This window comes from Pseudomonas serbiensis (assembly GCF_030580745.1).
GTDB classification, from domain to species: domain Bacteria; phylum Pseudomonadota; class Gammaproteobacteria; order Pseudomonadales; family Pseudomonadaceae; genus Aquipseudomonas; species Aquipseudomonas serbiensis.
The window spans coordinates 1-57,671 of record NZ_JAUQOO010000022.1; the positions used below are offsets into that span (position 1 = coordinate 1).

A 57,671-nucleotide genomic window follows, 5' to 3' on the forward strand; every position below is an offset into this window, starting at 1 on the left:
CCGTATACCTCTTGAACCTGACTGATGCCGCCTACCCGAGGATCGGTGATGACATCATTGGTGAGATTGCGCCCGTTACGATCCGATATCGTGAATTGAAAATCAGCGCCTTCCCAACCGAGTATTTTCTCAAGGTCAAAATTGCTCATCAGTGCAAGTTGGTCGGTATACCGCGCCGTGGTGTGCGAGTCGTAGCCACCGGCCAGATTCGTCGCGGCGTCGCCCGTGTAGAGCACGTTAAAGGTATAACCTTTTTCCAGCAATTCTGTGCGTAGGCCGCCCCAGTCTCCCAACATCCAAGGGGACTCAGGACTGAAGGCTTCTTGTGCATGACTGTTGGCCGCTCCGCAAAGCAGCAGCAATGCGACGGAAGTATTAAGCGTGTTGCAGTTCAAATGAGTGGTCATGATAATCTCTGCTTTTGTTTTTATTAGTCAGATAATCGAACACATCTTCAGGTTGATCTTCCGCCCGGAAGAGCATTAAAGAATGTCTGCAACGGGTTGATCCCAGCGAAGAGCGACTGGAGTCTGGGTTTGTAAAGGCGTCGAGCTTGACGTGACACACGGTAAGTTGATGAGACGACGGGACCTAACTCATGCCTCGTCTGTTCTTGCGAATCAGCTCGGTAATTTATTTGAGAATCGGTAATGCTCTCCTTGTGATTGCTATGAAGGTTGCTTTCAACTTAGCGGCGCCGATGATGCCGTCGGCACGCTCTTGAAAATACCGGTCATTCGCTGGCCGCACTGATCGGGTTGGGTTGGCGTTTTTCAATGGTGTATTTCAGCAAGGCAGCGCTGCGAAATATGCCGTGGGCAAATTTGCTATAGGGCATGGTCAGAAAGAACGCCATGACTAGGCCCAGGTGGATGGCAAGCAACAAGCCCAACGCACTGGTTTCGCGCCCGGCAAGCAATGCCAGGCCGCTAGCGCTTACCAGGAACAGAAGCGCGATGAAGCCACGATCCATCGGTTTCTGATTCTCGTCCCCTTGCTGCGGGTTACGCCGCAGATTCATCCAGAGCAAACCTGCTGGGCCGATCAGCAGACCTACGCCACCGAAAATGCCGAGTAGTACTGGCAGGCTTAAAACCGGGTAGGGGGCCGACCAATCCAGCAAAAAATGATAGAGAGTGGCAACGCCTGTGGCTGCGAAGCACAGCATGAACCCATAGAAGGTGAGGTGGTGAAAGCGGCGGCGCCATAGGGTGAATGCGTCGTCGGCGTTGTTGCAGCCTTCCCCATGTCCGCCGTCCAGGTACTTGAGTTGTGCGACGTTGGCGCCGGCCTCCAGTGCTGCACTGGCTTTCAGCGGCAGAGGTGCCTCGGCGGGTGAGATTTCGCGCCAGAATCGACGCACGCCGATGCCCAGGGCCAACACGGCAAAACCGAACACCGCGCTGAACATCAGTGCCAACGTGTTGTGTGGAAAAATCCCGTAGAAGTTACCGCCTGGCATGGCAACGAACAGGTTGCCCATGATCATCAAGGTAAGCGACAGGAACAGCGCCAACCCAGCGCCTGAAGCCAGCCCCAAGGTAAGGCCGTTGCGTTGGTACAATTTACCCAGTGGCTGCGGCCAGGCGTAATTGGTGTAGGTTTCCAGCCGTACCTTGGCCATGGCTTTGGGTACGTTGACTGCAAATTCGTGCGGGGCAGCGTATTGGCAAGCCGACAGGCACGCGCCGCAGTTGTGGCAAAGGTTCGCCAAGTAATGAATGTCGGCCTGACCGAATTCCAGATGCCGGGTCATTGCGGGGAATACGGCACAGAAACCTTCGCAATAGCGGCAGGCATTACAAATGGTCATCTGCCGTTCGACTTCGGTTTCCTGCAGGTTGAGGATCGGGATCAGTTGGCTGGATACCTGGGGATCAAACAGCTGCATGTTGAAGCTCCGAGTTCACAGGAGAAAGACCAAACCCCGCACAAAGCGCGGCCTGTACGCCGGCGATTCGTCCGAAGGCGGTACCGATGGCCATGCCAATACCCGCGGTATAACCCTTGCCCAGTACGTTGCCAGCCATCATTTCTCCGGCGACAAACAGGTTCGGGCTGGCCTTGCCATCAAAGTGCACGGCGGCCGTTTCGTCGGTCGCCAAGCCAAGATAGGTAAAGGTGACACCTGGCTTGAGGGGGTAGGCGTAGTAGGGTGGTTTGGTGAGTGGCCTTGCCCAGTGAGTCTTGGCGGGAGTAAGCCCTTCGGTATGGCAGTCGTCGAGCGTGGTGTGGTCGAACGTGCCGACATGGCAAGCGTTGTTGTAGTCTTCGATGGTTTTAACGAACTGCGTTTGCGGCAAGTTCAACAGGCGAGCAAGTTCTGGCAACGTCCGGGCTGTGGTTCCAGGGAAAACCGGCGGCATGAAGCGGCCAAGCGCCTGTTGGTCGATAATCGAGTAGGCTTGCTGGTTGGGTTGTCCCGCAACCAGACGGCCCCAAATCGCATAACGCTTGGGCCAGAAATCCTCACCCTCATCGTAAAACCGTTCGCCATCGCGGTTGACAACCACGCCCAGGGACACGCAGTCGATGCGGGTACATATACCGCCGTCGTAAAGCGGAGCCCGGGCGTCGATGGCAACCATATGTGCCTGAGTCGGGTCGCCGACTGCATCGGCGCCAAGATCGAGCATCCGTCGCAACAACACACCGGTATTGAAGCGAGTGCCGCGAATCAGAAAGTTGTCCGATGGCCATTCACCACGCTCGTTTTGGCCCCAAGCCTCCCGTAACCATTCGCGATTGGATTCAAACCCGCCAGCAGCCAGGACGCAGGCGCGAGCTTCGATACGCTCCGCTGGGAATCGCTGTCCATCTATCACCCGTTCGGCCAGGTGAGCTGCGACGAAAGCACCGTTTTCCAGTTCTATGTCGGTGACCTGAGCGTCATAACGGATCTTCACGCCCAAGCGTTCGGCGCTGCGAAAGTAGGCATTGACCAGTGCCTTGCCGCCGCCCATGAAAAACGCGTTGGTGCGCGCCACGTGCAGAGCACCCGACAAGGGCGGCTGAAAGTGCACGCCATGTGAACGCATCCAATCACGGCATGATGACGAGGCGCGAATGGCGATGCGCGCCAGTTTCTCGTTGGTAAGACCACCGGTGACTTTAAGCAGATCTTGCCAATATTCTTCTTCGGGATAGGCATCGACCAGCACATCCTGAGGCGCATCGTGCATGCAGCGAAGGTTGCGCGTGTGCTGCGAATTTCCGCCGCGCCAGACTTTCGGCGAGCCTTCCAGCAGCATTACGCTGGCGCCTGCCTCTCGTGCCATCAATGCGGCACATAACGCAGCGTTGCCGCCACCTATCACCAGAACGTCGACCATCGTATCTCCTCGATTCACTGGCAGGGCGAAGTGACTGCCGCCAGTGGATTAACCATAGGGATGGGCTCATCGCGGCGAAAGGCGGATTTAGAGGTGAGGGCTTCAGTTTTAGTGAAGGGTGATGTTTCTGTGCAGAGGGGTATGTGGCAGGAATTACCACGCTCCCAGAAATACAAAGCGCCCGATGCAAGTGCATCGGGCGCTTTGATATTGAAATGGATATAGCCCATTTCAGAGACAGGCAGATTTGCCCAATCCAAGACTTTGGAGACAGGTCACGATGGACTGGCTCCTTAGTCGATCAGCTATTGTCAGCAGCGATCACTTGCTGTCTGGAATTGCAAAGGCAACCAGCTTCGAACCAGGCTTCGTACGATAATGCGGACGCCCACCCTCGGCGACCACCACAAATTGCCTTCCGCTGACCGGACTGCGGTAGGTCATGGGCGTAGCATTTGCGCTGGTGGCCAGGCGGCTGCTCCACAGCTCCCGACCGGTGGCGGCATCCAGGGCACGGAACGTATGCTCTGCTGCGCCACCGATAAATACCAGGCCGCCACGGGTCGTCACGGCGCCACCGGCGGTCGGTGTACCGATCGGGATGGAGACCAGGGTCGGCAGACCGAACGGGCCAATGTCACGCGGTGAGCCAAATGGCTTGGACCAGATGAGCTTGCCGCTGACAAGATCAACAGCGCCAATCAGGCCCCAAGGCGGCGCATTGCAAGGAATGCCAAGCTGCGAAAGGAAGTTGACCCGATAAGCACCGTATGGCGTGTCAAGCATAGGCTGCTCGGCTTGTCCCCCTGCGTCCAGACCAGGTGCAATCTTGAAATTGCGTTGCGTTGCTTCTTCGCGTGTTACCAACTCGATTCGGTCAGGGACCTGAGTCCAGTTGACGATCATCAGCCCGCGATCAACGTCCAGCGAGATGCCATTCCAGTTCACACCACCCATTGAACCGGGATCGATCAAGACATTCTTGTCGAGCGTGATGGGCGTGAACTGGCCCTCGTAGCGCGATTGTTTGAACATGATCCGGCAAACCATCTGGTCGATCGGCGTCGCCCCCCACATGTCTTTTTCGCGCAGTTGAGGCCCCCTGAAAGCAGGGAGCTCGACAGAGGCAGGTTGGGTAGGGGACAGCCATTCGCCTTTGGCAATATCACGCTGAGGCACAGGCTGTTCTTCCACCGCCTTGATCGGCTCGCCAGTCTCGCGGTCGAGCACGAAAATCTCGCCGCGCTTGGTCGGTTGGATCAGTGCTGGCCGCATGCCCTTTGCGGTAGGCCAGTTCAACAGGGTGGGCTGAGAGGCGACGTCATAATCCCAGATGTCGTGGTGCGTGGCCTGGAATTTCCAGCGCAGCCGACCCGTCTCCGCGTCGAGAGCGATCACCGCACTGGAGATGTCCTCGTCATAGGGACGGCGCTGGCCACCGTAAGCATCAGGTGTCGCGTTGCCCACGGGCAAATAAATCAGGCCGAGCTTCTCATCCGCGCTGATGGGGGCCCAGCTGTTGGGCGTGGAAGGCGTGTAATACTGTCCTTCAGGTGGCAGGCCGAGGCGATTCGGCGCGCCGGCATCAAAAGCCCAGGCGAGTTCGCCTGTCACCGCATCGAAAGCCCTGATGACGCCCGACGGACCACCCCAATATTGCCCGTCGGGGATGCCGCCACCGACGACAATCTTGCCGCGGATAACTTGCGGTGCCGAGCTGACGTAGAACAAGCCATGTGGGTAAGGTGCGACGCCCTTTGTCAGATCGACCGCGCCGTTGTTACCAAACCCTGGGCAATATTCACCGGTTTTCGCATCCAGTGCCACCAGCGTGGGGTTGTGGCTGGGGGCGTAGATGCGTTCCGAGCAAAACCCATTGGCGTCAGGCACTTTGTAGTACGCCACACCCCGACAAGGTTTACCCGACTGCGGTACGCCGTTGGAAATGTCGCGGCGCCACAATTCTTTTCCGGTTTCCGCATCGAATGCATGGATGCCGTTATTGCCATCACACGCGTACAGGGAACTACCCATCATGATGGGGGTGCCTTCGATCGCGTTGAGATCGCCGTTCACCGGCGCCATGTCGGCTTCCCAGACTTTGACCAGGTTCGAGACGTTGGTTGTGTCTATGTCGGCAAGCGGGCTGAAGCGGGTCCCACCCTGGTCATTGCCGTAGGCTTGCCAGTCGGTACGTTCGTTGTTGGCCATTGGCTCAGGCAGTTTCGCTGGCGCCTGCGATTGCAAGCCGCGTCTCAACATCGGAAAGTCCGGTGCGTCAGGTCCGAAAGCGTGACTGACGCTCCCCAAGGCGATTGCAGCGGCCAGGCCGCCGGCAAACGATGGCCAGCCGCGTGGAAGCTTCCGGGTGTTCGGCGCAGGCGTGAGTCGGGTGAAATGCGGTAGCAGAAGTACTGCGCCGAGAACGAACGGACCAATCAGTCGGGGCGCCAGCTGCCAGCCGTTAAAACCCACTTCCCACAAGCTCCAGGCCGTGGTCCAGACCAGCATTGCGGCATAGACCCAAATCCCTCGCGCATCGCCGCGCCAGAGAAATACAGCGCTTGTGATGAAGGCTAGTCCGGTGATCAGGTAGTACGCAGAACCTGCGTCCGCAACCAAGATGACACCGCCAATGGAAAGGGCCAGGCCGAGTATCAGTAATACAATGGCAAAGATACGACACACCCATCGTGAAGCTTTCGTCGTATCGCGCTTGGCATTCAAAGAGTCAGGCTCTGCGCCAATAGGGGTCATAAGGGTTTCTCCATGTGATCAATAGGACACACGTGTTGGGAACAAGCATTGAGGCGGCTCATTTGAATGACGCCGGAGGCAAGCCATGGGTGAACACCTTGGCGCTGAATATTGTCGCTCCTTGCCCCTTATCTCCATCACTGGTGACGGAGTACAAGGTGTTCGTATTGGGATCAATGGCGAGGCTAGTCGATAGCAGGTTGTGCCCTTGTTCGCGCCCCGGCAGCAGCACCTGGCCAATCGGGATACCGATCTGGTTAAAGACCATTACACGACCTTGCCCATAGATCGCCACATAGACATTGCCATCGGCGTCGACCCGCATCGAATCGGGGGAGGGCCCCGTGAAACGGTAGGGGATGGACGAACTGATGGTGGCGATGGTAGTAGCGTTGGCCAGGTCGATGCGATGTAGAAGGTTGCGGCCAAATTCGGTTGCCCACAGCGTTTTTCCGTCTGGACTTAGCGTTACGCCGTTGGCCATCGAGAGATGGGGCAAGACGACAACAGGAGGCGAAAGATCGGGAGAAACGTAATAGATCCCGCCCTTTGGCTCGGTCGAGATACCTTTGAAATCACTGAAGTAGAAACCACCCTGTTTGTTGAACGCCAAGTCATTGGGCATGAATCCGGTGTCTTGCGCGATGATGGTTTGCATTCCCGTGCCATCGGGTTTGACCGCGAAAATCGCGCCGAGGTTGCGGTTCAGATCGAGAGCCGCGATGAACAGACGTCCGTCGGGATGAAATGCCAGTCCGCCAGGGGAGAGGTTCTCTATCGTGGCTACGATTGAAAGCTGTTTGGTCGGCGAGAGGCGAAGTACGCGTTTACCCGAAACATCACAGAAAAGCAGGTTGCCCTCGCGGTCAAATATCGCGCCTTCCAGTATCCGACCTTCGTTGGATGCTTTGAACCAGGTTTGAGCAGTAACCGTTGGAAGGCCTCGTTCCGATACTGGAATGGGTACAGGGCTTTGTGTCTGCTTGTCGTAGGCCAATGCTGAAGAGGCGGGGAGTTGTCCAGCGTATGCGCCTGTAGCGATGCCGGCGGCGCCGATAGCCAGACAGGCCAGCAGGCTGCTTAGCTGGAGCTTTCTGAGCACTCCAGGGACACGAGCGCTGCTTCTTCTATCCGAACGTTTCCTACCGGCATGAATGCTTGTCGTGTTGATCGCTGTGTGCACCGCAGGCATGTCGAGTTGTGTCAGCGTGGGTAAAGCGGTCGTAGCGAATAGCCGGCTGGGGGGCGCGCCGGATATCGGCGCGACCAGCCCTTTGAAATTGAACGTTACGCCAATGCTCATAACGAACTCCATTGTGCAAAGCCTTTTACTCCCCCTCAGGGGCGTAGACTTGTTTATTGTTTGATAGGGTGAAGCTGTGTTTCTTGCGCGCTAACGTTGGGCACACGACCAGCGAATGTCAGTCCGCCGGAGGGAACCCCTACTTCAAATCTCTTCCCGTGGGTACTGGAGCACGAGGACCTCGGCACCTTCGCCACCTGCTTGGATCTCGAACTTTTCCTCAGTTGATTCCACGACGATCATGGACCAGAGAGGAAGCTCTTCTTCGCCATGCAGCACGCTGCCGTTTCCGACGAAAACGTAATAACCGGATGCAATACCAGGGGGCGGACCGTCCACTTTCATACCAGCGCCCAATCGCAATACCTGAGCGCGCAGCCCATCTGCCTCATCTTCAAAAAGCAGTTCCCAACTCGCTTCTTCGCGGGCCTGCATCACAGGGGCAATGGAGAACTTGATGGGCTCGGACGTCAGGTGCCGGCGTTTGCTGGGACGCAGTTGCTCCCGGTAGCCAGGTTCACTCAAATAGACCGGTTGGGAGTTTCCGGTGTACATCCGCATGGCAACGAAGGACAGCCCTTGCGGACCCGCCACGATCGGTCCGTAAGCCGTGTGATGATCTTTGAACTGGACGGTGAGCGGTTCAAGTACCTGCCCGCGATTACCCAGTGTGCCACTGCCAGCGATGAACAACTGAAACATCGACACCCCGTGGAAATGAGGCACTACTGCTTCGTGTGCTCTGAGTTCAGACATTGTCGCCTGGGGGCCTGGGGCCCGCTCTTGAGAGCTCCGCGGGCCAAAGAAGGTCGTTCCCCAATGCTGGTTTCCGGTACCGGGCGAAACGATAACGCTCCGATTTGCAAGGGCGTCTGCCCCACTGCGCGTGTAAATCATCACCAATGCTCCTATTGAATCTGCATGTATGCAGGACAAATCAACCGTCCATACGAGGCCGTAGCGTGCCCTCGGTCGACGCAAAATCATACTAGCATGTGTTTTGATAATTAGCACAAGTTTCAATAGGTGAAACTTGTGAGTGGCAGATTCGTGCTGAGTTAGCGCCGGTGCAAGCTTGTGTAAGATGGTGTTTGTGGTTTCATTCATTGAAACCTATTCCAAAAATAATTGACTTTCGTCTGGCTGCGGACGACAGTGCACCGTGGCAGCTCTGCTTTTGGGGAGAGCAGAGAAACGACTGCATCTCTTTACCTCGTCTCCCGATTTTCGATAGCGATCAAGGGCTTCAGTACCGATATGAATAATTACAAAAACTTGCTTGAACCACGTTCGATTGCGGTTGTAGGCGTGTCGGAGGATGCGGGACGTCCCGGCTCTCAGGCCGTAAGAGCTCTGATGAGCAATGGATACACCGGCGCGATCTATCCGGTGAATCCCAAATACGAAACCTTTGAAGGTTTGAAGTGCTATGGGTCCGTTGCCGATATCGAAGGCGACGTCGACCTCGTGGTGGTTGGCGTTCCTGCGCAGGGCGTTTTAGCCGTGCTGGAATCGAGTGCGCAGAAGAAGGTTCCTTTTGCGGTGGTTCTGAGCGGTGGCTTTCGAGAGAGCGGTCCGGAAGGGATTCTCCGTGAGGAGAAAATGCTCGCGATTGCCCGGGCGGCGGGCATGCGTATTATCGGGCCCAACTGCCTCGGTTTTGCCAACATCCATTCTCGTGTCTACGCCGCATTCGGCAGCATTACGCGTGAACCGAAACTCGAGAAAGGGTCGGTATCGCTGGTGACGCAGAGTGGGGGATTCGGCTACAGCATCGCCCTTGCATGTGCCGAAGCCGGTATTGGTTTCCGGCATGTCATCGCGACGGGCAACGAAAGCGATGTCAACACGGTACAGCTCATTGAGGCGCTGCTTGATGATGACGAGACACACACCATCGTCGCCTATATCGAGGGAACCAATGACGGTCGTGCGCTGTTGGAAATCGGCCGCAAGGCTACGGCGCGCGGCAAGCCGATCCTGCTGTGGAAGGGGGGCGTCACCGAGCAGGGCGCACTAGCGGCCGCATCGCATACCGCCAGCATGACGGGTGTCTATGATTTCTATCGTGCCCTGTTCAAGCAAACGGGGATCGTCGAGATCAGAGAGATCCATGAAGCGGTGGATTTCCTCAAGGCATTGGAAAGCAAAAAATACCCGGACAATGGGGGGGTCGCGGTGATGGGGGTATCGGGCGGGTCTGCGATCGTATTCGCAGATGCGGGTGAGCCTGAAGGTCTGACCTTGTGTGAACTTGGTAACGATACCCAGCAAAAGCTGCTGGCGGTCGTACCTAACATCGGGGCCGTCCATAATCCAATCGACCTTACCGCAGGGTATTTTTCAGCGGCCAATGCGCAGAAGTTGGAAGCCGCTGTAAGCGCGACGCTTGAAGACCCCGCCGTAGGATCGCTTTGCATTAACCTGGCAACCACAGGCGCCTCTGGCAGCCTGGCGGCAGCCCAGGTATTGGCCCGAATTGCCGCGTCGGCGTCGAAGCCGATCCTGGTTTTTTCCTCAGCCCCCAGCGTTCAGATTGCAGAGGCGCTGCGTGTATTCGCTGATGCGGGAATTCCGGTGTTGCCTTCGCCGTCGCGAGCCGCCAAAGCTATCGCAATGCTGATGCGATTCAAGCGGACTCAATCGCGCATTTTGCAGATGCAAGAGGATGAGGGGCTCAAAGTAGAGCGAGCTTCTGTACCGCTTAGCACCGCCGTTGGCAGTCGGTCATCGTTGTCCGAGGTCGAGTCCAAGGAAATGCTGCGTTCCATCGGGATCCCCGTCACAACCGACCTGATCGTGAAGGGTTTTGACGCTGCGCTGTTCGACAAAGTCAAAGCGCCACTAGTCGTCAAGATTGTCTCTGCGGACATTGCGCACAAAACCGAAATAGGCGGCGTAAAGGTCGGCATTTGGACTGCCCAGGAGCTGGAGTCAGCGATCGAGCAGGTGTTAGCCAACGCGCAACGGCATGTGCCTGCCGCCCACATTGAAGGTGTCCTCGTTTCCGAGATGGTGACAGGTGGCTTCGAACTGATTGCCGGGGTGGTCAAGGATCCTTCATTTGGCCCGGTGGTGGTAGTCGGCGCAGGTGGGATTTATGCGGAAGTACTGAAGGATTCCGCGTGTCGAATCGCCCCTTTCGGCCTGCCAACCGCTATGGAAATGCTCGATGAATTGCAATGCAGCGTGATCATGAACGGGGTTCGGGGCGCGCCTCCCCTTGACGTCGATGCTGTTGCCCGCGCGTTGGTGGCGTTATCGCAGTTTGCCTGGGAGCAGCGCAGCGATATAGCCGAAATCGACATCAATCCAATGTTTGTATTGCCCCACGGTGTGATTGCCGCGGACGCCTTGATTGTGCGCGGTTAATGAGCCGCCCCCAAGCTTGTCGCGAGAAAGAGCAATGTACAAAACATTCTGTAAAGGGGTGAATCGCTATGAATGACAGTCTGTCCGCCACATTGACGCATCGGGTCAATGTGAAGCCTATCGACCGCACGTTCGAGGTGCAGCAAGACGATACGATACTTGCTGCCGCCCTCAAAAGCGGGTGTCAACTGCCCTACAGTTGTCAAAATGGCATCTGCGGAACCTGTCGGGCCAAAGTACTCGACGGGGTGGTCGATCATGCGGAGTCCAGCATGGCGATACTTTCCAACGAGGACCGGCAGCAGGGATACGCGCTCCTGTGCCAGGCAAAGGCTTTAACCGCATTGACGATCGCCTGCGAGGTGGTGGAAGCAACACAAGACATCCCTATTCGACGGCTTGTTTCCCGTGTCGATCGTCTTGAGCGCCTGGCCGAGGATGTGATGAGAATTCGCCTACGCCTCCCTGCCAAGGAGTCTTTCAGGTTTTTGCCTGGGCAATACATCAACGTCGTGATGCCAGGCGGTATTCGTCGCAGTTTGTCGCTGGCAAACGTGCCCGACGACAACGTGTTGGAATTGCATCTCAGGAATTACGGTGGCCCGTTTAGCCAACACGTTTTCAATGTCATGAAAGAAAACGACCTGGTGCGCCTTGAAGGCCCGCTAGGTACTTTTTTTGTGCGTGAAGACAGCAGCAAACCAATGGTCTTCGTTGCCAGCGGCACAGGGTTCGCACCGATCAAAGCCATGATTGAGCGCGAACTTGAAAAAGCATCGAGTCGTGAAATAACGCTCTATTGGGGCGGGCGAAGGGCCTCGGATCTGTATTTGAGTTCCGTTGCCGAGGCTTGGACGAAAAGTCACAACGTCACGTTCATACCTGTCCTGTCAGAAGCGCACCCCGACGACCTATGGGAAGGTCGGGTCGGCTTTGTTCACCGTGCAGTCATGGAAGATTACGAGGATCTTTCCCAGCATCAGGTCTATGCCTGTGGAGCGCCCATCGTCGTGCAATCGGCAAGGCAGGATTTTGTGGCGTTACGCAACCTCCCCGAGGAAGAGTTCTTCGCGGACATGTTTGTGTCGGGACAAAAGGCTGTCCAGTAGAACTCGTGTCGTGTGTCTCGATTGAAAATAAAAACAAGCACGTGGAGGAAGATGTCCGTGGATGAACTAGCCAGCGAGTTGACGGTTGAGCGACATGAGTCGCTCCTGTGGATCACTCTGAATCGTGCCGCCAAGGCGAATGCCATGACGGTGGATATGATGGAGCGTGTGACGGCTGCACTGCAGGCAGCCACTGATGACCCGCAGATAAACGCGGTGATGCTGACCGGCTCTGGCGAGCGCGTGTTCTGCGCAGGGGTCGATATTCGTGAACAACCGGCGGACGGTGATACGGCACGCCAGCGTGAACGAAGGTCGTTAGCGTTGGCGGCGCTGCAGGACGCCGTGATGGACTGCCCCAAGCCAGTTGTCACAGTGCTCAATGGTACCGCGACGGGAGGTGGCGCGATGCTTGCGCTCTTGGCGGATGCCTGTGTCGCCGTCGATACCGCGAAACTGTCGTTGCCCGAAATTGATTTGGGTATCGCCACCTTCTCGGGTGCGAACATTTTAGAGGTCATCGGCGGACGCGCTTTGGCGCTTGATCTGATTCAGAGCGGCAGGGCGATGAAGGCTACCGAAGCATTGGCGAGAGGGCTGGTCCGCGAGGTAGCCCTGCGAGACGAACTCCATTTGAAAGCTTCGGCGCTGGGGCAGGCGTTGGGGGCAAAGAACCCGCGCACGTTTGCCGAAAACAAGCGGTGGCTCAATCGTTCGCTGAGAGCTGCATTGTTGCAGGCTCGGGACGAGCATGCACGACACCGTGCACTGGCTCAGGCCGAGCAATAGCGCAGCGGGCAACGAGTGTGGTTTTGCACGGGCGGCGTGTCCATATCGAACTGAGGGAATATGATGTCTGATCTAGAAGTCAGTACCGTTGGCCGGGTCATGGTAGCCAAGCTAAACCGGCCCGAAAAAAAGAACGCCTTGAGCGAGAGCATGCTGGATTCACTTCGCACTGCATTGCTGGCTGCCGATGAAAATGATGACATCGGTTGTTTCGTCATCACCGGTGCCGGTGATGCATTCTGCTCCGGAGGCGACCTGGGCCGTCGGGCCGCCGAAAGCGCAGAGGGGGATCCAACGCCGCTCGAGCGTAAAATCAGATTGCAAAAAGTCACCCACCAGGTGGCATTAGCGATCGAGAGCTTTGAAAAGCCACTCATTGCGGCGGTAAACGGCGCGGCGGTGGGGGCGGGCATGGATCTTTCGTTGCAGTGCGATATGCGTTTCGCATCAGAGTCGGCTCGATTTGCTGAGGCTTATATTCGTGTTGGCCTGATCCCTGGAAATGGCGGTTGCTATTTGCTGCCGCGCATAGTCGGTACCGCGAAAGCCCTGGAATTATTATGGACGGGCGATTTCGTCAGTGCTGAAGAGGCGTTGGCATTGGGCATCGTCAACCGAGTATTCAGTGATGACGAGCTCATGCAGCAAACGCTGGATTTTGCTACACGCCTGGCGGATGGCCCTCCCATCCAGCAACGCAGCATAAAGAAGCTGCTATACCAATCGCTGCGGACCGATTTACGGACGAGCTTGGAGTCGGTGGCTGCGCAGATGGCCGTGGTGCAATCCACGGATGATTACAAGGAGGCCATCAAAGCTTACAAGGAAAAAAGGAAACCGCGTTTTATCGGCAAATAGCGTGTCGTGCCTGGACCGACCGGTCCAGGCATCGTTGTGATAGTGGAGGTGTCCGATGGAACTGCGTCAACTGCGCTACTTTGTCCGGGTAGTTGAGTGTGGAAGCATGGGGCGAGCAGCGCTTGAACTCGATGTTGTCACCTCGGCCCTCAGTCAACAAATCAGTCGACTGGAGAATGAACTGTCCGTTCGGTTGCTGCTAAGAAAGAAGAGCGGCGTGCAGCCCACCAGCGCCGGATTGGCATTCTGGCATCGAGCACAACTGGTGTTGCGCAACGCAGAGGATGCGGCCCACGCGGCCAGGACTGGACGGTTCGCCGGGCATGTCACGGTGGGATTGGCTCCATCCACCTCAGGCGTCGTTGCACTGCCGTTCATGGAGGCGATGCGAGAGCGATACCCGGATATTTCCCTTCGTATTGTCGAGGCGTTATCGGGCAACCTGGAGCGGATGCTGAGTGCTAGACAGATCGATCTTGCGATATTGTTTGGCGCTGATCATGGGCGCAGATTCAGCACTCAACCGCTGGTAAATGAACGTCTTTTCGCTATTTCCGCAGCTGACTTTTCCCTGGTCCGCAAGAGTGAATCGCTGTCAATCAGTGAGCTTTCCAACGTCCCCCTTATATTGCCCGGCAGTACGCACGGCCTCAGGGCGCTGATAAACAATGCTTTTGAAAGAGAAGGCTGCACGATGAACGTCATCGCGGAAATCGACGGGCTTGCGATACTCATGGACGCGGTGGGGGCGGGCTTGGGGATGACGGTGCAACCTAGCGCGGCACTTGCAAGGCATGATAAAGACCGTTTCGATACGGTACCCATTTCCGAGTTCAATTTTACCCGCTTGAATCAAGTCGCCAGTTTGTCGGACGATGAGTTGTCGCCGGCGGGTTTGGCAGCACGTGTTGTTTTGGCTGACGTCGTTCGCACGTTGGTTTCGGATAAACGTTGGCTGGGCACGCAACTGGTAACGGTGCCCGACTGAACAAGGCGCGGTCGCCAGCCGTCTCGATGTGCCTCCGTTCTCGAGTTCGGTGGGTGGAACTGAAGTTGGCGAGTGAAATAGCGTCATGCTAGTATGTTATTTTGAGACTGATTCTCGTTTGTTGGCGAATGAAGCATTTCGTGTCGAGGAGGATCGTTACGATCAACGATTTTGATGGGGTTTTTCAAGAATGATGCGCTCTGTGCAACGTATCTTGGCAGTTTTCGAAAGCTTTAGTTCAGACCGCAGCAGCCTTACGCTTCAAGACATTGCAGACCGTATCGAGCTACCGAAGTCGACGACGTTTCGTATTGTCCAGAGTCTTGAAAAGGCTGGCTACTTGGTACGTCTCGAGCAGCAATATTGCTTGTCCTTCCGGTTCACGCGCTTGGCTGGCCTGGTAAAAAGTACCCTGGGTATTCGTGAGATCGCTCGACCCGTATTGCAAGAACTCGCTGAGCAGACTGAAGAAACAGTCTCCATCCATGCGGTGAGTGATCGCAATCGAGTCTGTCTCGACTCGGTCACTACCAGCTCGGCACCGTTGCGCGCGGTGGTCCAGGCGGGTGAACAGATTCCCTTGTTGGTAGGGTCTGCTTCAAAGGTCTTGATGGCCTATATGCCCAAAGCCCAGCTCACCCCGTTAGTCAAAAATGTTGCCAAAGCGACGAAGCGCACCAATGGCGCGGTGCTTGAAGAGTTCGCCATGATCCGGGAGCAGGGTTATGCCGTTTCCCATGGCGAACGGCTGTTAGGCATCTCGGCGATCTCGGTACCCATCAAGGACGTCAATCAAGAAGTGCACTATTGCTTGTCGGTGGGGGCACCGACTGTCCGAATGAACATGAATGAAAAGGAGTTTATCGAGTTGGCAGTCAAAGGTGCCGAAGTCATATCGCGACAATTCGGTGGAGAGGTGGCCTTGCCCGCCCCTACATCCGACTGATGATGTGCGCCTGACCTCAAGCCTGGATGTCTTGACAGCGGCTCATCGCGAGAACGAAACGCTCCGCTGGTCACTTCCATGCGAATGGACCAGTTGGGACTTCCAGGCGAACGACGACGGTTCACGATTTGAAGCGTCCCACCAGACCGTTCAGCTCATCTGACAGACTCGACAACTTGCCGGAGTCATCCTGTGCAGAGTTGGCCAAGCTCTCCACCAGCCGAGCCTCGTCATAAATCTGCTGGATATGCCGATTGATCTCTTCGGCCACGCTATGCTGCTCTTCAGCGGCGGCGGATATCTGCAGGTTTTGATCCCTTATTTCATTGACCGACAATTGGATGCCTTCAAAGCTGTCCCGGGTGCTTTCGATGGACGACACACTGGCTCGCGAAAGCTCAAGGCAACTTCCCATTTTGCCCATCACCTCCTGGGTCTTGCTGCCTAGGGCGCCGAGCAGTTGCTCGATTTCGCCGGTCGAATCGGATGTGCGTTTGGCCAGTGCTCTGACTTCATCTGCCACCACTGCAAATCCTCGACCTTGATCACCCGCCCTGGCGGCTTCGATGGCTGCATTCAGGGCCAGCAGATTGGTTTGCTCGGCAATGGCGCGAATGGTGCCAAGGATCTGGTTGATGCTGCGGCTGCCGGCTTCGAGCTCTGTCATGGACTGCGACGACTCGGTCAGACGGCGTCCCAGGCGATTCACGTTGTCCGTGGTGATCTCGATCTGCTGCTTGCCCTCCGCCACACGGCGATGTCCGTTCTCGGCGGACTCTGCTGCGCCGCTGCATGAGCGGGCCACCTCATTGGCGGTTGCGACCATCTCGTTGAACGCGGTCGACACCAATTCCACCGCTTCGCGCTGTCTCCCGGCGGCCTCGTTCATGTTGTTGGCAACCTCGCTGTTAACCCTCGAGGCATTTTGCAGATTGCTCGATGCGGCGCCGATGTGTTGGATCAACTGACGTATGGCGGTGAGAAACTTATTGAACCAGCCTGCCAGCTCAGCGGTTTCGTCGTTACCCTGAAACTCTAGTTCGCGACGCAGATCTCCCTCGCCCTGTGCGATCGATTGCAGTCCGGTGCTGACCTGGCTGATGGGTTTGACGATGGACTTGGAAAATGCCACGGCGACCAGGGCAAAAATGACTGTCAATCCTCCCACGATGAGGGCGGTGAGGTAGGTCATGCGAGTGGCCGCGCTCATGACTTCACTGCGCTCGATCAAGCCGATATAGCGCCAGCCAAGATCAGGCGACGTCCAGACGTTGGCCATGTAAGGGATCCCATTGAGTTCAACCTCGGTTGATCCCTGCGGGGTGGCGGCCAACTTTGCATAGGCCTCGCCCAGGTCCTTGAGCGGCTTGAAGCTATGCGTTGTGTCGCGGGGGTCTACCAGTACGACGCCGTCCTCGATCAACATCACGTAGCCGCTTTCGCCAAGCTTGATGCTTTTGACCAGCTCGGTGAGGTTTTTCAAAGACACGTTCACGGCTAACACACCTTTGACGATGCCATCGCTCGTGATCATTGCCCTGGCTGTCCCCACCAGTGCTGCATCTTCCTTACCGTAATCATAAGCCGGGTAAAAAGCGGGTGTTCGTACGGTTTTGCCAGGGCTCGCCATCGCCGCTTTATACCAGGGGCGTGAACGTGGATCGTAGTTGGCCAACTGAGGATCATCTGGCCATTTGGCATAGGAGCCGTCCTCCAGGCCGATGGAGAGAATCGCCGCGGACGGGTGGGCTGCACCGTAATGAGCAAACCTTTCGATCAGTTGCTGGGCCGCAGGAGGCAATGGCCGGCTGGCGGCATCACCGGTCTGATAGTTCTTCAGCGCGCCAACCGATACATAAACTGGATCGGTTGCCATTTGATCGACATTTTGCAGGCTTGCCTCGAAAAACTGGCGAATGTTGCCATCGATCTGGCGTATTTCCCGCGTACTGCCATCCATAAACTGATCAGCCGCTAGCGTTCGCGTGTTGGTCACGGAAACCACTGCGACCAGGCTCACGGGTATAAAGGCGACCAATACGAACGTCAGCACAAGCTTGTTTTTTATTTTCATTGTGAAGCCCATAAACAGGGAGGACGGGCAAACGGCCAATTTCACGCGGTAGTCGCCTTTACACCCGATTCTGCTCGGGTGCGATATGTTCGGCGGCTCCGCCGATGAAGCGGACTGTTTTCAGTCCGCACACATCTTGAGCCGCTCACCGATCAGTTGATTGCAAAAAGGGTTATGTAGAGAGCTCTTGCCGCATTGTCTTCTGGGGCTGCGGTAGTTCACTCGCCTTGTTGCTTGCCTTGTTGCCCACTGAGGTGCGCAGGTTTATTCCACGAGTCTCAGGAACAAACTGAGTTGTGATCAGACAGAGCACGGCAATCAACGTGACGTAAAAGGCCGGCGCCAGCGGGGAGCCAAACGCCTGGGACAGGTACGCAGCGATCAATGGGCACGTTCCGCCGAACATCGCGACACTTGTCTGATAGGAAATGGCGTGTCCGGTTGCACGGAACGATGTCGGGAAAAATTCCGCTGCGGCCACAAAGCTGGCTGCCCCATAAATCCCCAATCCGGCAGCGAGGAGTGTTTGCCCGGCCACGGCGCTAGCGAAAGAACCCGAGGCAGCCAAGTACATGGCCGGATATGCCGAGAGCGCTATCCATGCCGCACCAAATGTCAGTACTCGCTTGCGGCCAAACCGATCACTCAATAAACCTCCTAACGGAAGTAGGGCTGAAAGTACGATGACGGCGATGGCGTTTGAGATCAAAGCCGAGGTGGAATCCAGCTTTCCGACCTCAATTAGAAAGGTGTACATAAAGCCGAGCAATAGGTAAGCCCCTACCGAAAAAACCGGTTGGACCATGAACACGTGCAACATACCCCTCAATCCACCGCAGCGAATGGCCGCTATCAGCGGATTCTTCTTGATTTTGCTGGCTTTACTGGCCTGGCGGGCTTGCTTGTACTCTTCAGGCTCATCGATGTTGCGGCGCAGCCAGAACCCGACCACTCCGATAATGCCTCCAAGAAGGAAAGGGACGCGCCACGCCCAGTCTGAATACGCTTGATCCCCCGCTCCAAGCTGGAGTGCGACGACCAAACCGGCCACGACGGCGTTGGGCAGGTGAGAGAAAATCAGCGTGAAGCCAAGCCAGTATCCTCTGCGATTCTCCGGTGCCGACTCGACGATGTAGCTGGTCGAGCCGGTCGTTTCGCCACCCAGTGCCAAGCCTTGTGCGATTCGACAGAGCAACAGCAGTAACGGTGCGGCGATCCCGATGGTTGCATAGGTCGGAAGCAGCCCGATGATCGCGGTGCCTAGTGCCATGAGCCAAACGGTCATCGCCATGACCCTGATACGGCCAAGGCGGTCCGCCAGATAGCCAAACATCAAGCCACCCAGGGGGCGGGCTACGAAGGCCACTGCATAGACTGCGAACGTGCTCAGAAGCGCGGCAGTTCGATCTGAGCCGGGAAAAAAATGGACGGATAAAATGGGTATTGAGAACCCGAATACAGCGAAATCGTAGATCTCACCGAAGTTCCCGATAGCGCCAGCGGCTAGCGATCGCCGAGAACTGGTCGTTTTCGTCTTCGTCATGCGTCTTCTCCTGTGACAGGATGGTTTTTATTAGTTGATGCAAAGCTGATGCATCAAGACTGCAGGATGAAACAGTGTTGCTTCGCCATCAGGCCTTAGAGATGTTCGAGGCGTGGATCAATGTTGCGTTTTCGCCGGATGAATCGTGGTAGTCAGCGAGCGTAACGTTTGTGAAAAGCGTTTCTGCGATGACGCAATCCGCTAACGGAGGTTATGTTAGAAAGACGCGTGTTGCTGGGGTTTAAAAGCAATACGCGTTCACTATTTGTTAATAGGTTGGCGAGGTTTGCCGGGCCAGGCAGGTAGCCGAGCGTGGGCTTGTTTCCTGCAGAAGGTGCCACTGGCTTACCGCCGCATCAGGACAGATTTTGGTTTTCATATAGACCTCGATCGATTCCACGCTCACTATTCGTGAGCCGCCAATCAATTGCAGTTGGAGGAGGGCTTGAACTGAACCGCGGAAATAGAGCTGTAGAACGTGCTCAAGTCTTTTATCGGGACGGGTTCGCTGATCTGATGATCCGCTTGCTCGAAGAGGCTTCGTGCAGCATTGGCGATCAACATGGGAGCGCCAAGATCGTTGCCGCGCAAACAGGCCGCTTTGAGGATGGTTTTTTCGCTCGAGAGTGCCGTGTTATCCAGGGCGTGACTGGATAACAATTGGGTATAAATAGAGCGAGAGGATTCACTCCATCCCGATGTCTTTTCCAGGACCAGTGCCATGTCTTCCAATGCCAGCCCATATCGCAGGCCTGCCGCCGTGCATTCATAAGTAATCGCGCTGCATAGCGATGCGATCGCACCTGTGACCAGCTCGATGGCGTGATCTTCAGGGCACGCTTGAGGGGCACCATCCGTGTTCGGCGTCACGGCATCGCCGTCGTACAATTTTGTCGCCGCCATGCTTTCGATGAGCCCGACCATGTCTTCGAGCTGCGCGTTTGGCCCCAAGGTGTTGGTTCCGATTTGCAACAATGCCCTGACCAGAGCGGTTAGCGGCATCGGGACATCCCTGGACATTCCCAGCGCGACGGCTTGATCGACGTCTTTGAGCATCAAAGCGAGGGCGAAATTGGTGGAGGGTTTTCCCTGGGCGAGCGCGGGCAGCATCCTGTCTGTGGTTTGATTTCGCGCTTTGTTGCGGTTCAACACGTCCGCCATCAGGGGCAGTGAAAGGCCGGCTTTTTTGCCCATGGCCACGACCTCAAGGGTCCCTAGTCGGCAGCCAGCATTCATGGCGTTGTTGACCATTTTCATGGCTTGGCCGTCGCCGACCCTGTCGCCACAACGATAAATCGTTTGGGTAATAACTTGTAAAACGGGGAGGGCGCGCTCGTAAACCGTATCCGAGCCCGCAACCATCAGCGTGGCTTTGCCTTCGGCAACGACCAGCGGACTTGCAGACACCGCAGCATCCATCATGTCGATACCGCGTTCGGCCAGTTCTTCGGCCATACGTCTGGTCTCACCCGGAATGCCACTTGTCTGATCAATGATCAGTGTCCCCGGCACCAATCCGGCCGCGAGGCCGTTTGGACCGAACAGCGCAGACCTGACGTCCGAGCTGCGTGGCAGGCACAGGAAGATGACGTCACACCGGCGAGCCAGGTCGGCCGCCGTGGGCGCGACGTCGGCGCCCAGTTTCTTGAACGTGTCGACGGCGGCCGTGTTGATATCCCACACGCATAACGAGTGAGACAGGAATCGACGAGCGAGTTGACTGCCGAGGGCACCGAGTCCGATGTATCCGATTTTCATTGCCTGTCGCCTCTCTTGTGACCATTCAACCGACGCATGCGGCGTATCGGGGGAATGGTGCAGATACTTTTATTGTCCTGGGGTGCGATGAAAGCGTATTGCCTGAACGCTAAAGCAATGAACCGATCATGCCGCCATCAACGCTGATGCTCGATCCAGTGATGAAACCCGCCTGTGTGGATGCGAGAAACGCGACCACGCCACAGACCTCGTCTTGCTCCCCCATGCGGCCGAGCGGTGTGAGTTTGCGGCGTGCCTCTGCCTGCTCCGGGGTGTACGCGGCGGTGCCGGTGCGGTGCGATGTGTCGATCAATGCCGGCGCTACACAATTGACAGTGATGCCGCAAGAGCCCACCTCGTTCGCGAGATGTTTCATGTACGCGGTGACGCCGGCGCGAAAAACGGTTGAAAGGCTATGGTGCGGCATGGGCTGCTTCACCGATGCCGAGGTAATGGCGATGACGCGACCCCATTGTTTCTTGAGCATCTGAGGAACCATTTCCTTGGCGACCTGGATGGTCCCCCAGAGTTGATTTTGATAGGCCTCTTGCCACCGTTCCTCTTCAGTTTCGTCGAGCGTCGCCCGCAGCGGATTGGGGGCTCGTCCCGTGTTCAGGACGAGGATGTCGGTGCCGTTGAATGTAGCGTTCACCGTGTCGGCGAGGCGCTTTACATCAGCGGCGACGCGCATGTCGCCGGGAACCGCGACTGCACGCACGCCGTGCTTTGCCGTTATTTCCTGGGCGAGGGCGGTCAGTTTGTCCGCCGAACGTGCAAACAGCACCACATGAACGCCCTCGGCTGCCAGCGCGTGAGCAATGTTTTTGCCTAAACCTGCGCTGGCGGCGGTGATGACTGCCACTTTTCCGTTGATCTTCAAGTCCATGATTTACTCCGACACGATGATTTCATTGCCTTCGACGCTGAATCGATGTGGCATGTCTTCGGAGGCCCACTCCAGGTAGGAAAGCACTTCCTGGAATCGAGGATCGTCGTGATTCAGCACTTCAGGCCGATACCGTGCGTCCATGACCATCGGAAGGAACGAAACCTTTTGTATGCCGTCTTTGGTCGCCACTGCTTTGGCGAGCAAGCTCAACGTACAGGCCTTGCCGTAGGGCATAAAAGGATATTCGGGATCGAGGTCCGCGTGATTGCGAACCGCACCGTGAGACCAGGCGGGCTCGCTCCATGAAGGCGCGGGAAACGACTTGGTCATTGCGAACACGCCGAGACTGTAGAAGACGGCTTTGCCCTTATACATCTCGATCGCTTTGGGAATATGCGGTGCGTGGCACGCCACCATATCTGCACCTGCATCAATGGCAGCATGGGCTACGGTCACCTGGTAATCGGAGATCACGCGCGGCAGCCGGATGACGCCGGAGTGAAAAGCCAGGATAACGACGTCTACCTCACCTTTCAGCTTCTTGATGTCCTCGACCAGGTTCGCCAGGTCGCTGGAGTCAGGTTCCGTGCGAATGCGAACGGGCTGGTGGGGACCTCGTGTTTCATAGGAGGTATCGACCTTGATACTGGTCACGCCAGGTTTTTGCAGTCCTGCCTCGCTGCCGGCAGGACCGAGCGAGGTATAGCCCAAGTAACCGACCTTGATGCCGTCGTGTTCAATGATGGCTGGACGTCGTGCTTCTTCCAGATCCCGACCTGCGCCTGTCACCTGGATGCCGCGCGAGACAAAAAAGTCCCGGGTATCCACGAGGGCATCCGGGCCGCTGTCGTAGCTGTGATTGTTTGCCAGAGTCACCGCGTCGAACCTGCCATTGGTGAAAATAGCAGCCATTTCAACGGGCTGACCGACTTGAGGGGCATGGTCTGCGCGCACGGTGCGATCCGAGTAGGTGCGCATGCAGTTGATGAAACGCATATCGGCCGAGGCAAGAGTCGGCAGGACGAGTTCTGTGTACCCCTCCACCGGGAAGCCGTCTTTCGCTCCATGCGTGGGGCCGCAGTCCCCGCCGATCAGTATGGTGGCGTTCGATGTCATTTTTCCCTCCTATTATTTTTGTGGGAAATTTATGGTTTCGATCAATGAAACAGATGCTGCTAGATAGAACTAATAATAGCACCGCGAAAACGGCATGACCACGATTTGTACAGGCATCATGTCGTTGGATAAAGAGTCAGTCTGGATTTTCGTGGTTCTGATGATTGGAACAGGTATCGATAATAAGAACATGTGATAGTATCGATTTTGACATCCGTCCGGGCGCAGGCGTTACCTACCTGACCGTCTCTATGGCAGGTCGAGGGTCGACACCTGTTCAGGAAAACGACGTTGGTGCCAGTCTACTATTTGAAATTATCAGTTAGTTCAATCGCTTACATGAAAATAAGAGAGGGCGGAAATGGCAAGGTCACTGGATCAAACGCAGGGGCACACACCGGCAGGGCGGCTTGCCGGGAAAGTTGCTGTTGTTATTGGTGCTGGACAAAGCCCGGGCGAAGGCATGGGTAACGGTCGAGCGGCGGCCATTCGATTTGCGCGTGAAGGGGCGCACGTCCTGGCCGTTGATCGGCAAATCGAGTCCGCTGAGGAAACTGCGGCGATGATCATTCAAGAGGGCGGCTCCGCTGCAGCATTTTCTGCGGATGTGACCCGGGAACACGAGTTGGCCCTTGCCATGCAGATGGCAAAAAAACGTTGGGGGTCCCTGGACGTCCTGCACAACAATGTGGGGGTCAGCCTCGCCGGTGGTGACGGCGACTTGATGGACATCACCGAAGATCAGTTCGATAACATTTGCCGTATCAATCTTCGCGGTACCGTCTTTGCTTGTAAGCACGCAGTAGCAATCATGCGTGAACAAGGGGGCGGGGTTATCGTCAATGTGTCATCCGCGGCGGCATTGGGTAAGTATCCCTATGTAACGTACAAGGCTACAAAAGCGGGTGTCATTGCTTTCACCGAGCAGTTGGCGCTTCAAAATGCCCCTTATGGGATCAGGGCGAACTGCATCCTGCCAGGCTTGATCTCGACGCCGATGGCGGTCGAGGCGCGTATTCAAGCGTGGAACCAGACGCGTGAGCAGGTCAGCGCGGAGCGCAACGCCAAGGTGCCGCTCGGCCGCCAGGGAACCGCTTGGGATGTTGCGAACGCGGCCCTGTTTCTTGCGTCCGATGAAGCCAATTTCATCACGGGTATCTCATTGGCGGTGGACGGCGGCCGGTTGCTCAATCGTATTTAATCGTAGTCCCCCACTGCTGGCAGTGGGGGACCATCGGCGCATTACCGCTCAATCAACGTAGCCCGACAATACCCATCCAGTACTGAAGTTGATTTCCTGGCGTCTCGACATCAACGCTTCGAGCGTACTTGAGATGCCCGTCATCACCTATCCGGAATATCGACAGTGTCGCGGGCGTTACGGTCAGCCCTTTTTCATCATCGTATGCGGCCAAGGCCTTGATACTCGCCGTGACGAGCAAGCGGCCACTGGGATCACAGGCAAATGTTCGGACGTGAAAGGAACGAGTGTCCACATGCTGAACAAGTGTGGGCTCGCCTGTTTCAGGGTTGATAGCGTAGACGGCTATGTTGTTTTCACCTCCGGAGAACACTGGGCGCCCCTGGTGGGAGTGCGTCGCATCTGCGCGATTTACCAGGTAAACAAACTTCCCGCTTGGATGGACATGGATTGCACCGGCGAGTTGTCGTGGGTGCACGTGCTCAGGGGTTCGCAGCGTTCCCCGCGTGAAGGCTGGCTCGGCCTCGATCCGGTCACCGTCATGTCGGAACATGTAGAGACGGTTGGTTCGCTCGTCGGCTGCGTAAAGCCATGGATGCGTCGGATGAAAGTCGACATGCCGCGGGCCGAAGTCATGGCCATGATTCGGCGCAACCACATCGCTCATTTGGAGATGTTCTTCAGTTAGCCGAAATGAACGGAGTGCCCCGGGATCTTCCAGCTTGTCTGTCGTTGCGTTATTGCCGCGGTCAACTACCAGGACGTGTTTGGCGGATGGATAAAACATGACCTGGTGCGGATAGACCCCAAAGTCGGTGTTCGGATCCTGAGCCTGGCAGCTGCCAATTGTGCAGTCTGCGTTGATGCGGTGCACAGTCAATGAGCCGCGCTTGAAATTGTGGGCATTGACGATAAATCGTCCCAGGGGGTCGATACACAAATGTACCGCTCGGTAGGGAAGTCGCGCAGGTAAGCCGTGAGTGTTGAGTTGCCCGTCAGGTCCCAACGAGTAAGCGCTGACTTGATTGTGATGGGACTCCACCCTCGGGCCACCGTCGCTTGTTGAGACATACAGGAAGCCGCCGGATGGATGAGGCCATGCGTATTGCACCTTTGAGGCCACAGTGACGCTTTCCATCCTGTGGAGCGTTGCGCTGTCTACGTCAATCATATAGCGCGTGATGACATCACCTACGGCGCTGTAGAGTACGGCGCGGCTGCTCATTCAAGCCTCCGAATGGTCAATGGTGAACATGGGAACGGACATGCCGCTTTCTGATTCTTTAAACGCGACCCTGACCCGCTGCCCGATGCGAACACTGTCCAGATCAACATCGACAATGTTCGTAAGCATCATCAGTCCCTCGTCGAGGCGCACATAGGCAATGCAGTACGGTGCTGATGCGCCACGTCGTGTGATGCTGAAGGTGTAGATCGCCCCAGTCCCGCTTGCGGTGATCCATTCGACATCGGTGCTCCAGCAAAACGGGCACAACGCACGAGGATAATGATGCGGTTGATGGCAGGCATTGCAGCTCTTCAAGAGCAGACGCCCCTCGGTCGCCGCGTCGAAATAGGGTTCATCACCGGGGTTCAGGATGGGGTCGCTGATGGGGCGTTCTGTGTAGGGGGTCGACATGTTTTTACTCCCTTTCCATGATGACGGTGGCTGCACCGTGCCGATGACCTATCGCGCCGCCGATGCCGGTGGCGAGGGCTAGCGAACAGTTGGGAACTTGCACCTTTGGATGAGCCTCGCCTCGAAGCTGTCGTACGGCTTCGATTATTTTTGTGATCCCGCCGCGATTGGCGGGATGGTTGTTGCACAGGCCGCCGCCATCGGTGTTGAACGGCAACTTGCCGATGCCCGAAATAAGGTTGCCGTCCGACACGAATTTTCCGCCTTCGCCTTTTTTGCAGAATCCCAGGTCTTCAAGTTGCAGGATGACGGTGATGGTGAAGCTGTCATAGATGGAGGCGTACTGGATGTCGGCCGGCGTCACACCTGCCTCTTCGAAAGCTCGAGGGCCGGTCCACGCGGCGCCGGTATAGCTCAAGTCGAGGCGTCCACCCATCTGGTGTTTAGTGGATTCACCGCAGCCAAGTATCCGTACCCGTGGTCTGTTGAGGGCCTTGGCAATCTCCGGGCGGGCAACGATAACTGCGCCGCCGCCGTCGCTCACGACGCAGGAGTCGAGACGCCGCAGGGGGTCAGAAATCATCGGCGATGCCAATACATCTTCGACCGAGACCACTTTGCGCAACATCGCCAGAGGGTTGTGTTGCGCATGATGAGAGGCAGCGACCTTGACCCAGGCCAGTTGCTCGCTGGTTGTGCCGTACTCATGCATGTGGCGCATCGCACACATGGCATAGAGGTTCAACGTGACTGGGTTATAGGGCATCTCGAATGGCGCGTCCGGTAGATTGACGCCTCGTACGCGCGCCTGTATCCCAGAGATGCCTTCAGAGTTGGGGCGACCGGCCAGTGTAATCAGCGCCACGTTGCATCTGCCCGCTGCTATTGATTCTGCAGCGTGGGCGATATGGGCGAGATAAGAACATCCTCCCATATCGGTCGAATCGACATGCCTCAGCTTGTCCAGATTCAGGTAGTTGGCCATCGACCATACATTCCCGCCGGGTGCATCGCCCGCGCAGAAATATCCGTCGATGTCATCTTTGCTTAATCCCGCGTCTTCAATTGCTCCTTTCGCCGCCTCCGCATGTAGCTGCGCCACCGAATGATGGGGGGCCTTGCGTAGGGGGTGCTCATACGCTCCGACGATGTATGCCCTGCCTTTTATTGTCATCTCTAGGGTTTCCTCAGTGCATGAAGATGAAGCTCGAATGTGCTTTCCGGTACCTTCGTTCAGGGGGGGGCGGCCCACCGTAAAAGACAAAAGTAGTATGACGCAAAGTTCCGGTCAGTGAAATCTGTGCTGATTATCAAAACTCATGCTACCATCGATTCAACGTTGTTTGGAGCGCAGGATGGCGCTGCACTCAAATTTCCGGGCCAAACCAGGATGCTCATTGGATGCGAGCGGTCGCGGGGTAGGGGCAGGCCTTATTTTTTTTTGACAGGAAGATGAGATGAGCGAAAGCCTGATGGTCAGTTACGAAGTCGAAGGCGTTGTGGCCGTAATCACAGTCAACAATCCGCCCGTCAACGCCCTGACTCCCGAGATGAGAGGGAGCATCATTGACGCCGTTGCCCATGCGAACGCCGACCCGGCTGTCGCGGCGATCGTGTTGATGGGGGGCGGTCAGAATTTCATCGCGGGTGCTGATATTCGACAGTTTGGCAAGGCGAGAACAATCACTACCCGCATGAGCGCCGCGGCACTTGACGCCGGCGCCAAGCCGACTGTCGCGGCTATTCATGGATATGCGCTGGGAGGCGGTCTCGAGCACGCCCTCGCTTGCCATTACCGGATTGCATTGCCCGCAGCCAAGCTCGGATTGCCCGAGGTCGCTCTCGGGTTGATACCGGGAGGCGGCGGTACGCAGCGCTTGCCGAGGCTGGTCGGGGCTGCCGTAGCCACCGATTTGCTCGTCTCAAGCCGCCATGTCCATGCCGTCGAAGCATTGAAGATCGGGCTTATCTCCCAGATTGTTCCAGGAACACAAAGCCAAGAGCTTCGTGATGCCGCCGTAAGCTATGCAAAGGCCGTGGCGCAGGCTCAACCGCAGCGCGTACGCGATTTGGTGCTCGAACCGATGGATGCGACAACCATGGATGTGCTGCAAGCGGCACGCCGCGAAGCAGCCAAAAAGTCTCCTCACAACAAAGCGCCACAGTACGCGATCGACTGTATCGAAGCAGCTTTCAGCCTGTCGTTTGATGAGGCTCTAGAGGTTGAGAGCCGCTTGTTTTCTGAGCTGGAGGGGTCTGATGTTGCCAAGGCACTTCGCTATGCATTTTTTGCTGAGCGTGAGGCTGCCAAGGTTCCGGATGCGCCCCCGGGTTTCAAGCCTGCTGGTGTGACGTCCGCTGCGGTGATCGGCGCGGGAACAATGGGCGCGGGTATTGCCATTTGCTTCGCTGACGCAGGCATTGTGGTGAAGCTCCTGGAAGCGAGTGCCGAAGCACTGGACAGGGGCCTGCAGCGCATACGTGACATCTACGCCGTAAAGGTCAAGCGCGGACGCATGACCGTGGAAGAGATGGATGCGTGCCTTCAGTTTGTCCAGCCTGTCTCCCACTACGAAGAAATCGGCGACTGCGATGTCGTGGTTGAAGCGGTGTTTGAACGGATAGATTTGAAGAAGGACGTATTCACCAAACTCGATGCCGTGATGAAGCCTGGCGCGCTGTTGCTGACGAACTCTTCCGCGATTGATATCAACGTCATGGCCAACATGACAGGCCGACCGCAGTACGTCGCCGGCGCTCATTTCTTCGCTCCCGCGAACGCGATGAAACTGTGCGAAATCGTGAAGGGTGATCAAACCTCGATCGAGACAGTTGTGCGGGCCATGAAGATGGGCCGCGATCTTAAAAAAGTCTGTGCGGTCTCCGGGACGTGCGATGGCTTCGCGGCAAATCGCAGTCGCGCGCCGCTGGTCACGGAAATGATGCTACTGCTTGAGGAGGGAGCACGCCCTGAGCAGATCGACAGGGTCATGGTTGAATTTGGCTATCCGATGGGGCCGTTCGCTGTGAGCGATCTGTCCGGTCTGGATGTCAGCTATGACACGCGCAAGCGTCGCGCGGCAGCTGACCCTCAATACAGGAAGCTCCATGTCCCGGATCGGATGGTCGAGCTGGGCCGCAAGGGCCAGAAAAATGGGGTCGGATGGTATCGCTATGAAGAAGGTGGCCGCACACCTCGTCACGATGAAGAAGTGATGCGGATCATCGCGACCGTCGCCCATGAGCTTGGCACGCCTCAGCGTACCTTTACCGACAGTGAAATCCTCAAACGTCTGTTATTCGCCTCGATCAACGAGGCCTGCAAGATCCTGGATGAAGGCAAGGCATATCGAGCCAGTGACATTGATGTCATGTGGTTGTACGGCTTTGGATTTCCTCGCCATCGAGGAGGGCTGCTGTACTGGGCTGACACGATCGGGGCCAAGGAAATCCATCTGCAAGTGCAGCAATGGCATGAGCAATACGGCAGGCGTTGGACTCCTAGTCCGCTGCTGTCGAAAGCGGCCAATGAAGGGCTGTCCCTGAGAGAGCTGAAATCAGTCATATGAAAAGCACGGCAACGATGGCCGTGTGCGGCCGGTAACGGTTGTTCTTTTAATGAAAGCAACGCCCTGGTTGCTGTCCCCCAAGGGTTACGAAACGCTTCCCATGGTCGGCAAAGGGGCCAACAAGTAGAAACGAAACGGAAGAAAAATCATGAGCAGTGACACGTCCACACAAGCCTTGTCCGAGGGCGAATTCAAAATTTGGCAATGCATTTTATGCGGCTTCATGTATGACGAAGCCGAAGGTATTCCGGAAGAGGGCATACCTGCCGGAACTCGGTGGGAAGATGTTCCCCAGGATTGGATTTGCCCTGAGTGTTCGGCGACGAAGCTGGACTTCGAGATGGTCGAGATTTGATTAATAGCCTTTCCGGCGCAGTGTTTTTTTTGGTGATTGAGGGCGATATCAACCGAGCCCCTTGGCGCCAAATGTAGAGGGAATTCAGATGTCCATTGAAACCAATAATAATGTCATCGCCGATGCTGATCATCCGCGCGTCGGCCTCTTCATCGACGGTGAATGGATTTTCGACCGCCCCTCTTGCTTTGAAGTGTTGGACCCCAGCACCGAAGCATCGCTCACCAGCGTTCCTGGGGCCACGACCGCTGACCTGGAACGCGTGTTGGCCGCCGCTGAGCGGGGGTTCAGAATCTGGCGGGACACACCAGCGGCTGAGCGTAATATCATCATCAGTCGTGCCATCGCAGGCGTGCGTGCACGTTCCGAAGAAATCGCGCAGATCATCACCCGAGAGAACGGCAAATTAATTGCAGATGCGCGTGCGGAGGTGGAGCGTTCGGCGAGCTTCTTCGATTGGGACATGGCACAGGCCCTGCGAGCCTACGGGACCATCGTTCCGGGCGAAGCCCAAATGCAGAAATCGATTCTTCGTCAGCCAATCGGTCCAGTTGCGGCGTTCACGCCATGGAATGTGCCGCTGAGCGCGCCGTCGCGAAAGATCAGCGGTGCACTGTGCGCCGGGTGCTCCATCATTTTGAAAGCCCCAGAAGAAACCCCTGGCGCGGCAGTAGCCATGGTTCAGTGCTTCGAGCGAGCCGGTTTGCCCAAGGGCGTATTGAATCTGGTGTTTGGCAACCCGGCGCTAGTGTCCTCGACCCTGATCGAGTCGCCAGTGACCCGCATGGTGACCCTGACGGGGTCGGTGGCAGTCGGCAAGCATTTGAGCCAGCTGGCGGGTGCGGCCATGAAGCCGGTGCTGATGGAGCTCGGCGGCCATGCCCCGGTCATCGTTTGCGAAGGGGTCAATGCCGCGGAAATCGGCAAGATGGCACTCAAGAGCAAAATTCGGATCAACGCTCAGTGGTGTGCTGCGCCAGGTCGTTTCCTGGTACACGAGAGCATCTACGACGAGTTCGTCGCTGCGTTTGTGGCAACCGCCGATCAGGTACGTGTGGCCAACGGCATGGATACGAAGTCTGACATGGGGCCGGTCACCAGTGTCCGGCGCCTCGCCGCGATGCAGCATTTTGTCGATGACGCATTGGCGCGTGGCGGCAAGGTTGCCGTGGGTGGGCATCGTGTAGGTGAGCGTGGTTATTATTTTGCGCCGACTCTGCTGGTCGACACTCCACTGGATTGCGCCATCATGACCGATGAGCCTTTTGGTCCGGTCGCTGTCGCGGTTCGTTTCTCGACCCTTGAGGAGGCCATCGAGATTTCCAACAGTCTATCCGTGGGTTTGGCTGCTTTTGCGTTCACCAATTCACTGGAACAGGCTGAACGATTGAGTCGTGAGCTGGATGTTGGAGTCCTGTCGATTAACCATTTCGGTGCGCCGGATCCTGACACGCCGTTTGGCGGTGTGAAGGACAGTGGTATTGGAAGAGAGGGGGGGCCGTGGAGCCTGGACTCCTACATGGTCAGCAAGACCGTGCTACAGAAAACTGCTCGCGTCTGACTCAGTGCCCCCAGTTTCCGTGACGGGCGTTGGGGGCTTTGGCTTTATTTGATGATCAAGGCCAATCCAGTGACCACTTGGATTCATAGGAGCATTCACTGAGGCAGGCATTTCCTGAAGCAGCTTCCTGCTAACGTCGGAGTTTTTTTGATACGCAAGGCATCAATGCGCCTTCGCAAGAACGCATCCGACTAAGGAGTCTGGCCATGAGTGCCCATAGTGGTCGCCTGCCTATGATCTGGCTACTTGCCCTGTCCACTACAGCGTTTCTCACCATTCTGACCGAGACGATGCCGGCAGCGGTTCTGCCTGCGATGTCGGAGAGCCTTGAACAGCCCCCCGCTGGTATCGGTTTATTGGTTTCCATCTATGCATTGGCCTCCGCTGCAGCCGCAATCCCCATTGTGGCGCTCACTCGAAGTCTGCCTCGCAAATCGTTGTACATCATGCTCGTGCTGAGCTTTGCAGTGGCTAACGGTATTACCGCCATCTCGACGTCTTATGCGCTGACGGTCGCGTCACGGGTGGTGGCTGGCCTGGCCGCAGGAGTTGTCTGGCCGGTCATCTGTGGTTATGCCATCCGCTTGGTCGATCGCAAAGACATGGGACGGGCTGTCGCGATTACCCTGGCGGGGAGTACCGTGGCCATGGTCGCCGGTTTGCCCCTGGGTAGCATGCTGGGCTCATTGCTTGGATGGCGTTTCAGCTATGGATTGCTTTCGCTGCTCGCGCTGCTTGTCATCGTTTGGGTTTTGCTGGTCGTGCCGCCCATGCCGGGAGAGGAGCGCAAGGACGGCACTTCGATTCATGACGTCATTCGCACCCCGGGGTTGAGAGTGATCTTGCTGTCGGCTTTTTGCGCGATCCTGGCTCATTACACGCTGTACACCTATATGGCGCCGCTCGCGGAAAAAACCAGGCTGTCAGGCGGGACCGCTCAGGGCCTGTTTCTGTTCGGTACGGGCGCCATCCTGGGCGTACTGATCGCCGGACGTTTCGTCGATACGAGGCTGCGGCTTATAGCGACCACCGCGTTGACGTGCACAGCTGTGACGATGGTTGTTCTGATAGCGGCTCCGTATCAAATGATCGCTTCGGCTGCGATATTTGTGTGGGGGGCTTCGTTCGGCGGCATGCCTACTGTTTTCCAATCAGCGACGGGGCGGGTGGCAGAAGATAATGCGGAGCTGGCAACGGCGATATTGACGACCATCTACAACTTGGGGATTTTTGGCGGAGGTGCCGTAGGTGGTTTGCTCCTAAGCTACTTCGGGATAGTAAGTCTCTCGGGGTTTGCGCTGCTCATCGTTAGCGCTTCCCTCGTGGTGGTTATGGGAGGGAGGTGTCACGCCTTTCCACGGCAGTAAATTATTGCGGGATATATCTCCCTGGAAGAGCGCGCGGCGTAGATGCATTCCTCTCGACCGCGTTTCATGGCTGCCAAATGCTCAGTCGGCATTCACCGGATCGCGACCCGACGATGTTCAAGTGATGCCATTCTGTTTATCGCGATAGCTCTTAACTCGTTGTTTTCATAGGTGCCTTCTTGATTCGGCGACATCTGTCTTTGCAGGACGTGCCGCTCATGGCTTAGCTACCGTCGTTCAACGGGACTCGTGGTGGCGCAGTTCAAGCACGAGCACTGTTGAGAAAAGTTCATGAGCGTATCAACAAGGTGCCGTATAGCCAGCGGTCGATGCCGGGGCTAGGTTTGTCTCGCTGCTGCAGCAGAAATGCTTTCGTTGGATGCGAGACTTGAACGCGCGCACCACAGGCATTGCACGCAGTCGTAATTTAATTTTATTACCCAAGCAAAGCAGGGCCGGATATGAATATCGCCGCAGTTAATACCTTGGAGATTCGAGTGATCGAAGAGGTTGACCAACACTTTGAACAGCGTTTAAAGGCGTACGCGGAGACTTTTGAAAAAGTACACGGATGCCTGGGCTATAGCGTGATTCGCAGCTCCCGCGATCCTGGTTTGTGGGTCTTCAGTGGCTACTGGAGCGCGGCATCGATGATGACTGAGCACTTTGAGAGTGAGTCGATGACGGCGTTGGTCAATCATTTGGTAACGTCATGTTCCAACCTGACGTTTGCCAGTTTCACGCCCCAAATCGGAAGGGGACCGCACGATGAAGCTTGATGAAGCGCTATTTACGGCGATCGATCTCAATGCCTTGTTCATTCTCTTGGTGGTCTATCGCGAGCGAGGCGTGACGCGGGCAGCCGAACGACTGAACGTAAAGCAGCCAGCGGTGAGCAATACGCTGGCGAAACTGCGCGTCCACTTTAAAGACCCCTTGTTTATCCGACGTTCGAAGGAGCTGGTGCCCACGGCCAAGGCCAACGAAATCGTGCGGGGGTTGGCGCCGGCATTGATGAGGATCCAGGACGTTATACGCCCCTCTGGAGGATGATCGGCAGTACCGTCCCTTCTTTTTTTGAGTACCCATTTCAAGCAGGAGCTTATCGATGAGAATAACGTTTGCCGTGTCAGTGCTTAGCGCAACCTTAATGATTTCAAGTTCGTTGCACGCTGCCGATGAGCCTGAGAACACGATGCAAATTGCCAGAAACGGGGAGCAACCTTCTGTCCTGGGCTCCTCCAGCAATTTCGTCGGCACCGTCAGGGTTGATCCATTATTTGCAGCGCGACCGCCATCAAGGGTTACGGCAGGTGCTGTAACCTTTCAACCAGGGGCCCGATCAGCTTGGCACACTCATCCTGCGGGCCAGAATCTGATTGTCACGGCCGGCGTTGGATGGATCCAGCAAGAAGGGGGGGAGAAAATCGTCATCAGGCCTGGCGATGTGATTTGGACACCTCCGGGTGTAAAGCATTGGCATGGGGCCACGAACTCCACCGGCTTGACGCATTTGGCAATTCAAGAGGTACAGGACGGGAAAAATGTCGAGTGGCTGGAACCGGTTACTGATGAGCAGTACGGGCACTTGCAATGAAGCCCTCCAGGCATCTGCGGTTCCACGCGGTCTAGTTTGAAACTGGGATGGAAAAGTCGACAACTAGGTTTGCATTATTCTGTTACATTGATGCTTGGCGCAGTGGGTCGCCGGTATCTTTTTTGTTATTGATTGAAGGGCAGGTCGATGAGCCTCCCGGACTCCGTGGGCGGTCCCTGAGCTGCCGCTAATAAAATCGTCAGTGCACCAGTCCTCGGTCTCAGGCGATTCGATCTCTATTAATTACTTTTATGCATGGTTCCATTCAATTGGATGTGGTGTTTTTCGGGCAGCGCCTCGAATACATTGACGTCGACGAATTGATCCTTTGTGGGCTTAGACGTAATGCCATGAAGGGAAGTGCCCGGCATAAAAGCCGAATGCCTCGTTCAGCGTAGCTGGCCAACTGGATTGGACTCTACTGGCGTTCATCGAGCCTGGGTCAGGCCGCGGTCGTTCTGGATGTCCACACATCGGTTCTTAATTAGGAACAACACCATGAAGAAATTATTTTTAACGCTGGCCCTGCTGGCGAGTTCGTTTACTGCAATGGCAGCCGATATGTCCAACGGCGCGAACAACTTTTTCAAGAGTGATAAGGTGACTGAGCAGAAGGTATCCTTCAATAATCAGTACCGCATGAAAGTCGTTGGGAATCTGTATGTGCCGAAGAATTTGAATAAGGCCAACAAAAGCCCTGCGATTATCATTGGCCACCCGATGGGTGCGGTCAAAGAGCAAAGCTCAAACCTTTACGCCCAGAAGCTCGCTGAACAAGGCTTTGTAACCCTTGCGATAGACCAATCATTCTGGGGCGAAAGCGAGGGGCAACCCCGTAATGCCGTGGCGCCGGATATTTACTCCGAGGCGTTCAGCGCGGCGGTCGATTATCTGGGCACCCAATCGTTCATTGATCGTAACCGTATCGGTGTACTGGGCATCTGTGGCAGCGGCAGCTTCGTCATCAGTGCAGCAAAAATCGACCCACGGATGAGGGCGATTGCAACCGTCAGCATGTATGACATGGGAGCGGCCAATCGCGATGCCCTCAAGCATTCGCAGACCCTTGAACAGCGCAAGCAGATCATCGCAGAGGCGGCTGAACAGCGTTATGCAGAGTTCACTGGTGGTGAGACCAAGTACACCAGCGGGACGGTACACAAACTGGACGCTAACACCCATCCGATCCAGCGTGAGTTCTACGATTTCTATCGCACCCCACGCGGTGAGTTCACCCCAGCCGGGTCGTCGCCTGACGTGACGACGCATCCAACGCTGACCAGCAACGTGAAGTTCATGAACTTCTATCCGTTCAACGATATTGCGTCGATTTCGCCTCGTCCTATGCTGTTCATCGCAGGTTCTGAAGCACACTCGCTGGAATTCAGCCAAGAGGCTTTCAAGCTGGCGGGTGAGCCTAAGGAATTGGTCATCGTGCCAGGCGCAGGCCACGTGGACTTGTATGATCGGGTGAATCTCATTCCGTTCGACAAGCTGACTTCTTTCTTCCGGACCAACCTGAAGTAACCCATCTTTGAAGCCGCAACTGCCCGGTTTGTACAGGATGTTGTGGCTTCAAGTCTGAACGTAGGTCGTAGTGCGCATCGCTTGACTTGCCCTTGGTGGAACGTTCATCCCTTGAGTCTTCATGGCTCTTTCAGGCCCTGCACGCTGTGCAGGGCCTTTTTTTATCCGTCATGACTCGTGTCGCAAGGCGGCGATCAATAAGGTCATAGCCCCTGAGGGTTGCCTACGGCTTGGGTAATAGAGATGAAGTCCTGTCCACAGGGGGCACCAGTCCTTCAGTACCGGAATCAGGTGGCCGGCCTTGACGTAGGGCTCGGCGATGTCTTCAGGTACATAGGCGATACCCAAACCGGCAATGGCTGCGTCAAGGCAATCATAAATGCTGTTGTAAATCAGCTGACCGTCAACCCGAATGTTAAGCTGTCGACCATCCTCCCCGAACTCCCAAGGCCACAATCCACCATGGGTGGGAAGACGCAGATTGATGCAATTGTGCTGCATCAGGTCTTCGGGTGTCTCTGGTTTTGGTCGACTGGCGAAGTAGCGCCTGGTCGCTACTGCGGTAAATCGCATGTCGGGACCGATGCGTACGGCGATCATGTCTTGGGCCACCGCTTCACCCAATCGAACGCCGGCATCGAAACGATCCGCAGCGATGTCGATGAGTCCATTGTCTGCGAACAGCTCGACTTTTATCCCAGGGTATTTCGGTAGGAATTTCTTTAGCTTTGGCGAGATGATCGATCGGATGGCGTGATCCGATGCGGTGATGCGTACGGTCCCGGTTGGGCTCTCGCCCAGTTCTGACAATGCCAGTAATTCAGCGTCTATCTCTTCGAAACGGGGACCGACCGTTGCCAGTAGCCTTTCACCGGCTTCCGTTGGCGAGACTGAGCGGGAGTTGCGCGCAAGCAAGCGCGTGCCCAGATTTCGCTCCAGTGAGCTGACGGCATGGCTGACCGCCGATTGAGACAGGCCAAGATGCGCCGCTGCTCGAGTAAAACTCTTTTCGCGGGCGACGGCAATAAAGGCCATCAATCCACCAAAGGATTGCTTAAGGATGTCGTCTTGCATGGCTTGAATGATCTTCGTGAGTGCGCATGAACAATAACATTCTGGTGCATTGTTCGCAGAGCTTACAGCGCGCAGGCCTTGCTATGCGCTGAGATGGTCGTGGCGAGGCGGCAGGGCTATTCCCGATCGTCGATGTGGTCGATCTGTTTGAAGCGTTCAATCAAGAAGTCGATCAGGTGCCGGACTCGTGCCGAGAGTTGCAGTTGCTGTGGATAGACTGCATAGACGTCCGCGTGGGTGGGCATATGGTTTTCCAGTACGAGGCGCAGTCGTCCGCTACGCACATAACGAGCTATATCCCATTCCGCTCTGAGCAATAACCCATAACCTTCCAGGGCCCAGTTCAAGGCAACCTCGCCGTCATTGCAGCACAGGGCGCCGTGTACCTTTATATTTTCCGTGCGTTCGCCGTTAGCGAATTTCCATACGCCGTAGGGCGATTCATTCTGACGAATAAAGATGCAGTTGTGGTGTTGCAGGTCCGTCAGTTTTTGCGGCGTTCCGTACTTTTCGAGATAGATAGGGGAGGCGCAAAGCAGGCGGCGGTTGGAGGCGATTTTACGCGCGTGGAAGGCAGCGTCTGGCAACGTACCGAAGCGAATGCCCAAATCGAAGCCGTGGGTAGCTAGGTCCAAAGGATGGTCGCTGATCTCTAGCTGAATCTCCACTTCCGGGTACAGGGCGTAGAAGGCGGCCAAGGCGGGTCCGATGTGGCGACGGCCGAAACCGAGCGATGCATTCACCCGTATCAGGCCCTTGGGCGTAGCGCGACGGCTGCTGACGAGCTGTTCTACCTCGTCGATCTGGGTCAGGATGCGGGCGATGTGGGTGTAATACAGTTCACCTTCTGCGGTAAGGCTCATCGAGCGGGTAGTTCGATTAACCAGCCTCACCCCTAACCTTTTCTCCAGCGCGGAAAGTCTTTTACTAATTGCGGGAGGGGTAACGCCAAGCTCTCTGGCGGTTGCGACAAGGCTGCCTTGTTTGGCTAGCAAGTGAAAAAAAGCCAAGTCTTGAGCATTGTTCATGCTTGATTCCAAAGTGTTTTCTGATAAAGAACGGCCGCCACGTTGCCAGGTCGCGGCCGATCTACCAGGTCACTTGATGAAGCGAACCTGAGCGTTGATTTTATCGATGATTGCACCTTTGCGTTCGTTAAATCGCGCTTTGTTTTGTTCGAAAAGGTTATTGCCTTTGGTGTCGATGGAGATGATCAGCGGACCGAACTCCCGGACCCGGTTAACCCAAAGGGTTTCCGGCATTCCAAGATCCTGCCATTCAGCGCGTTCGATCTCCTCCACCTTGGTGGCCGCAAGGACCGCACAACCGCCAGGGAATACGGCATGTACGGCCTTGTTCTCCAGGCAGCCTGCGGTGGTTTCGGGCCCCATGCCACCTTTGCCAATAATCATCTTGACGCCGGTTTCCTCGATGAACTGCTTTTCGAATTTCTCCATTCGCATGCTGGTAGTTGGGCCAATGGACACCATCTCAAAGCTGCCATCATCTTTTTTACGCACAATGGGGCCCGCATGGAAGATTGCCCCGCCGCGCAAATCTACCGGTAGTTCACGTTTGAGCTCGATGAGGCGTCGGTGAGCCACGTCGCGGCAGGTGACCAATTGCCCAGTCAGGTAAACCACGTCGCCGACATTGAGCTCTGCGAGATCTTCGTCCTTGATAGGTGTGTTGAGGACTTTAATCACAGGACTACTCCTTCATGGGAGAGGATGTCGTAGGACAGGTCGGCATTGATGCGGATTTTGCCGCGGCGATGTGCCCAGCAACCGGTGGAGACGGCAACGCCGATGGTCGATGGATGGCGCGCTGAAGACTCGATGTTCACACCCATCACACTGCTGTTGCCGGTCAGGCCCTGTGGGCCGATGCCGACCTCATTGAGGCCTTCCTCAAGAAGCCGTTCCATCAAGGCTGCATTTTCGTTGGGATGGCTGGAGTCGACTGGTCGCAGGATGGCCCGCTTGGATAAACGGGCGGCTGTCTCTACGGAGGTGGACACGCCGACGCCCACCAGCAACGGCGGACAAGCGTTCACGCCGCGGGAGGTAATGACGTCGAAAACAAATTCCGTTACGCCCTCGTAGCCTTGACCAGGCATCAAAACCTTAGCGGAGCCCGGTAGTGTGCAACCGCCGCCAGCCATGTAAACATCGATCATTGCGTAATCGGCGTCCGGGATAATCTCCCAGTCAAGCCACGGAATTTTGGAGCCCGTGTTGGTCCCTGTGTTCTTTTCGACGAAGGTCTCTACGGCGTTATGACGTAGCGGGCCTTTGATGGTTGCTTCCAGAGTTGCATTTTCCAGAATGTTTTCAAGTTCCCCCAATAGCGGGAACTTAGCACCTGCTGCGATGAAGTACTGAATCACGCCGGTGTCCTGGCAGCTCGGTCTGTCGAGCTTGTCAGCATAGTCCTGGTTTTCCGCCATGGAGTCGTAGACGGCGATGGCCAGCGGATTGGTTTCCGCTGCGCGCAGTTGGGCGGTCTTCTTTTTTACGTCGGTCGGCAAGCGCTTACCAATATAGGCAGTAAACTTGGCCATGACGTCAGTCAACGATTCAACGGCTGCTTCTTTATCCACTTCTATTTTCCTCATCGCATCACTAGGCTTATTGGTTTGTATGGCTGGTGGGCCTGTTGAAGAATTTCTAATTATCGTCGGCTGCCTAATCGAGAGTTAAACCAGCGCGTTGTGCTGGTTTAACTCTTTCATCTGGGTTCAGATTTGGATTACAAGCTGGTCTCAAACTTCAAACCTGCGACCCACGCGTCCTTGACTTCACTGACACCGCCGGGGTTACCAACAAACTGGATGTTGGGGCGCACGGTCAGCCATTTGGTGACGCCGAACCCGTAGTAGATTTCCATGTTGGTTTCCGAACCTTGCGTCGGCGTGTAGCGAGGATCGTCATAGTCGCTGACGCCCGCCAGGTCGTTCATTTGTTGCTGGTTATCCTTGTAACGTTCATTTACATGGATATTGGAGATGGCGACGCCGATCTCGTCATTTGGACGGGATTTGAACGGCGCGGTATAGAAGACGCCTGCTTGCACAGAGCGATCAATCATACTGGCGGCTTTGTCATGCACTGTGGCATAGGCAAACACCGACACCCCGCGAGCGGCGAAGTCTGGGTCTTTCCAGACTTGCTGTTGCGCAGCAATCCATGCGCCGTGTTTGCTATCGCGGGATTTGGGCGCGCCATTTTCTTCAGTGTTGACGTCGTTTGCGTTACGGCTGCTGTAATAGGCCCCCACGCGGTATTCCCCTGGCAGCCGCCCGGCCCCCAGCGACGTGGTATGGACCAGCTCGATGGGTATCAGGGCTCCTTCGTTGCCGCTACTGTTGAGTTTGAAACCGTTGCCTATTTCCAGATAGGACGGGTTTTGCTCGTATGCACCAATTTGCGCATAAGTGTTATCGCTCAATGCAACCTTGACCCGGCCCGCCCATTGAGTGATTGGCCAGTTGTAAATGATATCGCCGGCCCAGTTACCCGGCTGCGCGCCGCAGAACGCCAAGTTCTGGAACTTGCAGGGAAAGCTGCCGAAGTCCTCGCCAAAGTTCATGCGGCCCAGTTTGATATCCAGCCCGCCGTCAAAGAATTTCTGACGATACCAGAGTTGCGTGAGGCGCCAGGTCTGGCCGCGTCCGTATACCTCTTGAACCTGACTGATGCCGCCTACCCGAGGATCGGTGATGACATCATTGGTGAGATTGCGCCCGTTACGATCCGATATCGTGAATTGAAAATCAGCGCCTTCCCAACCGAGTATTTTCTCAAGGTCAAAATTGCTCATCAGTGCAAGTTGGTCGGTATACCGCGCCGTGGTGTGCGAGTCGTAGCCACCGGCCAGATTCGTCGCGGCGTCGCCCGTGTAGAGCACGTTAAAGGTATAACCCTTTTCCAGTAATTCTGAGCGTAGGCCGCCCCAGTCTCCCAACATCCAGGGGGACTCGGGATTGAAGGCTTCTTGCGCCTGACTGCTGGTCGCTCCGCAAAGCAGCAGCAGTGCCATTGATATCTTGTTCCGGGTAATGCGGTTCGAGTGGGTAATCATCTTGATCTCTGCTTTTGTTTTTGTTGGTCAGATAATTGAGCGCACCCCGCTGTCGACCGAATACTGAGTATCGGCCTAAGGGTGTTGTGCAATGGCATTGAGTGGTACGACGCGTCTAGTGTTTTTCGGCGATAGCGACCTCTAGGGTTATTAATTGGATATTTGGGGGGCGAAACGCTTAGCTAAGCGGGCTTGGGAAGACAGGCAGAAGATTTTAGAAGTGGCTTTGATGGGGCTGGGCGCAACAGCTCATAGGGGGCAAGAGAACGTGTGCTCATATTTACCTTGGCCATGGAGCGACTCTCCGATTCTGATTGTTATGGAGAAGATTCATTCGTGACTTCGTTATAAATACCTATGAACTTTCACGCTGTGCTGGCTAGCGTTATCGAAAATTCTCAGGTCGGCGTCCTACAGCCGAGTTCTGCTGGATTCGCGCTCATGGGCCCTTGATGGTCGGTCAAGAACGGAATTGATCAGTCAGCATTGGGCATGCGCCCAAGCAGCAATGCTTGCTTTGCTCGACATCAGGCTGTCACCTGCCATTCGCTTGCGTCGTTGTGGCAAATATGCACATGGTGGGATTTTTAGTCAACAGGCTGTTTTTTGTCTGGTTTCCGTTTTTAGCGAAGAGTCTGATGTTTTTACTGACCATATAGACAAATAAATCTCTTAAATTATTGAATTAGTTATATATTTTATAATATGTAAAATATCTGGCTGATGCCTAAAAGCTAATGCTTGTGCATTTATTTTTTTGAAAAAATCTTATTGTGGGATTTATTTGATGAAATTGAAGTATGAATTCATGGGCTGGACCACAGTGAGCTCGTCGTGGCGCGTCTAACCCAAGGCGCTCATTCGTTGGAGATGCGTTGTCAGCGCAGAGCGCAGCCTGGCATGCAGTGGCTGACACCTGGCCGAAACGGATTTTTCAATGATGCGCAAGAGTGCTAGATGTGCGGCAGCCATACGCTGCCGCCTCTTGGAGAAGGGAAGGGGAGGAGCAGAGCCGCGGACGCTGGCTTCTGCGCTGGAGATCGTTGCGGTGAGGCTCAAGCCTATAACGTTATCCGACGGTAACTGCCCAAGCGAATAATCAGTCGCGCCACAAAAGCTCCCGTCAGGATGACCGCAAACAGTCGTAGGGTCTGCATGGCCAATACCAGTCCTACATCGGAGTGCGTGTCCACCGCGATGATTGCCATCGTATCGAGCCCTCCTGGGCTCGTGGCCAGGTAAATCGAGAGGAAGTCCTTGTTCAACACTGCTGCCAACAGCCATGCGGACAATGCGCACAAAGCGATCATCAGGAGCGCTCCCAGTATCATTGCCGGCAATCGCCGCCAGACGTATTTGACGGTCATTCGATCAAAGCGCAAGCCAACGTAGCAACCAATAGCGCCGTAGGCGATAGCGAGTAACCAACTGGGCAGGGTGATATGCAACAGGCCACTGATCTGTAACGCTCCGCCCAACATTAGCGGCATCAGCAGCGCACCGGCCGGCAATCGATTTCCCAACGCCACACCGATTAGTAGAGTGACGATTGTGAGGCCCAGATGCAGCAGGCCGAAGCTTTGCAACGCGACGTCTGCAGCATGCACCTCGCTTCCTCCGACCGGTGCTTCCAGCAAGTTGCTCACCAACGCACCGATCATTACCACGCACACCACGCGCACATATTGCATAGTGGCGACTACTCGGGAATCGGCACCGTATTCGTCAGCCATCAAGACTATGGCAGAAGCTGCGCCTGGCGATGTACCCCAAGCTGCGGTACTGGCCGGGATGCCCATCCACACCAACGCAAGCCCCACCAGCGCGCTAAGGCTGACCGTCACCACGGTCGCAAACAGCATCATTGGCCAGGACTGTGCTATCGAAACGAGTACGGCGAGTGTCATCGAATGAGCGACAAGAATGCCGATGCAGCCCTGGCCAAGCTTGAAGGCGTAGCGGTGCAGTCGAATGCTCGCACCGCATACGCCGAACATGATGGCAACCAGCATAGGCCCCAGGAATTGGCCTGCGGGCACCTCTAGAAACCTCAGCAACTGACCGCCCGCTCCAGCCAACAGTGCAAGCGCCAACCATTGAAGCGGCGCGGGGTAGATATGCAGGGAAAATCTGGCAGAAGAAGACAAGAGTCGTACTCCAAAACGCTGGTCGCCGCGGGGGCGTGGCATCGCTATCGATGTGCTGATAATTATTGATACCTGGTTTGATAAAGTCTATTTTCTAATATCGATTGATTGATAACTTTGGTTGATGGATATGGATCTGCGTGATCTTGCCTATTTTGAAATCATCGCCGAGTTGGGGCACCTGGGCCGGGCTGCGCAAAAGCTCAACCGCAGTCAGCCTGCGCTGTCTAAAAGCATCCAGCGGCTTGAGGAGTCTCTAGGGACCCGGCTGTTCGAGCGCGATGGGCGGCGGATTAAGCTCACCCCAGTGGGAGAGTTGCTAAAAGTGCGTGGCAAACAGCTGCAGCAGAGCGTTGCCGAAACCCAGCGAGAAATACGTGATTTTGCAAACGGTGTGATGGGAAACATTCGCTTGGGCTGCGCTGCCTCCATGGCTGATCACCTGCTCCCACACCTGACCGCGACACTGCTTTCGCGTGCGCCGCAGATCACCTTGAACTTGGTGATCGGCCAAGACGATTTACTGCGCGAATCACTGTTCTCCGGGAGGCTGGATATGGTGATTTGCCCACAATACGAAGCGGATCCGCTATTGCAGTTTCATGCCTTGTTTGACGACGAGGCGGTGGTGGTCGCCAGCCGTCATCATCCATTATTCAGCGCCGGCTATGAGTTACGCGATTTGTGTCAGTACCAATGGGTGTTGCCGGCCTCCACTGTGCCGGCGCGGCGCTGGATAGACAATGCGTTCCAGTCCAGGGATCTGCCTTTACCTCAGGTACAGATCGAAACCACCTCAATCTCTTTGTTACCACGCCTGATTGGCGAAACCAACCTGCTGAGCTTTCTAGCCAGGGAGACCCTCGAAGACGTCAAGGGGGTCACGCACCTTCGTGAGGTGAGACTGAAGGAAACCACGATGAAACGTACTATCGTCGTGTTCGTCCGCGCGGGCGCCTATTTATCGCCGGCCGCACAAATGTTGCTGAGCGTCCTTAAAGACGATGGAACCATTTTATTGGGCTAGCGGATGCTCTTGGCAGCCGCTTGCATCGATCGGGCCTATCAAGCCGGCGAGGACTGGGTGAGCCGCTCACCGTTTCCAACCACCAGTGCTGCCAGGATGAGCAGTGCGCTGCCGCCGATTAGAGGGGCAGCCACCGACACATGATCCAATAGGCTCCCGCCGAACGCGCCGCCGATCATGATCGCCATCTGAATAGCTGCAACCATCAACCCACCGCCGGTTTCTGGCTCATCGCTCACTTCTTTGGCCAGCCAGGTCGACCAGCATACCGGGATGGCTGAGTACAGCATCCCCCAGCCAAACATCATGATGGCGGCGGCAGCGAAGATGTATCCGAGCTCGGCCAAAGCTACCGTCATGACAGCCAGGGCCACTGGCAACCAGCGCAACAGTTGAAAGAGAAACTGTTTTTCCAGCAGCCGACTGACGAGGTATGTACCTCCGAAACCGGCGATACCCAGGCTTAAGAGCAAAACCGACAGTTGGGTCGAGTCAACGCCAGTGACTTGTTCCAGAAATGGGCGCAAGTAGGTGAAGGCGGTAAACGTACCACCGAAAGTCAGCATGGCGGCCAGCAGACCGAACATTACATTTCTGCGTTTCAGTACGCCGAACAGCCTGGAAAGGGGAATGGTTTTTTCTGGCTGCATCTTGGGCAAGCTTTTGTATTGCCAGATCACGTTAATGATGACAATCGGCACCAGCGCAGCGAACACGAAGCGCCATCCCAAATGGCCTCCCACGTAAGCCCCAATCGGCGCGGCAAATGCAGCGGCCACCGAATGCCCCATGTAAATCATGCCTAAGGCTTTAGGCACCGAATCCTCGGGGACTATTCGCAGGACAGTGGCAGTGGATAAAGCCCAGAAGCCGCCGATGGCGACCCCCAAGAAGGCTCGGGCAATCATCAACCAAGTGAAGCCAGGCGCCAGAGCGATGACTACCAGCGAAACAAGCATCAGCACGGTCATTGAAATCAGGACATGACGTCTATCGAAGCGTCCGGCGATAGAGGCGATGCAGAGGCTTGCCACCACCGCAAAGAAACCGGAAATGGAAATCGCCTGTCCAGCCATCCCTTGAGAAGTATGAAGGTCGTTGGCGATTGGAGTCAGCAGACTCACGGGCATGAACTCTGCCGCGATCAACAGAGCGACGCAGAGTGTCAAAGACCCCACGGCGCTCCAGATCCGGCTATCGGCCTGGGCCGAAGTAAAAGTTGAGGTAGTCATCGTTGTTCCCATGAAATAGCCAATACACAACGCCCCCAAACGTTTGGGGCACTGCGCAAATGGACGAATGAATGCAAGGAAATTGAGAACGCCAGGGATTGACCCGGCGGGCGATGGGTCACTGCCTCATCGCGAATTGTTTGAGGTGGAATGATAGGGTGCTAAGGATGATCTGTAATGATCTGAAATCCGAAAGCACCTATGAATGCTGGCGAATAATTCAGCTGCGTAAAGGACGCATATTCAGCAATCAGTTCGGCTTCGATTTCCCTCTGTCGGGGTTCTACAGATTGAAGCAGACGTTCCCAGTCTCTGTGATGGAAACACTGCGGTTCGTTCGTGTGAGAAGGCGAACGCTAACCCAGGCTTCCTTCTCTGGATGCTACGACTGAGCGCCGACTGAGTTATTCCTGTGATTATCGCGTTGGGCATTTCGGGAGGTTGTTCAAGACACTTCCAGGATTGGGAGCATCACTTGCACCTACCGGAACCCAGTTAAGATTCTGATTCGTAACTCAAGGTTATGTATGTAGTGATTTTGAGTCGACTCTGCTTCTTTTTGCGCTCCATATAATTGGCTCACGACCCCGCCTGGCCAGTCCGGTATGGCGGGTTGCAAGAGCCAAAACAAGAGCGGAGATGAAAATGAGCGCGTACAAAATTGCTGCAGTTCCCGGTGATGGCATTGGTGTTGAAGTCATTGCAGCGGGCGTCGAGGTGCTCGAGGCACTGTCAAAAAAATCCGGTTTCGATTTGCAGTTCAAACACTTCGATTGGAATTCGGACAATTACCTGAAAAACGGTTACTACATCCCTGAGAACGGCCTTGAGGAACTGAAAACATTCGACGCCATCTTCTTTGGCGCTGTCGGTGCGCTTAATGTGCCTGACCACATTTCTCTCTGGGGCCTGCGCCTGCCGATTTGCCAGGGCTTTGACCAATACGCCAATGTGCGTCCAGCCCGTGTGTTGCCAGGGGTAAAAAGCCCGCTGATCAACGGCGACCAAATTGATTGGGTGGTGGTCCGGGAAAATTCCGAAGGCGAGTACTCCGGCAATGGCGGTCGTGTCCACCGTGGTCTGCCAGAAGAAGTGGCGACTGAAGTGTCTGTCTTCACGCGGGCCGGTGTTGAGCGTATCCATCGCTTTGCTTTTCAGTTGGCCCAGAGCCGTCCACGCAAGCACCTGACGATGGTCACCAAGTCGAATGCCCAACGCCACGGTATGGTGTTGTGGGACGAGATTTTTTACGAAGTGGCCAAGGATTTTCCGGACGTAAAAATCGACAAAGAGTTGGTCGATGCGGTGACGACTCGCATGGTTCTCAAACCTTCGACCTTGGACGTCATCGTGGCGACCAATCTGCACGCCGACATCCTGTCCGATCTGGCTGCGGCGTTGTCCGGTAGCCTGGGCATCGCTCCGACGGCTAACCTTAATCCTTCACGCAAGTTTCCATCGATGTTCGAGCCGATCCATGGCTCTGCCTTCGACATCACTGGCAAAGGCGTGGCCAACCCGATTGCAACGTTCTGGACGGCAGCGATGATGCTCGAACATCTGGGTGAAGTGGACGCCGCAAACCGCTTGATGTCGGCCATCGAAGCGGTGACTGAAAGCGGCCTGCATACACCTGATCTCGGTGGTAAAGCCACTACTCGGCAGATCACCGACGCGGTACTTGAACTGATCAATCGCTGATTTCACTACTGGTAAAACTGCAGCCGAAAGCCAAGGGCGGATCATCGATCCGCCCTTGGCTTATCCGCAGTTTGATTTATATGCTCCTCGCTCAAGTCTCCACTCGCGTCCCTCTTCAGACAAAACGCAAATGCGAAGTCAGCCCGTGGCATCGACGAGTTCTATATCGGCAAAAACCGCTGGGACGCGTTGATAAGCTCAGAGATATATGCGGCGGTTTCGGTTTCGGTTTCGGACGAAACGGGGCGGCGGCCAGGGGCGGTTTGGGGCGGGCGTCATTTGGGTTCTGGCGAACGTGACGCTGGGCCATGAATGGCGTCGCTGCCGAACCATAAGGCCCGGCAGCGAAATCTCAATGCGACGATGTGTGGGCTTCAGATTCCCGCAGTCTGACCACCGTCAATGACCATGGCATGGCCGGTGACGAAACCTGCCTGTTCGGAGCAGAGCCACAGGACGGTATTGGCAATTTCCTCGGGGCGACCCATACGACCAATCGGTTCCTGTGCAATCACGCGAGCGCGGCCTTGTTCGGTATCACCAGTGAAGCGAGAGATCATATCGGTATCGATAATTCCAGGGCACAGGGCATTCACTCGAATACCTTGGGAGGCATGTTCCAGAGCTGCGCATTTACTGATGGCGGTGACGCCGTACTTTGAAGCGCAGTAAGCCGATTGCCCTTGGATCGCCAATACTCCGGCCCCAGAGGAGGTGTTAACGATCGCACCGCCTCCATTCGTCAACATGATATCGATCTGGTGCTTCATGCACAGATAGACACTCTTCAGGTTGACCGCGAGCACGCGGTCCCAGAGGTCTTCGTCGATGTCTTTGAGCTTGTTCACGGGTTGCTCGATGCCGGCGTTATTGAAAGCGCAGTCGAGCCCTCCAAAAGTCGCCACGGTTTTATCCAGAGCCGCTTTGATACCCTTGCTGCTCGTCACATCGCAGGGGATGGTGAGGACCCGACCACCAAACGCTTCGATGAGTGCGGCGGTTTCTTGTAGACCTTTTTCTGAAATGTCTACAGCCGTAACGCTGGCACCGGCTTTGGCGAATGCGATGGCCGTGGCGCGGCCGATGCCGCTACCGGCGCCGGTAACAAATGCAACTTTGCCGGTATAGGTCCCTGCGGTAGATAGGGTCATGGTGCTGTCCTCTTGATTTGTTTTTTACTGAAGGGTTCGAGCAGAGATTGGGGCCAGTGCCTCGCCTTCTGTTACAGTGGCGGGGCTCCGGTCTCGGTCATAGGGTCACTTGGATTTGGCTTTGCTTCGGCTATTGCCAACGGTGTATAGCGCGGCAGCACCAATGAGCACGATGCCCTCGATCAACCCCTGATAATTCGCCCCCAGATTCAAGATGTTGAAGCCGTTGGTGAGCGAGTAAAGCAGCAGTGCCCCAGCCAGGGTTTTAATAACACTGCCGGCGCCGCCAAACAGCGAAGTGCCGCCCAGAATTGCCGCCGCGATAACAGCCAATTCAGCACCACTCAGGGCTGCGGGGTTGATGGAGCGCAGGCGGCTCGCAAAAAGGATCCCGGCAAAGCCCGCCGCGGCGCTGCACAACACGAAGGCAACCAACTTGTAACGGACAACATTGATACCGGAGAGGCGGGCGGCTTCGGCATTGCCGCCGACGGCGTAAAGGCGACGGCCTACCATGGTGAAACTCAGCGTCACCCAAACGATGGTGGTGAAAATCGCCATGTAGATGACCGGTTTCGGCAGCATGATTTTGCCCCCGGCGCCCCAGCTCATTGCTAGCAGGCAGAGGCCGCCCAGAGCCATTCCGAGCATGGCTGGTGTCAAGGGTCTCGCCGCTTTTCGTGCCCGCACCGCTTGCAGGGTGCTGATGCCGAGCAGTACCGCACCCAGGAGGATTGCAACCACGCCAGCGTCCAGGCGACCCGACTCGAACGCTTTCATGGCTTCGATGACTTCGGGTTTTTGCACAGACAGAGATTGGCCGTCAGTGAAAATCAAAACCGCGCCGCGTAGCGCAGTCATGGTGCCGAGGGTAACAATAAAAGCATTGATACCCACGAATTGCACGATGGACCCGTTCAGCAAGCCGGCGCAAATGGCGACCGTCATCGAAAAGGCGCATGCGGGCCAGAAGCCCAGCTGATCGGCGAAACCGATAAGAATCGCGGCCGAAAGCGCCGCGACCGACGCGACTGACAAATCGAAATTACCGCTGATCAATATGACCGTCATGGCCACGGCCATAATGGCGATGAGTGAGGACTGATAGACGATATTGGTAATGTTCAAAACGCTGAGATAGTTGGATTTCCCCAGGTAAGTCGTGATACACGATAGGCCAACCAGCAATAGCAGCAATGCATAATAGACACCCATTTCACGCAGGCTGAAGAGGCGTCGCCAATCAACCTGACGATAGACAGGCGCGGGCGGTGGCGGTGTTACATTTTGACTGGCGAGCCGCACCGGTTCGATTTTTGGTTGAGTTGTTGTACTCATTGTTTTTATCTCTATAGCTAGATTGTCCATTGCTCAGTGACCTCTGCTTTCAGGAGTAACGCATTTACCGCCAGCGAGCAGGAGCAGTTCATGTTCCGATGTTTCATGGACGGGGCGCTCCGCGACACAGCATCCATCGCGCATGACGATGATGCGATCACTGACGGCGAGCAGTTCTTCAAACTCTGACGACACGACGATGATGGCTTTGCCTTCTGCGGCAAGCCGACGGATCAGGAAGATGATCTCGGTCTTTGCACCGATATCGATGCCGGCGGTTGGCTCGTCCAAAAGAAGCACCTTGACGTCGCTGAATAACCACTTCGCAATCGTCACCTTCTGGGCATTGCCGCCACTGAGTTCGCTGACGAGAATGTCAGGCGAACTGGCCTTGATGGAGAGTTGTTGGATGGCATCCCAGCCACGGTTCAGTTCACGTTGCTCGTTGGGAAGGCAATTGAATGCCGACACGGAATTCAAGGCGGGCAGGGAAGTGTTACGCCAGATCTCGAAATCCGGTACCAGGCCCTGCTTTATACGATCTTCCGGCACCAGGCCTATGCCTGCTTTCACGGAAGCCCCGGTGCTGCGCCCAATCTCCCGGCCATTGAGTATGACCTTGCCTGAGGCATGCGGGTCGGCGCCGAATGCTGCGTGCAGCAGTTCGCTTCGACCTGAGCCCAGAAGACCAGCTATCCCTATGACCTCGCCTGCTGCGAGTTTCAGCGATATCGGGTGCAGCTTGCCCGAGGAAGAGACGTTCTGCAGTTCCAGCACGGTTCGGGATGGATCGGCGCAACTGTTGCGTTGAGCGGTCGCACGCGCTTGTTTGGCAATGGGTTTGCCGACAATGGCTTCGGCTAAAAGATTTTCGTCCAGATCGCAGGTGTTGGCTCGCATGGCTGCGACCCCATCACGCAGGACCGTGACGCAGTCTGTCAGAGCTATGACTTCGTCCAGGAAGTGCGAGACGAAGAGAATCGCTTTGTTTTCTACTTTTGACAGGCGGCGGACAGTGTCATAGACAATTTCCCGCTCCTCTGTAGCCAGAGAGGCGGTTGGCTCGTCCATGACAATCAAGTCCGCACCCGTGGCAAAGGCTTGGTAAATCGCTGCCATCTGGCGCTGACCTATCGAGAGGTCGCACACCTTGCTATCGGCATCCAGTCTGTAGCCGACGCGCTGGCAGAGCTCATCAAAGCGCTCGCGCATCGAATTGGGATAGCGCCACGTGCCGTTCTTTCCGAGAAAGACGTTTTCGATCACGGAGAGGGTGGGCACGAGCGGTATATGTTGGTGGATGGTGGCTACGCCCATGTCGTTGGCCACCTTTGGACTCGCCCACGTCACTGGCTTGCCGCGCCAGACAATTTCACCGCTCGTGGGAGCATTCGCGCCGGACAGGATCTTTATCAGGGTCGACTTGCCAGCGCCGTTGGCGCCAAGCAATCCGTGAACCTTGCCCCTCGCAATGTCGAGATCGACGCCGCGCAGTGCGACAGTCCCGTTTGGGTATTCTTTCGCAACCCCTTGGAGCCGCATGAGAAGCGTTTCTTGATGAGTCATCTCGATAATCCGTTTTTGTTCTTTGTTATCGGCTTATATAAAGCGGCTTACCACTTGTCGGGGCAGGCGTTGAGCGTGTCTTTGGTCAGCAATGGCAGGTCGTAGGTCACGTACTTGCCTTTCGGTGTTTCCGGATGGGTCACAGACTCATAAAGAGACTTGAAGAGAAGTTCGCCGAGCAGCTTGGGACGCACACAGACCGATGCATTGATTTCGCCAGCCGCGATCCCGGTAGACCCGACCTTGGAACCGCCCCCTGTTGCGACCAGGGCGATTTCTGAACCTTGGGCAGCCAAGGCGCGTGCGCAACCAATGGCCATGTCCTCGGCCTGACTAAAGATGAGGTCGAGGTCTGGATGGGCAGTCAGCATGTTCTGGCAAACGCGCTCGCCCTGCTCAGGCGTCCAGTCGGTGGGCTGAGACGCAACAATTTCATATTTCGCGCCGGCTTTTTTCAGGCCCGTCTTGAAGCCCTCGGTGAGCTGCTTGACCACGGCGTAGCCAGGTACGCCTTCGACGACTGCGATTTTTGCGACACGGTCTTTAGGCAACAGCGTCGCTGCGTGCTCACCGGCCACTTCGCCAGCGCGGATGTCATCGGTGGTAACCAAGGCAACAAGTTGTTCGTAGGGCTTGTTGATCGCCCGTTCCTGAGGGTCACCTACCATCACGGCAACCGCAGCCACGGGAATGTCGTGGTCTACGATCTTGTCGACGAAAGATTGCGCCACCACCGAATCCAGGGGCAGAAAACCGATAGCGTCGACGCGCTGCGCGATCATGTCGTCGAGCGCATTGCCCTGCTTCTCGACGCTGCCTCGCGGGTCGATGATGACTGCTTTTACGCCGGCAGCTTTGGCTGCGGCTTCGAAGCCCTTAGCGGTCGCTACGTTGTAGGGATAGGCGAGGTTGCCTGGAACATAGCCGAAGGTCAGCTCGGCAGCGTTACTGACGGTGGCAGTCACTGCCAGGACGGCGGGGATCATGTGTTTGAAAAGCGCACGGATAGTGTGGTTTTGGCGCACGCTGAAATTCTTATTCGGCATTTATAGCTCCCTGAAACTTGTCGAAACGTTGTTGTTTTTGTGTTTTGCGTCAGGTCTTTCTTGGTTTTGCCTTGGTAAAGCACGCATTTCCAATCACGAAACTCAGAGGGCGAACCGCCGTGATGCGCACGACACATTCATCCGATCTGCAGGCGCTTTTGCGTGAATACCTGCCCTACCGGTTGGAGGGTGGATTTCTCGCTAGGCACATTCGAGTCAATTTTGCGTTGCTCAAAATCAACATATCCCTGATTGTGGGATTGCGCAACAGATTTTGATTCGATCATTTCCTGGTTCGGGTCTACCGTCTGGCGGGGCACAGCGCCGCGCCGAATCGCTGCACCATCGGAGCGCTCGCTATTTGTAAGAGGCGGTTGGCGTCGGGAGTCCTACAGTCATTCCCAACGATTAAGGTGCCAAGCCTTGGGAACAGGCAACCCAATCATGTTTTACGATCACACCGAAGCACGAGTGATGTGTGGCTTCAGGCGTCTCGCCGGGCCTTTGAGGACAATGATAATGAGCCGTCCACGATGCCGATAACCTACGCAGAACTCACCTGTTTGCCGGATTTACAGGCCAGCTTTGGATGTCTGTAAATTAATTAATCCCATTTATTGACACAATTTTTATTGTTCGATAGGGTTTGTGACAGCAGGTGGTTTTCATTGGGCTTCGCTCGGTGGTCTGCACAGATCGCATTCGCTCTACCGTTTTTCATCTAAAAATAAAAGAAAGGGCAGGCAGAACATGCAAGAGCTAAAGGCGCATCGCTTCGCTGATGATTTCGTCTTCCTTGAGGCTCCTCGGTGGTACGACGGTTGCCTGTGGGTGCCAGACGTCTTTGACTCGATTCTCTACCAAGTCGACGTGAGCGGGCGCCGGCTTGTGCTGAAAGACAATTTGCCACCGCGGCCTAATAGTCTCGGATTCCTGTCTGATGGAACTCCTCTTATCGTGTCATCCGTCGCTCGCCAGATATTGAAGCTGGTGGATGGAGAGTTGCTTGTACACGCTGACCTCTCGAAGTGGGCCACTGGTGATTTGAATGATTTCGCGGTGGCCGACAATGGCTGTCTCTATGTCGGCAATTTTGGCTATGACCTGTTCATGGGCGAAGAGAAGCGCGAAACCTCTCTCCATATCGTCGAGCTGGATGGCACCGTCAGCCACGGTAGCGATGGCGTCGAATTCCCCAATGGCGCGGTAATTCTTAATCATGGGCGAACGCTGGTGGTCGCAGAAACCTGGCGCGGCCGGCTGACGGCATTTGATCGTGCGCTGGATGGATCTTTGTCCAATCGCCGGCTATTTGCCGACATCGCAGGACGAGAGCCGGACGGTATGTGCGCCGATGCAGAAGGCGGTGTTTGGGTTTGCTCGTTCAATACAGGGGAAGTTTTGCGGGTCTTGGAGGGAGGGGAAATCACACATCGTTTGCATTTCCCAGGTAGCGCCGTTGCCTGCGAACTGGGCGGTGAGGACGGCCATACCCTCTTTATTACTACCTATGATGGCACGATCCCTGACCAGCAAGCGCGCAAGCGACTTGGGGCGCTTAACCAAGTGCAAGTCGACATTCCTCGTGCTGGATCCTGAACAACGAAGCCAGATCGGCTGCTGATAACAACGGTTTGCGGTTAGGGCATCCCATGGTTGAGCCCGGGCAGGCATCGCCTGTTCGTTGCTACCAGGTTTGAAAGAGCGAGGAATAGGGTCAATGCAGATTTATGATTACATCGTTGTCGGTGCTGGATCTTCCGGCTGTCCGGTTGCGCGCGGCTTGTCTGACGACCCACAGAACAGCGTCCTGCTAATCGAGGCGGGTCCCGCGGCAGATCGTTTCTGGGTCAACACGCCGGCAGGAATGGGCAAGCTGTATTTTAACAAGCTGTTGAACTGGAACTTTCGCACCGCGCCGATGGACAAGCTCCAAGGGCGCGAAATGTACTGGCCTCGAGGCAAATTGCTCGGTGGATCCAGCTCCATCAACGGCATGGTATTCATTCGCGGGCATCAGAAAGATTTTGACGGCTGGCGTGCCCTGGGCAACCCAGGCTGGGGCTATGAAGATGTTTTGCCCTACTTCAAAAAAATGGAGAATTTCGAGCGGGGCGGCGACCGATACCGGGGAGCGAATGGTCCGCTATGGATCAGCGATCCGATCGTCAAGGAAAAGAGTAGCTACGACTTTATAGAGGCCGCGAACCGTATCGGTATCCCGGTGACCGAGGACATGAACGGCGCTGTGCATGATGGCGTGGGTTTCATGCAGCATAACATCCAGGACGGACAGCGGATGTCGACTTACCGGGCATTTATCGAGCCGGTCATTGAACGACCGAACCTGACGGTTCGAACCGGATGCGAACTGCAGCGCGTTTTATTCGATGGACGCACCGCCGTCGGCGTAGAGGTTTTGAAGGGCGGTCGTTTGGAAAGGATCTATGCGGCGCGTGAGGTGATCTTGTCAGCGGGTTCACTGAAGACTCCGCAGATGCTCATGCTATCGGGTGTTGGCCCACGGGCTGAACTGGAAAAGCACGCGATACCTGTGGTCCTGGATTCCCCGGGGGTGGGGCAGAACCTGCAGGATCACTTCTATATTCACACAGGTTGGCGTTGCACCCCAGACAGTTCGTACAACGCCAACCTCGTAGGCCTGCGAAAGTACTGGGAAGGCTTTCGTTACCTGATGACCCGCAAAGGTTATCTTGCCCTCGGCTCTTCCCAGGTAGCGGCGTTCGTTAAAAGTAGCCCGGACGAGGACTATGCTGATCTCCAAATCAGCTTCAGGCCCATGACCTTTCAATACTTCCCTGACGGCACGGTTGACGTTGAAAAGCATCCTGGCCTCGGGGTGTCGGTCTATCAGTTGCGTCCCAGCACCACGGGAACAGTGACGTTGCGTTCGACCAACCGGTCGGACCCGGCCGATTACACACCCAATTTCCTGAGCAGCGATTACGACGTCAATGCCGTGATCAGTGGTGTGCGCTGGATACGCAAAATCATGAACAGCGAGCCCATCAAGTCCCGGGTGGTCGCCGAAGAACTGCCGGGGCCCCATGTCCGTACGGATGAAGATATTTATAACTACCTGGTCGAAACCGGCAACTCGGCCCACCACCAGGGCGGCACCTGCAAGATGGGTAACGACGCCATGGCGGTGGTGGACGAACGACTGCGTGTCCGTGGTATCGAGCGACTGCGGGTGGTAGATGCTTCGATCATGCCATTCATCACGTCGGGCAACACCAATGCGCCGTCCATCATGATAGGTGTGAAAGCCGCCGACCTGATTCGTGAAGATGCGCTGGCGCGCCGCGCAAGCAGCTCCCTGGCCGAAACTAATTGAGCGAGTCGGTGAACACCGTGTCGCCACTTGCAGAGGAAAATCCCATGTCCACAGAAACTCAAAGTCACGTCGCCGATGCTACGCATCCGCAAGTTGGCTTGTTCATCGATGGTGAATGGATTTTTGATCGTCCATCATGTTTCGAAGTCCGCAATCCAAGCACCGAAGCCGTGCTCACTACGGTACCCGGCGCCAACTCCGAAGATTTGAAGCGCGTATTGGTCGCTGCGGAGCGGGGGTTTAAGGTATGGCGAGCGACGCCACCGGTTGAGCGCAACCTTATTATTGCTCGTGCCATCGCTGGCGTGCGTGAGCGCGCCGAGGAAATCGCACAGATCATTACCCGTGAGAATGGCAAGTTGATCGCAGATGCGCGGGCCGAAGTTGAACGCTCGGCGAGCTTCTTTGATTGGGACATGGCGCAGGCGTTACGTGCTTACGGCACCATTGTTCCGGGCGAAGCGCAGATGCAAAAGCTGATTCTACGCCAACCGATCGGGCCGGTAGCTGCCTTCACCCCTTGGAATGTGCCGCTTAGCGCGCCAGGTCGAAAAATCAGCGGCGCGTTATGTTCGGGTTGCTCGATTATCCTGAAGGCTCCGGAAGAAACGCCTGGGGCGGCTGTCGCCATGGTTCAATGTTTCGAGCAGGCCGGCTTGCCCAAGGGAGTCCTGAATCTGGTGTTTGGTAACCCCGCCGAGGTTTCCCTGGCGCTGATTGACTCTCCAGTGACTCGCATGGTCACGCTGACTGGCTCGGTCGGCGTGGGGAAACACCTCAGCGCCTTGGCGGGAGCCGCTATGAAACCGGTGCTGATGGAGCTTGGTGGTCATGCGCCGGTGATTGTCTGTGCTGGGGTTGATGCGAGCGAAATCGGCAAGATGGCGCTCAAAAGCAAGATCCGTATCAATTCTCAGTGGTGCGCCGCGCCGGGACGTTTCCTGGTTCACGAAAGTCTTTACGAGGAATTTGTCGCTGGGTTCGTTGCAGCGGCGCAGCAGGTGCGTGTCGCTGATGGGCTAGACCTCAAGGCAGATATGGGACCCGTCACCAGCGGGCGACGGCTGGCGGCAATGCAGCATTTCGTCGATGACGCGCTCGAGCGCGGTGGCAAGGCTGCCGTGGGTGGTCATCGCGTCGGTGATCGTGGCTACTTTTTTGCGCCAACGCTGCTGGTCGATACCCCGCTCGATTGCGAAATCATGCGCGAAGAGCCGTTTGGTCCGGTCGCGGTGGCCGTCCCGTTCAAGACCCTTGATGAGGCGATCGAAATCTCCAACAGCCTTTCCGTGGGCTTAGCCGCGTTTGCTTTCACCAATACTCTCGAGGAGGCCGAGCGGCTGAGTCGCGAATTGGACCTGGGAGTTCTGTCGATCAACCATTTCGGTGCGCCGGATCCCGATACGCCGTTCGGGGGTATGAGGGACAGTGGGATTGGTCGAGAAGGGGGGCCGTGGAGTCTTGAGTCCTACATGGTCAGCAAGACAGTGCTGCAAAAGACGGTCCGCGTCTAAGCAAGGGGCCCCAGCTTGTGATCAGCGTACGGGGCCGTGATTTTGGTTGCAGCGACGGGAGACCGTTTCATGTCAGAACAGATATTCAATGCGAAACACGTGGCCATAAGCGCCGACATCGTCCATCACTTCTCTGCATTGGCGGCCGGGCTGCGTTACGAAGACTTGCCTGAGGCCGCACGCGAAGCCGCGAAGAAAAGCATTCTCGATACCTTTGGGGTAATGCTCGCCGCGAGCGGGATGGAGCCTGCGGTATTGGGGGTCATCGAGGTGGTCAAGGAGTCTGCAGGTACCCCCCAGGCGTCGATTCTGGGCTTTGGGGGGCGCGTCCCAGCGACGATGGCGGCCCTGGCCAACGGGGCGCTGGCGCACTGCCTGGACTACGACGATCAAACACCTTGGGGGCAGCACGCGGCGAGCTCGATCATTCCAGCGGTGTTTGCCTTGGCCGAACGTAAGGGGGGCGTGACTGGCAAGGACATGATTGCCGCCGTGGCTGCCGGGCAGGACATCTTTGCGCGACTGCGGTGCAATGTCGGTTGGAAGAAAGACTGGAACCTGTCCACTGTTATGGGGGTGTTTGCTGCCACCGCGGCTGCCGGGCGCGTCATGGGCTTCAATGCGAAGCAGACCGCCAACGCCCTGGGCATCGCCAGTATGCAGTGTTCGGGCATCATGGAGATGGTGTGTGGTACGGGTAGCGACCTGCGCGGCTTATATGCCGGCTTTTCGGCCAAAGGCGCAGTGCTAGCAGCGCTCATGGCGGAAAAAGGCGTGCCTGGTA

46 protein-coding genes and 1 pseudogene (1 of these 47 running past the window's edge) are annotated in these 57,671 nt (G+C 56.1%); 21 read left to right on the forward strand and 26 right to left on the reverse strand.

What is annotated here, in order from left to right:
• The 6 genes from Q6A51_RS23065 to Q6A51_RS23090 all read right to left on the reverse strand — a co-directional run.
• Positions 1-407, reverse strand: a 407-nt coding sequence (locus tag Q6A51_RS23065) for a carbohydrate porin (RefSeq protein ID WP_304575812.1), incomplete at its 3' end; no start/stop codon positions are given.
• Between the two features lie 326 nt (positions 408-733).
• Complete coding sequence (gene tcuB / locus Q6A51_RS23070; protein ID WP_304575813.1) at positions 734-1,891, reverse strand: tricarballylate utilization 4Fe-4S protein TcuB; 1,158 nt, start codon at positions 1,889-1,891, stop codon at positions 734-736.
• On the reverse strand, positions 1,878-3,332 hold the full coding sequence (gene tcuA, locus Q6A51_RS23075) for an FAD-dependent tricarballylate dehydrogenase TcuA (RefSeq protein ID WP_304575814.1): 1,455 nt from the start codon (positions 3,330-3,332) through the stop codon (positions 1,878-1,880). The genes tcuB and tcuA overlap by 14 nt, the downstream gene beginning before the upstream one ends.
• 321 nt (positions 3,333-3,653) lie before the next feature.
• Positions 3,654-6,089, reverse strand: coding sequence for a pyrroloquinoline quinone-dependent dehydrogenase (locus tag Q6A51_RS23080; protein ID WP_304575815.1), 2,436 nt, complete (start codon positions 6,087-6,089; stop codon positions 3,654-3,656).
• 58 nt (positions 6,090-6,147) lie between these two features.
• Positions 6,148-7,392, reverse strand: a complete 1,245-nt coding sequence (locus Q6A51_RS23085) for an SMP-30/gluconolactonase/LRE family protein (protein ID WP_304575816.1) — start codon at positions 7,390-7,392, stop codon at positions 6,148-6,150.
• Positions 7,393-7,536: 144 nt separating this feature from the next.
• Positions 7,537-8,094, reverse strand: coding sequence for a hypothetical protein (locus tag Q6A51_RS23090; RefSeq protein ID WP_095058147.1), 558 nt, complete (start codon positions 8,092-8,094; stop codon positions 7,537-7,539).
• A gap of 555 nt (positions 8,095-8,649) precedes the next feature.
• On the opposite strand from Q6A51_RS23090, the gene Q6A51_RS23095 reads away from it, so the two are divergent.
• From Q6A51_RS23095 to Q6A51_RS23120, 6 genes are all read left to right on the forward strand, one after another.
• Positions 8,650-10,764: an acetate--CoA ligase family protein gene (locus Q6A51_RS23095; protein WP_304575817.1), complete on the forward strand. Its 2,115-nt coding sequence runs from the start codon at positions 8,650-8,652 to the stop codon at positions 10,762-10,764.
• 68 nt (positions 10,765-10,832) lie between these two features.
• Positions 10,833-11,873, forward strand: a complete 1,041-nt coding sequence (locus Q6A51_RS23100; RefSeq protein ID WP_095058149.1) for a CDP-6-deoxy-delta-3,4-glucoseen reductase — start codon at positions 10,833-10,835, stop codon at positions 11,871-11,873.
• Between the two features lie 51 nt (positions 11,874-11,924).
• Complete coding sequence (locus tag Q6A51_RS23105; protein ID WP_048392910.1) at positions 11,925-12,662, forward strand: enoyl-CoA hydratase/isomerase family protein; 738 nt, start codon at positions 11,925-11,927, stop codon at positions 12,660-12,662.
• 60 nt (positions 12,663-12,722) lie between these two features.
• Positions 12,723-13,520 carry an enoyl-CoA hydratase/isomerase family protein gene (locus Q6A51_RS23110; RefSeq protein ID WP_304575818.1) on the forward strand — a complete coding sequence of 266 codons (798 nt, stop codon included), beginning with the start codon at positions 12,723-12,725 and terminating at the stop codon, positions 13,518-13,520.
• Positions 13,521-13,575: 55 nt separating this feature from the next.
• A complete protein-coding gene (locus Q6A51_RS23115) occupies positions 13,576-14,508 on the forward strand; it encodes a LysR family transcriptional regulator (RefSeq protein WP_013692814.1) in 933 nt (310 codons plus the stop codon).
• 193 nt (positions 14,509-14,701) lie between these two features.
• The gene (locus tag Q6A51_RS23120; protein ID WP_013692815.1) at positions 14,702-15,454 is read left to right on the forward strand and encodes an IclR family transcriptional regulator; all 753 of its coding nucleotides are present in this window, start codon (positions 14,702-14,704) and stop codon (positions 15,452-15,454) included.
• Between the two features lie 121 nt (positions 15,455-15,575).
• Here the strand turns inward: Q6A51_RS23120 and Q6A51_RS27640 are convergent, their stop codons facing one another.
• The 6 genes and pseudogenes from Q6A51_RS27640 to Q6A51_RS23145 all read right to left on the reverse strand — a co-directional run bounded on the left by Q6A51_RS27640 (position 15,576) and on the right by Q6A51_RS23145 (position 22,834).
• The gene (locus tag Q6A51_RS27640) at positions 15,576-16,343 is read right to left on the reverse strand and encodes a methyl-accepting chemotaxis protein (RefSeq protein ID WP_371856347.1); all 768 of its coding nucleotides are present in this window, start codon (positions 16,341-16,343) and stop codon (positions 15,576-15,578) included.
• A gap of 87 nt (positions 16,344-16,430) precedes the next feature.
• Positions 16,431-17,540: pseudogene (locus tag Q6A51_RS27645) on the reverse strand (cache domain-containing protein); the annotation flags it as partial.
• A 160-nt stretch (positions 17,541-17,700) separates the two neighbouring features.
• On the reverse strand, positions 17,701-19,071 hold the full coding sequence (locus Q6A51_RS23130; RefSeq protein WP_095058150.1) for an MFS transporter: 1,371 nt from the start codon (positions 19,069-19,071) through the stop codon (positions 17,701-17,703).
• 423 nt (positions 19,072-19,494) lie between these two features.
• Complete coding sequence (locus Q6A51_RS23135; protein ID WP_048392915.1) at positions 19,495-20,829, reverse strand: NAD(P)-dependent oxidoreductase; 1,335 nt, start codon at positions 20,827-20,829, stop codon at positions 19,495-19,497.
• A gap of 109 nt (positions 20,830-20,938) precedes the next feature.
• A complete protein-coding gene (locus Q6A51_RS23140; protein WP_048392916.1) occupies positions 20,939-21,715 on the reverse strand; it encodes an SDR family oxidoreductase in 777 nt (258 codons plus the stop codon).
• Positions 21,716-21,718: 3 nt separating this feature from the next.
• Positions 21,719-22,834: a CapA family protein gene (locus tag Q6A51_RS23145; RefSeq protein ID WP_304575819.1), complete on the reverse strand. Its 1,116-nt coding sequence runs from the start codon at positions 22,832-22,834 to the stop codon at positions 21,719-21,721.
• Between the two features lie 361 nt (positions 22,835-23,195).
• On the opposite strand from Q6A51_RS23145, the gene Q6A51_RS23150 reads away from it, so the two are divergent.
• Positions 23,196-24,035 carry an SDR family NAD(P)-dependent oxidoreductase gene (locus Q6A51_RS23150; RefSeq protein ID WP_304575820.1) on the forward strand — a complete coding sequence of 280 codons (840 nt, stop codon included), beginning with the start codon at positions 23,196-23,198 and terminating at the stop codon, positions 24,033-24,035.
• A gap of 52 nt (positions 24,036-24,087) precedes the next feature.
• Here Q6A51_RS23150 and Q6A51_RS23155 read toward each other — a convergent pair whose 3' ends face one another.
• Genes Q6A51_RS23155 through Q6A51_RS23165 form a run of 3 tightly spaced genes read right to left on the reverse strand, consistent with a single transcriptional unit; the run spans position 24,088 to position 26,848 of the window.
• Positions 24,088-25,260 (reverse strand): lactonase family protein, encoded by a 1,173-nt coding sequence (locus tag Q6A51_RS23155; protein ID WP_304575821.1) that lies wholly within the window; start codon positions 25,258-25,260, stop codon positions 24,088-24,090.
• Positions 25,261-25,674, reverse strand: a complete 414-nt coding sequence (locus Q6A51_RS23160) for a Zn-ribbon domain-containing OB-fold protein (RefSeq protein ID WP_304575822.1) — start codon at positions 25,672-25,674, stop codon at positions 25,261-25,263.
• Positions 25,675-25,678: 4 nt separating this feature from the next.
• Complete coding sequence (locus Q6A51_RS23165; protein ID WP_013692824.1) at positions 25,679-26,848, reverse strand: thiolase domain-containing protein; 1,170 nt, start codon at positions 26,846-26,848, stop codon at positions 25,679-25,681.
• Between the two features lie 283 nt (positions 26,849-27,131).
• On the opposite strand from Q6A51_RS23165, the gene Q6A51_RS23170 reads away from it, so the two are divergent.
• The 8 genes from Q6A51_RS23170 (at position 27,132) to Q6A51_RS23205 (ending at position 35,650) form a co-directional block, all read left to right on the forward strand.
• Entirely contained in the window at positions 27,132-29,243 is a 2,112-nt protein-coding gene (locus Q6A51_RS23170) for a 3-hydroxyacyl-CoA dehydrogenase NAD-binding domain-containing protein (protein WP_304575823.1), read from the forward strand.
• Between the two features lie 175 nt (positions 29,244-29,418).
• The gene (locus tag Q6A51_RS23175; protein WP_343226763.1) at positions 29,419-29,598 is read left to right on the forward strand and encodes a rubredoxin; all 180 of its coding nucleotides are present in this window, start codon (positions 29,419-29,421) and stop codon (positions 29,596-29,598) included.
• A gap of 88 nt (positions 29,599-29,686) precedes the next feature.
• Entirely contained in the window at positions 29,687-31,159 is a 1,473-nt protein-coding gene (locus Q6A51_RS23180; protein WP_095058157.1) for an NAD-dependent succinate-semialdehyde dehydrogenase, read from the forward strand.
• A gap of 206 nt (positions 31,160-31,365) precedes the next feature.
• The gene (locus Q6A51_RS23185; RefSeq protein ID WP_304575824.1) at positions 31,366-32,526 is read left to right on the forward strand and encodes an MFS transporter; all 1,161 of its coding nucleotides are present in this window, start codon (positions 31,366-31,368) and stop codon (positions 32,524-32,526) included.
• Between the two features lie 461 nt (positions 32,527-32,987).
• On the forward strand, positions 32,988-33,305 hold the full coding sequence (locus tag Q6A51_RS23190) for an antibiotic biosynthesis monooxygenase family protein (RefSeq protein WP_060743005.1): 318 nt from the start codon (positions 32,988-32,990) through the stop codon (positions 33,303-33,305).
• Positions 33,295-33,579 (forward strand): LysR family transcriptional regulator, encoded by a 285-nt coding sequence (locus tag Q6A51_RS23195; RefSeq protein ID WP_259194248.1) that lies wholly within the window; start codon positions 33,295-33,297, stop codon positions 33,577-33,579. The genes Q6A51_RS23190 and Q6A51_RS23195 overlap by 11 nt, the downstream gene beginning before the upstream one ends.
• A gap of 55 nt (positions 33,580-33,634) precedes the next feature.
• Positions 33,635-34,123, forward strand: a complete 489-nt coding sequence (locus Q6A51_RS23200) for a (R)-mandelonitrile lyase (protein ID WP_304575825.1) — start codon at positions 33,635-33,637, stop codon at positions 34,121-34,123.
• Positions 34,124-34,621: 498 nt separating this feature from the next.
• The gene (locus tag Q6A51_RS23205; protein ID WP_304575826.1) at positions 34,622-35,650 is read left to right on the forward strand and encodes an alpha/beta hydrolase; all 1,029 of its coding nucleotides are present in this window, start codon (positions 34,622-34,624) and stop codon (positions 35,648-35,650) included.
• Between the two features lie 168 nt (positions 35,651-35,818).
• On the opposite strand, the gene Q6A51_RS23210 is transcribed toward Q6A51_RS23205, so the two are convergent.
• The 6 genes from Q6A51_RS23210 to Q6A51_RS23235 all read right to left on the reverse strand — a co-directional run bounded on the left by Q6A51_RS23210 (position 35,819) and on the right by Q6A51_RS23235 (position 42,954).
• Positions 35,819-36,724 carry a LysR family transcriptional regulator gene (locus Q6A51_RS23210; protein WP_095058161.1) on the reverse strand — a complete coding sequence of 302 codons (906 nt, stop codon included), beginning with the start codon at positions 36,722-36,724 and terminating at the stop codon, positions 35,819-35,821.
• 116 nt (positions 36,725-36,840) lie between these two features.
• A complete protein-coding gene (locus Q6A51_RS23215; RefSeq protein WP_095058162.1) occupies positions 36,841-37,752 on the reverse strand; it encodes a LysR family transcriptional regulator in 912 nt (303 codons plus the stop codon).
• 69 nt (positions 37,753-37,821) lie between these two features.
• Complete coding sequence (ttdB, locus tag Q6A51_RS23220) at positions 37,822-38,430, reverse strand: L(+)-tartrate dehydratase subunit beta (protein WP_048392943.1); 609 nt, start codon at positions 38,428-38,430, stop codon at positions 37,822-37,824.
• The gene (gene ttdA / locus Q6A51_RS23225; RefSeq protein WP_172898744.1) at positions 38,427-39,326 is read right to left on the reverse strand and encodes a L(+)-tartrate dehydratase subunit alpha; all 900 of its coding nucleotides are present in this window, start codon (positions 39,324-39,326) and stop codon (positions 38,427-38,429) included. Before ttdA ends, ttdB begins: the two co-directional genes overlap by 4 nt.
• Before the next feature lie 149 nt (positions 39,327-39,475).
• Positions 39,476-40,807 carry a carbohydrate porin gene (locus tag Q6A51_RS23230; protein WP_095973882.1) on the reverse strand — a complete coding sequence of 444 codons (1,332 nt, stop codon included), beginning with the start codon at positions 40,805-40,807 and terminating at the stop codon, positions 39,476-39,478.
• A 1,061-nt stretch (positions 40,808-41,868) separates the two neighbouring features.
• The gene (locus tag Q6A51_RS23235) at positions 41,869-42,954 is read right to left on the reverse strand and encodes an AbrB family transcriptional regulator (protein ID WP_095973883.1); all 1,086 of its coding nucleotides are present in this window, start codon (positions 42,952-42,954) and stop codon (positions 41,869-41,871) included.
• A gap of 130 nt (positions 42,955-43,084) precedes the next feature.
• Between Q6A51_RS23235 and Q6A51_RS23240 the strand changes: the two genes are divergently transcribed.
• On the forward strand, positions 43,085-43,981 hold the full coding sequence (locus Q6A51_RS23240; RefSeq protein ID WP_304575827.1) for a LysR family transcriptional regulator: 897 nt from the start codon (positions 43,085-43,087) through the stop codon (positions 43,979-43,981).
• 38 nt (positions 43,982-44,019) lie between these two features.
• On the opposite strand, the gene Q6A51_RS23245 is transcribed toward Q6A51_RS23240, so the two are convergent.
• Entirely contained in the window at positions 44,020-45,213 is a 1,194-nt protein-coding gene (locus Q6A51_RS23245; RefSeq protein WP_304575828.1) for an MFS transporter, read from the reverse strand.
• Positions 45,214-45,858: 645 nt separating this feature from the next.
• Here Q6A51_RS23245 and Q6A51_RS23250 point away from each other — a divergent pair.
• Entirely contained in the window at positions 45,859-46,914 is a 1,056-nt protein-coding gene (locus Q6A51_RS23250; protein WP_048393611.1) for a tartrate dehydrogenase, read from the forward strand.
• 374 nt (positions 46,915-47,288) lie between these two features.
• Here Q6A51_RS23250 and Q6A51_RS23255 read toward each other — a convergent pair whose 3' ends face one another.
• The 4 genes from Q6A51_RS23255 to Q6A51_RS23270 form a co-directional block, all read right to left on the reverse strand.
• A complete protein-coding gene (locus tag Q6A51_RS23255) occupies positions 47,289-48,065 on the reverse strand; it encodes a glucose 1-dehydrogenase (RefSeq protein ID WP_048392950.1) in 777 nt (258 codons plus the stop codon).
• A gap of 105 nt (positions 48,066-48,170) precedes the next feature.
• Entirely contained in the window at positions 48,171-49,433 is a 1,263-nt protein-coding gene (locus Q6A51_RS23260; RefSeq protein ID WP_218232077.1) for an ABC transporter permease, read from the reverse strand.
• 3 nt (positions 49,434-49,436) lie between these two features.
• Positions 49,437-50,969, reverse strand: coding sequence for a sugar ABC transporter ATP-binding protein (locus Q6A51_RS23265; protein WP_048392955.1), 1,533 nt, complete (start codon positions 50,967-50,969; stop codon positions 49,437-49,439).
• A gap of 47 nt (positions 50,970-51,016) precedes the next feature.
• Positions 51,017-52,015, reverse strand: a complete 999-nt coding sequence (locus Q6A51_RS23270) for a sugar ABC transporter substrate-binding protein (RefSeq protein ID WP_304575829.1) — start codon at positions 52,013-52,015, stop codon at positions 51,017-51,019.
• A 750-nt stretch (positions 52,016-52,765) separates the two neighbouring features.
• Between Q6A51_RS23270 and Q6A51_RS23275 the strand changes: the two genes are divergently transcribed.
• From Q6A51_RS23275 to Q6A51_RS23290, 4 genes are all read left to right on the forward strand, one after another.
• The gene (locus tag Q6A51_RS23275) at positions 52,766-53,614 is read left to right on the forward strand and encodes an SMP-30/gluconolactonase/LRE family protein (RefSeq protein WP_048392957.1); all 849 of its coding nucleotides are present in this window, start codon (positions 52,766-52,768) and stop codon (positions 53,612-53,614) included.
• 121 nt (positions 53,615-53,735) lie between these two features.
• Positions 53,736-55,373 carry a GMC family oxidoreductase gene (locus tag Q6A51_RS23280; protein WP_304575830.1) on the forward strand — a complete coding sequence of 546 codons (1,638 nt, stop codon included), beginning with the start codon at positions 53,736-53,738 and terminating at the stop codon, positions 55,371-55,373.
• 44 nt (positions 55,374-55,417) lie between these two features.
• On the forward strand, positions 55,418-56,887 hold the full coding sequence (locus tag Q6A51_RS23285; RefSeq protein ID WP_048392963.1) for an NAD-dependent succinate-semialdehyde dehydrogenase: 1,470 nt from the start codon (positions 55,418-55,420) through the stop codon (positions 56,885-56,887).
• Between the two features lie 69 nt (positions 56,888-56,956).
• A protein-coding gene (locus tag Q6A51_RS23290) for an MmgE/PrpD family protein (RefSeq protein WP_048392965.1) crosses the window boundary here: on the forward strand, positions 56,957-57,671 show its 5' portion. The gene runs 698 nt beyond the window's last position; only the first 715 of its 1,413 coding nucleotides appear in the window; it begins with the start codon at positions 56,957-56,959; its stop codon lies off the right edge, out of view.

What these genes read in the sequence shown, in the direction of transcription:
- Q6A51_RS27640 (WP_371856347.1), bottom strand. Translation starts at nt 16,343, where the DNA reads ATGAACGAGGCCGCCGGGAGACAGCGCGAAGCGGTGGAATTGGTGTCG.
- Q6A51_RS23100 (WP_095058149.1), top strand. Translation starts at nt 10,833, where the DNA reads ATGAATGACAGTCTGTCCGCCACATTGACGCATCGGGTCAATGTGAAG.
- Q6A51_RS23190 (WP_060743005.1), top strand. Translation starts at nt 32,988, where the DNA reads ATGAATATCGCCGCAGTTAATACCTTGGAGATTCGAGTGATCGAAGAG.
- Q6A51_RS23170 (WP_304575823.1), top strand. Translation starts at nt 27,132, where the DNA reads ATGAGCGAAAGCCTGATGGTCAGTTACGAAGTCGAAGGCGTTGTGGCC.
- tcuA (WP_304575814.1), bottom strand. Translation starts at nt 3,332, where the DNA reads ATGGTCGACGTTCTGGTGATAGGTGGCGGCAACGCTGCGTTATGTGCC.
- Q6A51_RS23145 (WP_304575819.1), bottom strand. Translation starts at nt 22,834, where the DNA reads ATGACATCGAACGCCACCATACTGATCGGCGGGGACTGCGGCCCCACG.
- Q6A51_RS23250 (WP_048393611.1), top strand. Translation starts at nt 45,859, where the DNA reads ATGAGCGCGTACAAAATTGCTGCAGTTCCCGGTGATGGCATTGGTGTT.
- Q6A51_RS23105 (WP_048392910.1), top strand. Translation starts at nt 11,925, where the DNA reads ATGTCCGTGGATGAACTAGCCAGCGAGTTGACGGTTGAGCGACATGAG.
- Q6A51_RS23270 (WP_304575829.1), bottom strand. Translation starts at nt 52,015, where the DNA reads ATGCCGAATAAGAATTTCAGCGTGCGCCAAAACCACACTATCCGTGCG.
- Q6A51_RS23120 (WP_013692815.1), top strand. Translation starts at nt 14,702, where the DNA reads ATGCGCTCTGTGCAACGTATCTTGGCAGTTTTCGAAAGCTTTAGTTCA.
- Q6A51_RS23285 (WP_048392963.1), top strand. Translation starts at nt 55,418, where the DNA reads ATGTCCACAGAAACTCAAAGTCACGTCGCCGATGCTACGCATCCGCAA.
- Q6A51_RS23160 (WP_304575822.1), bottom strand. Translation starts at nt 25,674, where the DNA reads ATGTCGACCCCCTACACAGAACGCCCCATCAGCGACCCCATCCTGAAC.
- Q6A51_RS23200 (WP_304575825.1), top strand. Translation starts at nt 33,635, where the DNA reads ATGAGAATAACGTTTGCCGTGTCAGTGCTTAGCGCAACCTTAATGATT.
- Q6A51_RS23080 (WP_304575815.1), bottom strand. Translation starts at nt 6,089, where the DNA reads ATGACCCCTATTGGCGCAGAGCCTGACTCTTTGAATGCCAAGCGCGAT.
- Q6A51_RS23205 (WP_304575826.1), top strand. Translation starts at nt 34,622, where the DNA reads ATGAAGAAATTATTTTTAACGCTGGCCCTGCTGGCGAGTTCGTTTACT.
- Q6A51_RS23195 (WP_259194248.1), top strand. Translation starts at nt 33,295, where the DNA reads ATGAAGCTTGATGAAGCGCTATTTACGGCGATCGATCTCAATGCCTTG.
- Q6A51_RS23095 (WP_304575817.1), top strand. Translation starts at nt 8,650, where the DNA reads ATGAATAATTACAAAAACTTGCTTGAACCACGTTCGATTGCGGTTGTA.
- Q6A51_RS23180 (WP_095058157.1), top strand. Translation starts at nt 29,687, where the DNA reads ATGTCCATTGAAACCAATAATAATGTCATCGCCGATGCTGATCATCCG.
- Q6A51_RS23245 (WP_304575828.1), bottom strand. Translation starts at nt 45,213, where the DNA reads ATGACTACCTCAACTTTTACTTCGGCCCAGGCCGATAGCCGGATCTGG.
- tcuB (WP_304575813.1), bottom strand. Translation starts at nt 1,891, where the DNA reads ATGCAGCTGTTTGATCCCCAGGTATCCAGCCAACTGATCCCGATCCTC.
- Q6A51_RS23130 (WP_095058150.1), bottom strand. Translation starts at nt 19,071, where the DNA reads ATGACGAAGACGAAAACGACCAGTTCTCGGCGATCGCTAGCCGCTGGC.
- Q6A51_RS23275 (WP_048392957.1), top strand. Translation starts at nt 52,766, where the DNA reads ATGCAAGAGCTAAAGGCGCATCGCTTCGCTGATGATTTCGTCTTCCTT.
- Q6A51_RS23255 (WP_048392950.1), bottom strand. Translation starts at nt 48,065, where the DNA reads ATGACCCTATCTACCGCAGGGACCTATACCGGCAAAGTTGCATTTGTT.
- Q6A51_RS23265 (WP_048392955.1), bottom strand. Translation starts at nt 50,969, where the DNA reads ATGACTCATCAAGAAACGCTTCTCATGCGGCTCCAAGGGGTTGCGAAA.
- Q6A51_RS23185 (WP_304575824.1), top strand. Translation starts at nt 31,366, where the DNA reads ATGAGTGCCCATAGTGGTCGCCTGCCTATGATCTGGCTACTTGCCCTG.
- Q6A51_RS23215 (WP_095058162.1), bottom strand. Translation starts at nt 37,752, where the DNA reads ATGAACAATGCTCAAGACTTGGCTTTTTTTCACTTGCTAGCCAAACAA.
- Q6A51_RS23110 (WP_304575818.1), top strand. Translation starts at nt 12,723, where the DNA reads ATGATGTCTGATCTAGAAGTCAGTACCGTTGGCCGGGTCATGGTAGCC.
- Q6A51_RS23210 (WP_095058161.1), bottom strand. Translation starts at nt 36,724, where the DNA reads ATGCAAGACGACATCCTTAAGCAATCCTTTGGTGGATTGATGGCCTTT.
- Q6A51_RS23240 (WP_304575827.1), top strand. Translation starts at nt 43,085, where the DNA reads ATGGATCTGCGTGATCTTGCCTATTTTGAAATCATCGCCGAGTTGGGG.
- Q6A51_RS23165 (WP_013692824.1), bottom strand. Translation starts at nt 26,848, where the DNA reads ATGACAATAAAAGGCAGGGCATACATCGTCGGAGCGTATGAGCACCCC.
- Q6A51_RS23090 (WP_095058147.1), bottom strand. Translation starts at nt 8,094, where the DNA reads ATGTTTCAGTTGTTCATCGCTGGCAGTGGCACACTGGGTAATCGCGGG.
- Q6A51_RS23140 (WP_048392916.1), bottom strand. Translation starts at nt 21,715, where the DNA reads ATGGACTTGAAGATCAACGGAAAAGTGGCAGTCATCACCGCCGCCAGC.
- Q6A51_RS23135 (WP_048392915.1), bottom strand. Translation starts at nt 20,829, where the DNA reads ATGAAAATCGGATACATCGGACTCGGTGCCCTCGGCAGTCAACTCGCT.
- Q6A51_RS23230 (WP_095973882.1), bottom strand. Translation starts at nt 40,807, where the DNA reads ATGATTACCCACTCGAACCGCATTACCCGGAACAAGATATCAATGGCA.
- Q6A51_RS23260 (WP_218232077.1), bottom strand. Translation starts at nt 49,433, where the DNA reads ATGGACAATCTAGCTATAGAGATAAAAACAATGAGTACAACAACTCAA.
- Q6A51_RS23115 (WP_013692814.1), top strand. Translation starts at nt 13,576, where the DNA reads ATGGAACTGCGTCAACTGCGCTACTTTGTCCGGGTAGTTGAGTGTGGA.
- Q6A51_RS23085 (WP_304575816.1), bottom strand. Translation starts at nt 7,392, where the DNA reads ATGAGCATTGGCGTAACGTTCAATTTCAAAGGGCTGGTCGCGCCGATA.
- Q6A51_RS23150 (WP_304575820.1), top strand. Translation starts at nt 23,196, where the DNA reads ATGGCAAGGTCACTGGATCAAACGCAGGGGCACACACCGGCAGGGCGG.
- Q6A51_RS23280 (WP_304575830.1), top strand. Translation starts at nt 53,736, where the DNA reads ATGCAGATTTATGATTACATCGTTGTCGGTGCTGGATCTTCCGGCTGT.
- Q6A51_RS23155 (WP_304575821.1), bottom strand. Translation starts at nt 25,260, where the DNA reads ATGAGCAGCCGCGCCGTACTCTACAGCGCCGTAGGTGATGTCATCACG.